Below are 51,096 nucleotides of genomic sequence, written 5' to 3'. Positions count from 1 at the left end.
GCGCCCAAGCTCATCACCGCCGAGATGGTGCAGAGCATGAAGCCCGGCAGCGTGATCGTGGACATGGCTGCCGAGCAGGGCGGCAATTGCGAGCTGACCGTGCCCGGTGAAGCCGTGGTGCGCCACGGCGTGACCATTGTCGGCTACACCGACCTGGCCTCGCGCCTGGCCAAGCAGTCGTCCACGTTGTACGCCACCAACCTTTTGCGCCTGACGGAAGAGCTGTGCAAGGCCAAGGACGGCGTGGCCGTGGTCAACATGGAAGACGATGCGATCCGCGGGCTCACCGTGGTCAAGGATGGCGCCATCACCTGGCCTGCCCCGCCGCTCAAGCAGGCCCCCGCGCCTGCGCCCAAGGCGGCAGCCGCCCCCGTGGCCGCGAAGAAATCCAGCCATGGCACGGGCGCGCCGATGTCCGCCAAGACGCTGACCATTGTTTTTGCCGTGCTGGCCGTGCTGTTCTGGGCCATTGGCGCCTATGCGCCTGTGGCCTTCCTGGGGCACTTTACGGTGTTCGTGCTGGCCTGTTTCATCGGCTACATGGTGGTGTGGAACGTCACGCCCGCGTTGCACACGCCGCTGATGAGCGTGACCAACGCCATCTCCAGCATCATCGCCATCGGCGCGCTGGTGCAGATCGCGCCGCCCGATGCCACCTTGAACGGGCGCCCCGCAGGGCTGATCCTCTGGCTGGCTTTTGCCGCCACGGTACTCACGGCCATCAACATGTTCGGCGGCTTTGCGGTCACGCGCCGCATGCTCGCCATGTTCCGCAAATAAATCCATAACGACAAGAACAACGAGGAGCACAGAACATGTCCCAAAGTCTCGCTACCGTCGCCTATCTTGGTGCGGCCATCCTTTTTATCCTGAGCCTCGGCGGGCTCTCCAACCCCGAAACTTCGCGCCGTGGCAACCTGTTCGGCATGGTGGGCATGGCGCTGGCCGTGCTGGCCACGGTGTTCGGCCCACGCGTCAGCCCCTCGGGCATGGCCTGGATCGTCGGCGCGCTGGTGATCGGCGGCGGCATCGGCCTGTATGCCGCCAAGGTCGTCAAGATGACCCAGATGCCCGAGCTGGTGGCGCTGATGCACAGCCTGGTGGGCCTGGCGGCCTGCCTGGTGGGTTTTGCCAGCTACGTCGATACCTCGATCCAGTTGCAGGGCGCGGAGAAGATCATCCACGAGGTGGAGATCTACGTCGGCATCCTGATCGGCGCCGTGACCTTCTCCGGCTCGCTCATCGCCTTTGGCAAGCTCAACGGCAAGATCGGCGGCAAGCCGCTTCTGCTGCCCGCGCGGCACTGGCTCAACCTGGCCGGGCTGCTGATCGTGATCTGGTTCGGCCGTGAGTTTCTGCGGGCAGAAACCATTGAACAGGGCATGCTGCCGCTGGTGGTGATGACGGTGATTGCGCTGCTGTTTGGCGTTCACATGGTCATGGCCATTGGCGGGGCCGATATGCCGGTGGTGGTGTCCATGCTCAACAGCTATTCCGGCTGGGCGGCGGCGGCCACGGGTTTCATGCTGTCCAACGACCTGCTGATCGTGACCGGCGCGCTGGTGGGCTCCTCAGGGGCCATCCTGTCCTACATCATGTGCAACGCGATGAACCGCAACTTCCTCAGCGTGATCGCGGGCGGCTTTGGGTCGGGCGCTGGCACGCCCGCCAAGAAGGGCGATGCTGCTGAGCCGCAGGGCGAGGCCGTGCCTGTCAGCTCCGCCGAGACGGCCGAGCTGCTGCGCGATGCCAAGAGCGTCATCATCGTGCCCGGCTACGGCATGGCCGTGGCCCAGGCCCAGCACACGGTGTACGAGATCACCAAAACCCTGCGCGAAAAGGGCGTGAATGTGCGTTTTGCCATCCACCCCGTGGCGGGCCGGATGCCGGGCCACATGAACGTGCTGCTGGCCGAGGCCAAGGTGCCCTACGACATCGTGATGGAGATGGACGAGATCAACGAGGACTTTCCCGACACCGACGTGGTCATGGTCATCGGCGCCAACGACATCGTGAACCCCAGCGCGCTCGACGATCCGGCCAGTCCCATCGCAGGCATGCCGGTGCTTGAAGTCTGGAAGGCCAAGACCTCGATCGTGATGAAGCGCTCCATGGCTTCGGGTTATGCCGGGGTGGACAACCCCTTGTTTTACAAGGAAAACAACCGCATGCTGTTCGGCGATGCCAAGAAAATGCTCGACGAGGTGTTCGTGGCGCTCAAGGGCTGACGGGCATAATTCCTCAGTAAAAAAGCACGACTGTGCTGAAAAATATCGGCGCGACTTTCATTACCGAAAAAACTTACCAGGAGACAACACAAATGACCGACCGTCCGTGGCTGGCCGCCTATCCGCAAGGTGTTCCCGCCGACATCGACCCTTCGCAGTACGCATCCCTTGTGGCCCTCATGGACGAGGCGTTCAAGAAGTACGCCGACCGTGTGGCTTACAGCTTCATGGGCAAGGACGTGACCTATGCCCAGACCGACTCGCTCTCCAGCGCGTTTGCGGCCTATCTGCAGGGCCTGGGCCTGGTCAAGGGCGACCGCGTGGCCATCATGATGCCCAACGTGCCGCAGTACCCCGTCACCGTGGCCGCCGTGCTGCGCGCTGGCTTCGTGGTGGTCAATGTGAACCCGCTGTACACCCCGCGCGAGCTGGAGCACCAGCTCAAGGATTCGGGCGCCAAGGCCATCGTCATCATCGAGAACTTCGCCACCACGCTGGAGCAGTGCATCGCGCACACGCCCGTCAAGCATGTGGTGCTGTGCGCCATGGGCGACCAGCTGGGCCTGCTCAAGGGCGCGTTGGTCAACTACGTGGTGCGCAACGTCAAGAAGATGGTGCCTGCCTACAACCTGCCGGGCGCGGTGCGCTTCAACCAGGCCGTGGCGCAGGGCACGCGCGGCACATTCAAGAAGCCCGACATCAAGCCCGATGACATTGCACTCTTGCAATACACCGGCGGCACCACGGGGGTGAGCAAGGGTGCGGTGCTGCTGCACCGCAACGTGATCGCCAACGTGCTGCAGTCCGAGGCCTGGAACGACCCGGTGATGAAGAAGGTGCCCGCGGGCGAGCAGCCCACCAGCATCTGCGCGCTGCCGCTGTACCACATCTTCGCGTTCACCGTGAACATGATGCTGAGCATGCGCACCGGCGGAAAAACCATCCTCATCCCCAACCCGCGCGATTTGCCCGCGGTGCTCAAGGAGCTGTCCAAGCACACCTTCCACAGCTTCCCTGCGGTCAACACGCTGTTCAACGGCCTGGCCAACCACCCGGATTTCGACACCGTCAACTGGAAGAACCTCAAGGTCTCGGTGGGCGGCGGCATGGCCGTGCAAGGCGCCGTGGCCAAGCTCTGGCTCGAAAAGACCGGCTGCCCCATCTGCGAAGGCTATGGCCTGTCGGAAACCTCGCCCTCGGCGAGCTGCAACCCGACCACCAGCAAAGAGTACTCCGGCACCATCGGCGTACCGATTCCGAGCACCTACATGAAGCTGCTCGACGACGAGGGCCGTGAGGTCACCACGCTGGGCGAGCCGGGCGAGATCGCCATCAAGGGCCCGCAGGTGATGGCAGGCTACTGGCAGCGCCCCGACGAAACCGCCAAGGTCATGACCGACGACGGCTACTTCAAGTCTGGCGACATCGGTGTGATGGACGAACGCGGCTACTTCAAGGTGGTGGACCGCAAGAAGGACATGGTGCTGGTCTCTGGCTTCAACGTGTACCCGAACGAAGTCGAGGACGTGGTGGCCCAATTGCCCGGCGTGCTCGAATGCGCGGTGGTGGGGGTGCCTGACGAAAAGACCGGCGAGGCCGTCAAGCTGGTCATCGTGAAGAAAGACCCTGCACTCACCGAAGCGCAGGTCCGGGAGTTCTGCAAGGCCAACCTCACGGGTTACAAGCAGCCGCGCGTGATCGAGTTCCGCACCGAGCTGCCCAAGACCCCTGTGGGCAAGATCCTGCGCCGCGAGTTGCGCGACAAGAAGTAACCCGCGCCACAATCCCCAGGCGGCTTCGGCCGCCTTTTTTTGTCGCCGCGTGGCGTTGATTAGCGCGCTGTGGCAGCGCAGCAGATTTGAGGGTTTGTTTGTATGAGTACCGCCATCCTGAGCGCCCTGCCCGAAGAACAAAGCTCGCTGGTCCAGCACCTGGCCCATCCGCAGCGCGTGACGCATGCGGGCCGCGCCTTCTGGTGCGGAGAATTGCACGACCGGCAGGTGGTGCTGGCGCTGTCGGGCATCGGCAAGGTGGCCGCGGCCACCACGGCCACGGCGCTGATCGAACACTTTGGGGTGGCGCGCATCGTGTTCACCGGGGTGGCCGGGGGCCTGGGGGACGGGGTGAACGTGGGTGATGTGGTGGTGGCGCAGGACTATGTGCAGCACGACATGGACGCATCGCCGCTGTTCGCCCGCTGGGAGTTGCCGGGCTACGCGCGCACCCGACTGGCCTGTGACCCAGCGCTGACCGCTCTGCTTTTAGGAGCTGCTAGCGCTTGTATAACAAGCGCTAGCAGTCAATTTGGCTTCAAATCAACCGGTGAACAAGCACACCGCGTTCACCACGGCCTGGTGGCCAGCGGCGACCGATTCGTTTCGACCGCAGAGGAATCCCAGCGCCTGCGTACCGCGCTGCGGGACGCCGGGCACAACGTGCTCGCCGTGGAGATGGAGGGCGCTGCAGTGGCCCAGGTCTGCCACGACTACGGCCTGCCCTTTGCCGCCGTGCGCACCATCTCGGACCGCGCTGACGATACCGCCCATGTCGACTTCGCCCAGTTCGTGCAGGCCGTGGCCAGCCGCTACGCCGAACACATGGTGCAGACGCTGTTGCGGTCGCTATAAAATTAATAGCTGTTAGCGCTTGTTGAATAAGCGCTAGAGGCCAATTTCACCTAGCGAAGTGTTGTTGCCAAAGAGCGCCCAGGCTTCGACAGGCTCAGCCCGAACGGATAGGGGGCGTCTAAGGTATGTGCGCGCTCAGGCAATTTCATTTCAAATCCGCTGCCCTATAAAAGGGCACGCCTCCGCCAGCGCCACCGTGGAACCGGCTTTGCCGGGCCACCGGAGGCGTCCCCCCTCGGGGGGGAGGGCGCGCAGCGCCACAGGGGGGCTACTTCAACCAGCCGCGCTTGCGGAAGTACCACATGGGCCCCAAGGCGCTGGCCACCATCAGGCCGAGCGCGTAGGGGTAGCCCAGCGACCAATCCAGCTCGGGCATGAACTTGAAGTTCATGCCATACACGCTGGCGATCAGTGTGGGCGGCAGCAGCGCCACGCTGGCCACTGAGAAGATCTTGATGATCTTGTTCTGGTTGATGTTGATGAAACCGACTGTGGCGTCCATCAAGAAGTTGATCTTGTCGAACAAAAAGGCCGTGTGGTTGTCCAGCGACTCGATGTCGCGCAGGATCTGGCGCGCCTCCTCGAACTGCTCGGCGTTGAGCATCTTGCTGCGCATCATGAAGCTCACGGCGCGGCGGGTGTCCATCACGTTGCGGCGGATGCGGCCGTTCAAGTCTTCCTGGCGCGCGATGGCGGCCAGCACCTCGCCGGCGCGGGCGTCGGTCACGTCGCCCGCCAGCACCTGGGTGCTCACCTTTTCCAGCTCGTCGTAGATGCCTTCGAGCGTGTCGGCCGAGTATTCGGCATCGGCGTCGAACAGCTTGAGCAGCACTTCCTTGGCGTCCTCGATGAGGCCGGGCGCACGGCGTGCGCGCATGCGCAGCAGGCGGAACACGGGCACGTCTTCGTCGTGGATGGAAAACAGCACGCCCCGGCTCTTGAGGTTGGCGTTGTGCTGGTTCAGGATGAAGGCCACGCGCACCGAGCGCGGGTCTTCGTCGTCGTCGATCAAGAAGTCGCTGCGGATGTGCAGCTCGCCGTTGTCTTCCTCGTAGAAGCGGGCGGATTCTTCGATGTCCTCGTCCATCGCATCCTCGGGGATGGACAGGCCGTAGTGCTGCTTGATCCAGCGTTTTTCTTCGAGGGTGGGGGCTTCCAGGTCCACCCAGATGGGCTGGAACTTGGTCAGCTCTTCCAGGGATTCGATTTCTTCCTGGAACAGCCGGCCATTGACGAGCGTAAAGATGTTGAGCATGGGCTCACTCCCTTTGTGATTGGCGTCTGCGGTGGGGGATTAGGGGTTGCTTTCAACCCCACGGCAGGCCGGGGAGCTGAAAGCTACCAACTCGGGTAGGTTTCCAAGGAGCTGTCTCCGTTAAAAATAAGTAAGCGCTGAATTATCGCACTGCACTGTGTCAAACAGCGCTGTGGCTGCGCACCAAGGCCAAGGCGTGGCACAGGTCGGCCCAGGCGGCGGCCTTGGTGTCCTGCGAGCGCAGCAAAAAGGCCGGGTCGTAGGTCACGACGGCGGGGGACCCGGCCAGTTGGTGCGGCCCTGCGCGCAGGCGGCCCAGCGGCTCGGTGCGGCCCAGGGCCGCGCGCGCGGCCACATGGCCCAGCACCAGCACCATGGCGGGCTTCAGGGTGGCCACCGTGTCGGCCAAGGTGGCGGGGATGTCGGCACTGGCTTGGGCGCTGCTACCGGGCCCTGGCCGCTCCAGCGCCGCGAGGAACACGCGCGGGTGCTTGTGCAGTTGCATGGCGCGCAGCATGTTGTCCAGCAGGCGCCCGGCGTCACCGCCCAGCGGGTCGGCGGGGGCCAGGCTTTCCGCCACGATCAGCCAGCCGCTGCCGAGGTCTGCGGGCGTTTGCGCGGGGTCCGCCGTGGGGTACAGCGCTTGCGCTGCGTGCAGTGTCAGCGCCGGGGCGGTGGGGGCTGTTGTGGGCGGGGGCGCCGAAGTAGTTTGGGCTGCGGCACGGGTGTCGGGGGTTGCGCGCACGGGGTCTGGCGCGCGCGAAGGGGCCACCGCTGGTGCTGCTACCGCCGTCACGGAAGGGGCCGCTGGTGCCTGCGTTGTGGGCATTGCAGCAGGCGCCGGGTCCCACACGGTGACGCCCATTTCTTGCAGCATGGCGCGCTGTCGTGCATCAAGGTGAAGGCTCATACGGGTGGTCGGGCAATCGGTGTGTTGTGGACAGGAGGGCGATTACAGGCCCAGGCTCATGACTACGGCGTCTTCGCGCTGGCCTTCGTCTGCGGGGTAGTAGCGTTTGCGGTCGCCCACGCGGCGAAAGCCGTGGGTCTGGTAGATGGCCTGGGCGCGCAGGTTGCTCAGGCGCACCTCCAGCCACAGCCACTGCGCGCCGCGCCCGCGCGACCACAGGGCCAGCGCATCCAGCATCACCCGCGCCCACCCTTGGCGCTGGAACTCAGGGGTGACGGTGATGTTGAGCAAGTGCACCTCGTCCACCCCCATCATCGCGACGAAGTAGCCCAGCAGGTGGTCGCCTGCCAGCAGCACCTGCGCCTGGTAGCCTGCGGCCATGGCGTCGATGAAGTTGCCACGCGTCCAGGGATGCGAGTAGGCGCGCTGCTCCACGGCCAACACGGCGTCGAGCCGGTCCAGCGTGAGCGCTTCAAAACGTGCCTCGGTGCGGGCGTGGCTGGCGTCGTCGGCTGGCGAGGAGGGCGGGGTGGGCAGGGCGCTCATGCGGGGTCTTTAGGCGTTGCCGCCGCCTGGGCGGCGCGCAGGGCGGCCCGCTCGGCGGTGGTTTGCGCCACTTTATCGCGGATATAGCGCGGCAGGGCATCGCTGGCGGCCACGGCGGCGCCTGCGGCGATCAGGGCGGGCGCCAGGCGCAGCAGGGCGGTGGCGGTGGGCAGGGCCAAAACATGGTGGGCACCGGGCGCCAGCCGCTCGCCGTAGGGCGTGTGCGCATTGCCGGCCACCGTCCAGCCTTGGGGGGGCTGCACCGACTCGGGTGCCCCCAGGCCAAAGTCGGCATCGGTGTGCCAGTGGCCGCTGGCTGCCTGCCACTCGCAGCGCGCGTGGTAGACCTCGTCCATGCGCGCGTCCAGCACTGCCACCACCTGGGCGCAGCCGTGCTGCAGGCGGGCTTCTTCGGCCACGGCGAGCAGGGTGTCTACGGGCAGCACAGGCACGCCCTGGCCACCGCGTGCACCAAAGGCCAGACCCTGGGCCACGGCGCAGGCGGTGCGCAAGCCGGTGAACGAGCCAGGGCCGCGCCCGAAGGCGATGGCGTCCAAAGCGTCGAACGACAGATCGGCCTGCGCCATCAGGGCGCGCACTGCCGGAATCAACGTGGCCGAGGCCTGCGCCCCGCCAGGCCCCTGGTGCTGCCACACGCCATCGCCGTGTTGTACGGCGATGGAGAGGGTGTCGGTGCTGGTGTCGAAGGCGAGAAGATTCATGGGCCGGGTTGTGTCGTTGTCGGGTGCTGGGGCTGCACGGCGCTGGCGGGGGCTGCCGGGGCCTGGCTTTTGCGCAGCACGCCCACAAGGATACCGGCGGTCACCAGCAGCAGCCCGGCGACCAGATTCCAGTACAACGGCTCCCCAAGAAAGTACACCGCCCCCATGGCCGACAGGCCCGGCACCAGCGCCGTGATCATGGTCGAGCGCACAGGCCCGAAGTGCTGAATCATGCGGGTGAAGCTGATGCCCGAGATCACCACCGACCCCCCGCCCTGGAACGCCATGTGAAAGACGATCTCGCTCCACGGTGCCACGGCCAGGCGGCTCGTGACAGCGCCCAACCCTATCAGCAGCGCGTAAGTGGGCACATACACCAGGCAGGCAAAGGCGGCGAGGGCGATGGTGGCCTGCACTGCATCGACCGCATGGCGCCGCGCCTGCACGCTGTAGGTGGCCCAGGATACTGCCGCCAGCATGAACAGCAGGTCGCCCTTCCAGACGTCGCCACCCGAAAAAGCCGCCAGCAGGCTGCTCCCGCCCACCAGCAGGTCGCCCGCAACGATCAGGGCCAGCCCGGCGGCACGCAGCGGCGTGATGTGATCGCGCAGCAGCCAGGCGGCCAGCAGCGCCGTCCACAGCGGCAGGCTGCCGGGCATGAGCACCGAGGCATGTGTGGCCGGGGCGTGGAAGAACCCCGAATAAGCCATCACGGCATAGAGCAGCCCGCCGAACGTGCCCAGAATGGCCGTGGTGCGCAGCGGCAGGGGCGAGAAACCCGCCAGGCTGGAGGCAGGCGCCGCAGCGCCCAGCGCGGCCCGGCGGCGGCGCACCATCCACCAGCCCCAGGGCAGCAGCACCAGGCTGGCGCCGGTGATGCGCAGCAGGACGATGTCGAACGGGGTGAGCGTGCGCTCGGCTGCGGCGCGGGCGATGACGATGAAGCTCGTCCAGAGGGTGACTGTCACGACAGCCGCCAACAGACCCATGGTACGAGGAGAAAAACGCATCGGGGGATTATCAGCGCCCGCCTGGGCCCAGCGCCGGGCGATAGACTTCCGCCATGTTTTCTGTTTCTTTTCCCCGGCGCCGCACCATGCTGCGCCATGTGTTGGGCGGGGCCGTGGCGTGGTTCGCGCTGGTGGGGGCGGTGGGGGCCCAGACACCTGCTTCGAGCCCACTTCCACCCGAGGTGGAAGCCGCCCTCGGCCGGGCCCGCCTGCCGCGCGAGGCCCTGTCGGTGGTGGTGATGGACGCCCAGGGCGGCAAGCCCCCCACGCGCCTGGCGCACCGGGCGCAGGTGCCGGTCAACCCGGCGTCGGTGATGAAGTTGGTGACCACTTATGCAGCACTGGAGCAACTGGGCCCTGCGTATGTGTGGAACACCCCGGTTTATGTGCAGGGCACGGTGCAGGACGGCAGCCTGCGCGGCAACGTCTATATCCAGGGGCAGGGCGACCCCAAGCTGGTCATGGAGCGTCTGTGGCTGCTGATGCGGCGCCTGCAGGGCCAGGGCATTCAGGTGATTGTGGGCGATATCGTGCTGGACCGCACCGCCTTTGATGTGCCGGAGCACGACCCGGCGCGTTTTGACGGCGAGCCGCTGCGCCCCTACAACGCCTCGCCCGATGCCCTGCTGATCAACTACAAGTCGTCGGTGATGACCTTCGTGCCCGACGTGGCTGCCGGGCTGGCGCGCATTCAGTACGACCCGCCCCTGGCAGGTGTGTCGCGTCAGGCCAGCGTGTCGCTGGCGGCGGCCGGCACTGACTGTGGCGACTGGCGCGGCGCCTTGCGCGCCGAACTGGCCGACCCGGCGAAGGTGAGCTTCCAGGGCGTGTACCCGGCCGCTTGCGGCGAGCGCGTATGGCCCGTGGCCGCCACCGACCCGCGTGGCTTTGCCGCGCGCGCGGTAGAGGGCATGTGGCGCGAGCTGGGGGGCAAGCTCACCGGCAGCGTGCGCGACGGCAAAGTGCCCTCGGGCCTCAAGCCCGCGTTTGTGGCCACATCGCCCTCCCTGGCCGAGGTGGTGCGCGACGTGAACAAATACAGCAACAACGTGATGGCCCAGCAGGTGTTGCTGACCCTGGCGTTGCAGAAGAACGGCGTGGCCACCTTCGACGGCGCGCGCGAGGTGCTGCGCCTGTGGTGGCAGACCCGCCTGGGCGACGTGGAGCTGCCCCTGGTGGACAACGGCGCGGGCCTGAGCCGCGATGCGCGCCTGACCGTGCAGGCGTTGGCCCGCATGTTGCAGGTGGCCTGGGCATCCCCTGCCATGCCGGAGCTGCTGGCCTCGCTGCCCATCTCGGGGGTGGACGGCACGCTGCGCCGCAGCCAGAGCCGCGCGGGCACCGCCCACCTCAAGACCGGCAGCCTGCGCGATGTGATGGCGATAGCGGGCTATGTGCACGCAGCCAGCGGGCGCCGCTATGTGCTGGTGGCCGTGGTCAACCACGCCAACGCAGGGGCCGCGCGGCCCGTGCTCGACAGCCTCATCGACTGGACGGCGCGCGACCAGTGAATGAATGAACGAATGACCGTATCACCATGCAAACCCACGAACTCATCGGCTATACCGCTGCCTGCCTGACCACCTGCAGTTTTGTGCCCCAGGCGCTGCACACCTTCCGCACGCGGGACGTGAGCGGCATCTCTTTGGGCATGTACAGCGTATTCACGGCGGGCGTGGCGCTGTGGCTGGCCTATGGGCTGGCCCTGGCCGCCTGGCCCATCGTGGCGGCCAACGCCATCACGCTGGCTCTGGCCGGAGCCATCCTGGGCATGAAGCTGCGGTACGGTACGCGCTGAAGAGGGTGGGCGGGGTGTCGCCAAGGCGTCTTCGCGCCTGGTCTCAAGCGTTATCCCCAATGGATGCTGCGGCGCAGATGCGCGCACGATGCGTCGTTCTTCACTGACGCGAGGTGCCTTGCCATGAACTGTTTCCGCCTTTCCTGTGTTGCCGCTGCGGCGGTCTTGCTGGTTGCCTGTGGGGGTTCTGACGACCCGGCGCGTGGCTCCCTGATTGACCCGCCCGCTGTGCTGACCACGCTGACGGCCGCGCAGATCGACGCCAGCACCTCCAGCAGCGGTCTGCAGGGCATCTCCGGCAAGGCGAAATGTGATGTGAAGGTGGTGGCGCTCAACTACGCCACTGCGGGCGCCAAGAGCGGCGAGAGCACCAATGCCTCGGGCGTGATGCTCGTGCCCTCGGGCAGTTGCACCGCAGCGGCGCCGCTGGTGGCCTACGCCAAGGGCACCGACGTACAAAAGCCCCGCACGCTGGCCAATCCGCAAGATGCCGAAACCTTTCTGCTGATCGCCATGTATGCGGCCCAGGGTTATGCGGTGGTGGCCACCGATTACCTCGGTTTCGCCAAGTCGGGCTACAGCTTCCACCCCTACCTGCATGCAGACTCCGAAGCCACGACCGTCATCGACTCGGTGCGTGCGGCGCGCAACGCGGCGGCCACCGTGGGGGGTAGCCTGTCGGGCAAAGTCATGTTCACGGGCTACTCGCAGGGCGGGCACTCGTCGATGGCGGCGCACCGGGCGGCTGAGCGCGACTACGGAACGGAGTTCAACGTGGTCGCTGGCGCGCACCTGGCGGGCCCCTACAACCTGTCGGGCTCGCTGCGCGTTCCGGATGCCATTGCGGGCGTTCAGTTCTTCGTGCCCTATCTGGTCACAGCCTGGCAAAAGGTCTATGGCAACGTCTATACGGACGTGAAGGACGTGTTCAAGGCCCCGTACTCGGGCTACATCGAGAACCTGCTGCCCAACCCCACGCTCAACTACACCACCTTGCTGACCACGGGCACCCTGCCTGCAGGCACGCCCAACCAGGCGCGTGATGCCGTGTTCCAGTCGGCGTTCACCACCGGCTCACAGACCAGCACCACCCACCCGCTGTACCTCGCGGCCAAGAAGAACGACCTGCTGGGCTGGACACCCAAGGCGCGCGTCATGTTGTGTGGCGGCGCGGGCGACCCCACCGTGCCTCCGGCCGTTCACCAGGCCGTGATGAAAGCCGACTTTGACAGCCGGGGCGTGACCAACGTCACCTCGGTCGATGTGGATGCAGCCGTGCAGGCCACCTTTGGCCCCGGCGGCAAGGCCCCTACCGATCCCACCTCGGCAGCCTTCGCCACCTACTACGGCAGCTACCACGGCACCTACGAGCCGCCGTTCTGCCATGCGCAGGCGCGTGCAGTATTTGATGCAGTCAAGTAAATAAACCGCCTTATTTAGAACCCGCACCCTACGCCCCACCGGTATTTACCCGGTGGGGCGTTTTTGCTTTGAGCCATAAGATATTAGCAAATAGCACGGCCGTGCTATTTTCCATTTTGTGGCCGATATGGCAGGAGTGAATACCGATGAATTTCCAGCGCAAGGCATTGTGGGTTTCTCTGGCGGCTGCGTCGCTGCTGGCGGCGTGCGGAGGCGGCGGGGCCGACACCACCCCGGCAGCACCCATCAAGACCGTCAAGGTCATGGGCGATAGCATTGCCGACAGCGGCACGTTCGGCATCAAGTTCACCGTGCAGGGCGCGGCGCCCACGGGCCCATCGTCCACCCCCATCTGGCCTGAGCTGGTGGCCAGCAATTTCAGCAACACGCTGTGCCCCCGCTACGCATTCACCGGCAGCGCGTTCAACACCGCAGCAGGCTGCACCAACTACGCCGTGGGTGGCGGGCGCATCAACAACTTCACGGCACCCACCTCGCCCGTGTCCATCGTCAAGCAACTGGCTGACGCGGGGACCGATGGTTTCAACGCGGGCGACCTGCTGCTGATCGACGGCGGCGGCAACGACGCGGCCGACCTCATCGGCGCGTATCTCGCGGTCTCCAAGGACGGCGGCGCGGCCTACCGCGCCGTGCTGACCACGCTGCTGCCTGCGGCCACGGTCACTGCCGGATTCGCGGGCGGCGCCACGGGCATGGCCCAGTTGGGCGGCGCCTACATGGTGGCCCTGGCCGACAAGTTCCATGGCGCCATCGAGGCCAATGCCCTGAACAAAGGCGCCATGCGCGTGGCCGTGCTGAACATGCCCGCCATCGACAAAACCCCACGCCTGCAGCAGGTGCTGGGCGGTGTCACGGCCAGCGCCGGGGCCGCTGCGGCTGCCCAGGTGCAAGGCGTGCTCAAGGCATGGATGGAGGCGTTCAATGGCCAATTGGCGAAACGTTTCGAGGGCAACAGCAAGGTCGTGGTGGTGGATTTCTACACCTCGTTCAATGAGCAGGCGGCCAACCCCGCACAGTTCGGGCTGACCAATGCCAAGGACACGGCCTGCCCGATCACGGGCCAGAGCGCCGAGGGCTTGCCCAGCTACACCTTCGCTACCTGCACGGCCACGGCCTTGTCGGCGATGACGCCGCCCGCAGGTGCCACCGGCGGCGCGGACTGGTGGAAGACCTATGCGTTCTCCGACAGCTTCCACCCCACCCCCTATGGGCACCAACTGGTCAGCCAACTGGTGTCACGCTCGTTGGCCCGCGCGGGCTGGCTGTAAACACAACGGCGATACAAGGCTCTTCACCATCATGAAAAAAATCAAGCATTCCTTTGCGTGGGCCGTTGGCGCCCTGGTGCTGGCAACCGCTGGGGGCGCGCAGGCGCAGACGGCGGGCAGTTGGCTGGTGCGGGCGGGCGCCACGCAAATCTCCCCCCAGGTCAACAGCGGGGATTTGTCGGCCCCCAGCTTCACGGGCACCAAGGTGGACGTGCGCTCCAACACGCAATTGGCGGGTGGCATCACCTACATGCTTACCGACAACTGGGCGGTGGATGTGCCCCTGGCCCTGCCGTTCAAGCACGACATCGTGGGTGCCGGTGCGATCGCGGGTGTGGGCAAGATCGGCGAGGTCAAAGTGCTGCCCATGACCGTGTTTGCGCAATACCGCTTTCTGGAGGCCAACGCCCGCGTGCGTCCCTACGTGGGCCTGGGCGTGACCTACGCCAAGTTCTTCAAGGAGCGCGGCACGGCAGCGTTGACCGGCCTCACGGGTGGCAACCCCTCGCGGCCCACCACGCTGAGCGCTGAGTCGCGGTTCGGCCTGACCCCACAGGTGGGCGTGAGCGTGGCCCTGACCGACCAGTTGTCGCTGGACGTGGCCTATTACAAGACCTTCGTCAAGACGCGCAACACGCTGTCCACCGGGCAGACCATCAACGTCAAGCTCAACCCCAATGTGGTGACGCTGGGTGTGGTCTATCGGTTCTGAAGGACTGGCTCCGTCCATGCAAAAGGCCGCTCGATGAGCGGCCTTTTTTGCGTGTGGCGGCAGGCGGTTGGCTTACCAGCGCGCGCGCAGGCGGTCGTAGGCGTAGGTGCCAAACTGGCGCTGTGCAGAAGGCGTGAGGTAGATCGGGTCTGCAAACACGTACGAGGTCTGGCTGGCGCTTGGCAGCAGTGTGGAACTGTTGCACAGGGCAGAGTTGACCTGGCCCGCGCCAATACCGATGCCGTTTTTGGCGTCCACCGACGTGCACACGGGCGTCGTGGCGTTGTTGAAGCCGTAGTTGCCGGGCACGCCGGTATACAGGTTCACGTAGTAGGCCGAGTCCACATACAGAACGTTGGCGCCCAGGTCCACGATGCCCACCAGCAGGCCATCGTTGAAGCGGCTGCTGGCATTCGTCAGCAGGGCTTCGCGGCCGATGGTCTTGGCCCAGGGGGTTTTGCTGAGGTCGTAGGTGCCGGTCACCACCACATACTTGGCGCCAGCCGTCACCAGGCGGCGCACCTGGGCGGCCAGGTCCTCGCCCGCCTTGCGCGCGGCGGCCACCATGGCGGCTTCGGTCTGGGTGCCTGCATTCACGGCAGCCATACCGGCGATCACGTCGCTGATGCCACCGCTCACGATCACCAGGTCGGTGTTCACAAAGCTGCCGCCGGCCAAAAAGGCGTCGATCTGCTCGGTGATCGTGCGGGTGCTGGTGTTGCCTGCTGCGTCGGGCTTGGCGTTGACGCGCGCGTTGCCCGTGGCATAGCTTGTGCCGCCAGCAGACACGGACGTGAGGGGCTTGCCGTAGTTGTTTGCTACCTGCAGAGTCCAGTTGTTGACGCTGCCGTCGTTGACGGTGTAGCGCGAGCCGTTTTGCCCCACATCGCTCAGGGCGTCGCCAAACGCAATGAAGCGCTGGGGCGAGATGGCCGATTCGGTGGTGCTGGAACCGCAAGCCGCGAGCAACGCGGCCGACGCACATGCGGCGACCATGACGGTGCGGCGCATCCAATTTGCTGCCATGTATTTCTCCAGAAAAGTGGGAGGTAGTTTAGCGGGGCAATGCCAATGCTTGTAAAGCAGCCATGCCAGTGAACAGGCTCTATGCTGCAGCGGCGCGCTGCAGACGGTCGCGCACGCCTTCCCAGTCGGGCGCGGCGGGTGGTGTTTCGATCCAGATCAGCTTCACCCCTTCGTCGTCAAAGCCGCGCAGCACGGCAAAAAGCTGCTGGGCAGCGGCTGTGGAGTCGTCGGGCATGCGCCGCATCACGAGCTGGGAGGATCGGGTGCGCAGCGCGGCGCGGGCATAGACGGCGATGTGCGCGGCGTCGGCGCCCAGCAGGTCCAGGCTGGTCTGCAGGGCCTTGGCGTCCATCAGGCGCACCTTGGCGGCGGGGGCATAGTGTGCCTCCAGCGTGCCCGAGGCGCGGGGCGTGTGTGCGGGCAGGTCCTCCTTGGACAGCGGTGCGATGCCGCAGGCCGCGGCGATTTGCGCCCGCGTGATGGCGCCGGGGCGCAGCAGCACGGGCACGCCGCGTGTGCAGTCCACGATGGTGCTTTCAATGCCCACGCCGCAGGGGCCGCCGTCCAGCACCAGCAGGTCGGCACCCAGCTCGTCCTGCACATGCTGGGCGGTGGTGGGGCTTACGCGGCCGAAGCGGTTGGCGCTGGGCGCCGCAACGCCCCACACGGGCGGGCCACCCTGGTCCGTGCCGTCGGCCGGTGCCGCGCAGGCCAGCAGCAGCGCGTGGGCCACGGGGTGCGAGGGGCAACGCAGGCCCACGCTGTCCTGGCCGCCGGTGGCGGCCGTGGCCACGCCGGGCCGGCGCGGCAGGATGAGCGTGAGCGGGCCGGGCCAGAAGGCATCGACCAGCTTCTGGGCAAAGCCCGGCACCTCGCGGGCGAAGTGTGCGATGCCCTCGGCATTGGCTACATGCACGATGAGCGGGTGGTCGGCGGGTCGCCCTTTCGCGGCATAGATCTGCGCCACGGCCGTATCGCTGCTGGCGTCGGCGGCCAGGCCATACACGGTTTCGGTGGGCAGGCCCAGCAGCGCGCCGCTGCGCACGGCGCGGGTGGCGGCGGCAATGGATTCGGGCAGGGTGCCGTCAAGAATCATGGTCAGAACGCTGCGATGCCTAGCAGGGCGGCGGCCTGCAGCGCCGTGGCGCGCGCGGCGGCAGGCGTGGCGCCGGTGATGTTGAGGTGGCCCATCTTGCGGCCCCGTTTGGCTTCACGCTTGCCGTACAGGTGTAGGTGCGCGCCGGGCAGGGCCAGCACCTGGTCCCACGGGGGCGACTGCTGCACATCGCCCTGCGCAAACCACAGGTCGCCCAGCAGGTTGAGCATGACGGCTGCGCTGTGCTGGCGCGGCTGGGTGAGCGGCAGGCGGGCCATGGTGCGCACCTGCAGCTCGAACTGCGACACGTCGCAGGCGTCCTGGCTGTAGTGGCCGCTGTTGTGCGGGCGCGGGGCGATCTCGTTGACTACCAGGTGGCCGTCCTGCAGCACGAAGAACTCCACGCACAGCACGCCCACGTACTGCAGACCTTCTGCTACAGATTTCGCAGCTACTACCGCTTGTGTAGCAAGCGCTAGAGGCAGATTTTCTTCATAAACCTCGGTCACGGCCAGGATGCCATCGCGGTGCAGGTTGCGCTGCACGGGCAAGTGCACCATGGCACCGTCGGCGCCGCGCGCCACGAGCACGGAGCATTCGAGCTGCAGCGGCAGCATCTTCTCCAGCACGCAGGGCACCTTGCCGACCGCGTCCCAGGCGGCGGCCAGCTCGGCGGTGGTCTTCACGCGCACCTGGCCCTTGCCGTCGTAGCCCATGCGGGCGGTTTTGAGGATGCCCGGCAAGAGATCGGCAGGCACCGCGGCCAGTTGTTCCGCCGTCTCGATCACGGCGTAGGGCGCGCAGGGCACGCCGCAGGCGACGAAATGCGCTTTTTCCCGCGCACGGTCCTGCGCCACCGACACCGCACTGGCGGCGGGTGACACGGGGCGTTGCACGGCCAGCGCAGCCAGGGCGGCGGCAGGCACGTTCTCGAATTCGGTGGTGACCGCATCCGACAGCCGTGCCAGCTCGGCCAGGCCCTTGGGGTCTTCGTAGTCGGTCTGAATATGGTGGTGGCTCACCAACCCGGCGGGGCTGGCGGGGTCGGCGTCGAGCACGGCCGTGAAGTAGCCCATGGCCTGCGCCTGGTGCACGAACATGCGGCCCAGTTGGCCGCCGCCCAGCACGCCCAGCGTGGCGCCGGGCAGCAGTGGCTTGAGAGAGGCGTCGTCGGGGCTCATGTGGCGGGCGGCAAGGTCATGTTGCGGGCCACTTCAGTCTGCTCGGCGCGGAAGGCTTCGAGCCGCGCGCGCAGCGCGGGGCTTTCGTTGGCCAGCAGGGCCACGGCAAACAGCGCGGCATTGGCGGCGCCCGCCGTGCCGATGGCGAACGTGGCCACGGGGATGCCCTTGGGCATCTGCACGATGGAGTGCAGCGAATCCACGCCCTGCAGGTGGCGGCTGGCCACGGGCACGCCCAGCACGGGCACCGTGGTCTTGGCGGCGATCATGCCGGGCAGGTGGGCGGCGCCCCCGGCCCCGGCGATGATGGCCTTGAGGCCCCGGCCTGCGGCGGCCTCGGCGTAGGCGAACATGTCGTCGGGCATGCGGTGGGCCGAGACCACGCGGGCCTCGTGCTGGATGCCGAACTGTTCAAGAATCTGCACTGCATGCTGCATGGTGTCCCAGTCGCTGCTGGAACCCATGACCACGCCGATCTGGATGGGTTTCATGGTGGTTGGAGGGTGGCAGCAGTGCGCAGGGCCCGCCGCACCGCTGTGGGTGGAACCCAGGATTTTACTTTTTGCGCCCCCCTTGCCGACGTGGGGCTGTTTCGATGGGCCAAAATAGCGCGCAAACCGCTTCTCAGGCCTATGGCCTCACACCCCCATGATTGACGTCACCGTAGAGAACTTTGAAGCCGAGGTGGTTGCCGCCTCAATGAACGTGCCCGTGCTGGTGGACTTCTGGGCGCCCTGGTGTGGCCCGTGCAAGTCGCTGGGCCCGGTGCTGGAGAAGCTGGAGACCGAATACGCCGGCCGCTTCAAGCTGGTCAAGATCGACTCCGACCAGGAGCAGCAGATCGCCAGCATGTTCGGCATCCGCAGCATTCCCACCTGCGTGCTGCTCATGAACGGCCAGCCCGTGGACGGCTTCATGGGCGCCTTGCCCGAGGGGCAGGTGCGCGCCTTCCTCGACAAACATGTGCCCACGGCCGAAGAGATGGTGGCTGAGGCCGAGGAGGAAGAAGCCCTTGAAGCCCTGGCCGATGGCGATACGGACACGGCCCTCGAAAAGCTGCAGCACGCGGTGGCGACCGACCCGTCCAACGACGACGTGCGCTTCGACTACGTCAAGCTTTTGCTGCAGTTGCGCCGCGAGGACGATGCCAAGGTTGCTTTTGCCCCGGTGATCGCCAAGGCCGCTGGCTCGCGCAAGCTGGGCGCGCTCAAGGTGTGGATGGATGCTATTGATTTTGCAGCTGTTAGCGCTTATGGTGAAAGCGCTGGAGCCGATTTTGATGCAAAAATCGCGGCCAACAAGCGTGACTTCGACACCCGCTACGCCCGTGCCCGCTGGTTGATGGCCCAGCAGCGCTGGACCGACGCGATGGACGAACTGCTCGAAATCCTCATGCGCGACAAGGCCTGGGGCGAAGAAATCGCCCGCAAGACCTATGTGGCCATCCTCGAAATCATCGAACTCCCCAAGCCCAAGGTGGCCGAGGGCCAGATCCCGCCCGAAGACCCGGTGGTGGCCACGTACCGGCGCCGCTTGTCGAGCGTGGTGCTGAGCTGAGAGGGTGTGAAGGGATGAATGGGTCAATGGGTGAATAGGCCGCACGCGTTGTTCACCCCGCTGGCTCGGCCGTTGCGGCGTTTTTGGGGCGGTTCCTGGCGGGTTGCGGCCCTGCTGGGCATGGCTTGGGTGGCGGGCTGCGCCACCCGTCCGCCCGAGCCTGACGCCGTCGTCTCGGGCGTTGCGTTGTCCCGGGAGCGCGTCATGTTGCCCCCCGAAGCGGTGTTCGAAGCCACCTTGCTGGACGTGACCAACCCCGACCTCCCCCCCGTGGTGCTGGGCCGCCAGCGCGTCGCACCCGCAGGCCATCCGCCTTTTGCGATCTGGATTCCCTACCCGTCAGCCCGGTTCCTGCCCAAGGGGCGCTACGAGGTGCGAGCCACGGTGACGCTGGAGGGGCGGCTGCTTTTGACGACCGATATGCGCCACCCCGTGCCGCAGGATGCGGCTTACCGCCACGTGAATGTGCAACTGCAGCGCATGCTGCCGCAGCCTGCGACGGTGGAGGCTGGGGTGCCCCTGGCGCTCACGCATTGGAGGCTTATCGAGATCGAGGGCGAGGCTGTGCCCCGTCCTGCGCCGGGGGATATGGTGCCCCATCTGGTGCTGCAGGCGGATGAGCCCCGCGCCATGGGCTCGGGCGGGTGCAACCGGTTCCTGGCGGACTATGGCGTGCAAGGTGCGCGGCTGCGTTTTGGCCGGCTGGTTTCCAACATCACGCTGTGCCTGCAAACCAGCGGGCTGGAGGCGCGCTTCTTCGAGGCGCTGGCTGCGGTGCAGAGTTTTAGGCAGCAAGGCACGCAGTTGCTGCTGCGGGGCGGCGAGGGCCAGCCCCTGCTGCGTTTTGAGGCAGAGGAAACCCCGCTGAGCTGACCGCCGCTACCCGGCGGGCAGGCTGTTGCTGCTGACCGCTTACCGGGAGGTCAGCCGCTCCAGCGCCTCGCGGTACTTGGCGGCGGTCTTTTCGATCACCGCCTGGGGCAGGCGGGGCGAGGGCGCGGTCTTGTCCCAGGGCTTGCCGTTGACCTGGGCCTGCTCCAGCCAGTCGCGCACGAACTGCTTGTCATAGCTGGGCGGGTTCTCGCCCTTGGCCAGGGCCTCGGCATAGCCCTCCACAGGCCAGTAGCGCGAGCTGTCGGGGGTCAGCACCTCGTCCATCAGCACCAGTGTGCCGTCGGGCGCCAGGCCAAACTCGAACTTGGTGTCGGCAATGATCATGCCCTTGGTGAGGGCGATGTCGGCCGCAGCCTTGTAGATCGCAATGCTCAGGTCGCGGATGCGGGTGGCCAGGTCGAGTCCGATCATCTCCACCGTGCGCTCGAAGGTGATGTTCTCGTCATGCTCGCCCATCGCGGCCTTGGCGGCGGGCGTGTAGATGGGCTCGGGCAGCTTGGCGGCGTTGGTCAGGCCCTCAGGCAGGGACACGCCGCACACCGAGCGCGATTCCTGGTATTCCTTCCAGCCGCTGCCGGCCAGGTAGCCGCGCACCACGGCCTCCACCGGGATGGGCTTCAGGCGCTGCACCAGCATCGAGCGGCCCCGGATCTGGGGTGCTTCCTCGGGGCTCACCACGCTTTCGGGGGCATCGCCCGTCAGGTGGTTGGGGCAGATATGGCCGAGTTTGTCGAACCAGAACAGTGCCATTTGCGTGAGCAGCTCGCCCTTGCCGGGAATGGGCTCGCCCATGATCACGTCGAACGCCGACAGGCGGTCGCTGGCCACCATCAGGATGCGGTCGTCGCCCACGGCGTAGTTGTCGCGCACCTTGCCGCGTGCCAGCAGGGGCAGCGAGGTCAGGGCCGAAGTGTGCAGGGCGTTGGAGCTGGGCTGGGTCATGGTGTCGGTGTGGGCGGTCGAAAGCTGCTGCGGGTAGTCCGCAGACGGTGAGCAAGGCGCTGGCGGGTTGGGGCCGCGCGCAACCTGCCGATTTTACGCGCCGGGGCAAAGCCTGCCCGCGCCCTTGGGGCACACTGTGCAGCCTTGCCTTCGACCAGGCCGCTCGCGGCCCCTTTCTGTGCCCTCCTCCTCTGCGCTTACACCCCGCCGCGAACTCTGGCTGCTGCTGACCCTGGCGGGCATCCAGTTCACCCACATCCTCGACTTCATGATCATGATGCCGCTGGGCCCGAAGTTCACGCAGTTGTTCTCCATCAGCGATGCGCAGTTCGGCCTGCTGGTGTCGGCCTACACGCTGTCGGCGGGGGCGTCGGGGCTGCTGGCATCCACGTATATCGACCGTTTTGGCCGCAAGCGGCTGCTGCTGGTGCTTTACGTCCTGTTCGGGCTGGCGACGCTGGCCTGCGGCGTGGCGCCCACCTATGGCACGCTCATGGCGGCGCGCATTCTGGCGGGGGCGTTTGGCGGTGTGCTGTCGGCCCTGTCGCAGACCATCGTGGCCGACGTGGTGCCGTTTGAGCGGCGCGGGCGCGCCATGGGCATCGTGATGACGTCATTTTCGGTGTCCACGGTGGCCGGGGTGCCCCTGGGGCTGATTCTGGCGGAGCATGGCGGCTGGAACGCGCCGTTCATCGCCATTGCGGCCATGGTGGGTGTGCTGGCCGTCCAGGCAGCCCGTACCATGCCCGCCATGACTGCCCACGTGCATGCCGCCCACGGCCGAACCGCGCTGGGCGGCATCGCGCAAGTGCTGGCCGACCCGAACCACCGCTGGGCCTTTCTCTTCTCTGCGCTGGTGATGTCCACCGGTTTCACGGTGATCCCCTACATCACCATCTACATGCAGACCAACGCCGGGGTGCGGGCCGACCAGATTCCGCTGGCTTACCTGTGCGGCGGTGTCGCCACGTTGTTCACGGCGCGCTACTTTGGCCGCCTGACCGACCGGTGGGGCAAGGTGCGCACCTTCCGCGTGCTGGCGCTGGCTTCAATGCCCTGCCTGTTGGGAACGGCCCTGTCCGAGGGGCTGCCGCTGTGGGGCGTGCTGGTGGTGTCCACCTTCATGTTCGCCTTCGTCAGCGGCCGCATGATTCCGGGCATGGCCATCATCACCTCGGCCGCGCAGCCGTCCTTGCGAGGCACGTTCATGACCCTGAATGCGTCGGTGCAATCGGCCGCCATGGGGGCGGCTTCGTTCGTGGGGGGATTGCTGATCAGCCGCGATGCGCAGGGGCTGGTACAGAACTATTGGGTGGCGGCCTTGGTGGGCATTGCCGCAGCGGCGCTGTCGATGCTGGTGGTGGGCAAGCTCCAGCTGCACGGGGCGGCACCAGCGGCGCGGTGAGCGTTTGCTGCGGGTGGCTGGTCGGCCAATCCGCTCATTGTGCGCGCTTTTTGGCGGCTTGGCACCTTGGGCTGCATAACCCAGCGGGCAGAGCCGGTATGGGATTGCTTTTCGGGAACGGCAGGGGCATAGTGAACTCACGTCAACGGATGCATCCAAGTTCGCCGGGCCGCACCTCTGATCCAGGGCGGCGTTTCTTCCACCGAGAGCCACAGGAGACTTATTTATGAACTTGACGATCAGCGGTCACCACCTCGAAGTTACCCCCGCCTTGCGCAGCTACGTCACCACCAAGCTGGATCGGATCACCCGCCATTTTGACCAAGTTGTCGATGTCAAGGTACTGCTGACGGTAGAGAAGCAAAAGGAAAAGGAAAAGAGGCAGCGAGCGGAATGCAATATCCACGTCAAGGGCAACGACCTGTTTGCCGAAAGCTCCCACGCCGATTTGTATGCCGCCGTGGATGAACTGGTAGACAAGATGGACCGCCAGGTCGTGCGCCACAAGGACCGCCTGCAAGACCATCACCACGAAGCCGCCAAGCGCGAATTGCACGCTTTGCACGCTTGATGCGCCAGCCTTGAGCCTGGCACAGCAGCCGCCCCGTTCGGGCGGTTTTTTTGTTGCCTGATGCGCCGCGCTCAGGGTTTTTGCCGATATGTGCATAATTGTTACCCTTGACCATGAACCGACTCGCCTCCATCCTGCCCTCCGCTCAAGTGCTTGTGAGCGTGGACGCCACCAGCAAGAAGCGTGCTTTTGAAGAAGCGGGTCTGCTGTTCGAAAGCCAGCACGGCCTCTCTCGGGCGTTGATCACCGACAGCCTGTTTGCGCGCGAACGCCTGGGCTCCACCGGTCTGGGCCATGGTGTGGCCATTCCCCACGGGCGCATCAAGGGCCTCAAGGCGCCCATGGCGGCCGTGTTCCAACTGCTCAACCCCATTGGTTTCGATGCGCCTGACGAATTGCCGGTCGGGCTGCTGATTTTTCTGCTTGTGCCCGAGGCGGCCACGCAAAAGCACCTGGAAATCCTCTCCGAGATCGCCGAGCTGCTCAGTGATTCGGCCCTGCGCGAAAAGCTCAAGGCCAGCACCGATGCCGCCGAGCTGCACGGCATGATCGCGGGCTGGCAGTCCACACAAACGGCCTGAATTCCCGCCCACGCCGCGCACTTTTTTCTCGCTGACCTGCCGTGAAGCCCAATGTTGTCAGTGCCGATGTCCTTTTCGAGGAATTCCGTGGCCCCCTGAAGTGGGAATGGGTCGCGGGCCTCGGAGCCTCCGAGCGGCGTTTTGACGAAGTGGCCGTGCGCTCTGCGCGATCGGGCGCCGATCTGGTCGGCTACCTCAACTACATCCACCCCTACCGCGTCCAGATTTTGGGCGAGCGCGAGATCGCGTACCTGAGCAGTGCGTCGCCCGACGATTGCAAGCGCCGCATTGCCCGCATCGTGACGCTGGAGCCGCCCGTGCTGGTGCTGGCCGACAACCAGATCGCGCCTGATGCGCTGGTGTCGATGTGCGAGCGTGCGCAGATCCCGATGTTCGCCACCCACGAGTCGTCGGCGTTTGTCATCGACGTGCTGCGCGCTTACCTGTCCAAGCACTTTGCCGACCGCACGACCATGCACGGCGTGTTCATGGACATCCTGGGCCTTGGTGTGATGATCACCGGCGAATCGGGCCTTGGCAAAAGCGAACTCGGCCTGGAACTGATCTCGCGCGGCAACGGCCTGGTGGCCGACGATGCGGTGGACCTGTTCCGCATCAACCAGACGACCATTGAGGGCAAGTGCCCCGAACTGCTGCAGAACCTGCTGGAAGTGCGCGGCATCGGCCTTCTGGACATCCGTGCCATTTTTGGCGAGACGGCCGTGCGCCGCAAGATGCGCCTCAAGCTCATCGTGCACCTGGTCCGCAAGGAAACCCTGGAGCGCGACTACGAACGCCTGCCCTATGAGCCGCTCACCCAGGACGTGCTGGGCGTGCCCGTGCTCAAGGTGGTGATCCAGGTGGTGGCCGGCCGCAACATCGCCGTGCTGGTCGAAGCGGCCGTGCGCAACACCATTTTGCAATTGCGCGGCATCGACACCTACCAGGAGTTCGTGGACCGCCACCGCCGCGCCATGGAGCGCGATACCGGCGGCTAATTTGCTGCGTATTTGATAGCTGCTTGCGCTTGATGGGTAAGCGCCAAGGCCGATTTTTAGGCCCAATACAGACAAAACTGGCACACCCCACGCCAGTGCCCCCGCGCAAGGGCCGCCCCGCCGCGCCGGGGGCGTCCCCCTGCGGGGGAAGGCGCCGAAGGCGACTCAGGGGGGCTTACTTCTTCGCGCAGTCAGCGCACTGGCCATACAGGGCCATGGTGTGGTCCTGCACCAGCCAGCCCTTGGCCTTGGCCACGGCGTGCTGGCGTTTTTCGATCTCGGCGTCGTAGAACTCCTCGACCTTGCCGCAGGATGTGCAGATGAAGTGGTCATGGTGCTGACCTTCGTTCAGTTCATAGACCGCCTTGCCGCTCTCGAAATTGCTGCGGATCAGGATGCCTGCCTGCTCAAACTGCGTGAGCACGCGGTACACGGTGGCCAGGCCGATGTCCGAACGCTCTTCCAGCAACACGCGGAACACGTCTTCCGCCGTCATGTGGCGTTGTGCGCCCTTTTGGAAAATTTCCAGAATCTTCAAACGGGGCAACGTGGCCTTGAGTCCCGTGCTTTTGAGTTCGTCGATATTGGTCATGGCATGCTCCTTCAGGTGGTGGCCTCCGCCTCAAGGTTTGGGGGGCTGCCGCTACAATGGGGCGATCATATCCTTAGCCCTTTTACCCATGCCCGTCAAAGCCCGTTGCAGCGCCCGTCTGGGCCTGGTCCTGTTGATCGGCGCCAGCATGGCTGCCCTGGCCGGTTGCGGCAGCCTGGATAGCGCCAGCAACCGCATTGCCGGCATCGTGAAGCCCTACAAGGTGGACGTGGTGCAAGGCAATTTCGTGTCGCGCGAGCAGGTCGAAGCCCTGCAGCCCGGCATGAGCCGCCAGCAGGTGCGTGAGATCCTGGGCACGCCCCTGGTCACCAGCCTGTTCCACTCCGACCGCTGGGAATACGTGTTCACACTCAAGCGCCCCAGTGCAGAACTCCAGACCCGCAAGCTGACCGTGTTCTTCAAGGGCGACGTGCTGGAGCGCTCCGAAGGCGACGAAATGCCTACCGAGACGGAGTTTGTTGCCACGCTGGGCGCGCGCGACGGCGCCAAAGGCAAGGTGCCCGTGCTCGAAGCCACGCCGGAGCAGCTGGCCAAATACCCGGTATCCGCGCGGCCCGACCCCGCGCCCGCTGCTGTGCCCACGGCCCCCGTGCCCACCCGTTACCCACCGCTCGACGCGCCTGCGCGCTAAAAAACGCTCAGCCTCTGGCGCCAGCGACCCCGCAGTGCATGGCGTCCGTGCACTGCCCTTCAACCGAACAGGACTCTCATGACAGGGACATCTTCACCTGCAGCCTCCGCCCCCATTCCGTGCCGCGTGGCCGTTGCCGGAGCCTCGGGCCGCATGGGCCGCATGCTGATCGAGGCCATCCGTGCCAGCGACGACTGCGTGCTGGCTGGTGCGCTTGACGTTGCGGCCAGCCCCGCCGTGGGTTCGGACGCCACGGCCTTTCTGGGCCATGCCAGCGGCGTCGCCATCACCGCCGACATCGCCACGGGCCTCAAGAACGCCGACGTGCTGATCGACTTCACCCGCCCCGAGGGCACGCTGGCGCACCTGGCCGTTTGCAGCCAACTGGGCGTGAAGGCGGTCATCGGCACCACGGGTTTCACAGACGCGCAGAAGGTGGAGATCGCGGCGTTTGCCCAGCGCACCGCCATCATGATGTCGCCCAACATGAGCGTGGGCGTGAACGTCACGCTCAAACTCTTGCAGATGGCCGCCAAGGCCATGTCCACCGGCTACGACATCGAGATCATCGAAGCCCACCACCGCCACAAGGTGGATGCGCCCTCGGGCACCGCGCTCAAGATGGGCGAGGTGATCGCCGACGCCATGGGCCGTGATCTCAAGGAGTGCGCCGTCTATGCCCGCGAAGGCGTGACCGGCGAGCGCGATCCGTCCAGCATTGGTTTTGCTGCCATCCGAGGTGGCGACATCGTGGGTGACCACACGGTGCTGTTTGCCGGGATCGGCGAGCGCATCGAGATCACGCACAAATCCTCCAGCCGCACCACCTATGCGCAGGGCAGCTTGCGGGCGGTGCGCTTCCTGGCACAGCACAAAACAGGCATGTTCGACATGTTCGACGTGCTGGGTTTGAACGACTGACCCTCAGCAGACCATGGATGCCCTCCACTGGTGGCGCCAAGGCGATGCCGTGACGCAAGGCGCAGCCCTGGTGCTGCTGGCCATGTCGGTGGCGAGTTGGGTGGTCATCGTCTGGAAGCTGCGGCTCATGCGCCAGGCCAGCGCCGATGTGGCCCGCAGCACGGCGGCATTCTGGCAGGCGCCATCCATGGAGGATGCAGCGCAACGTTTGCAGTCATTTGACCGCTCTGCGCTTGTCCTGCCTTTGGTTGTTGCTGCAAATTCAATAGCAAATCACTCCGGCGCAGCCAGCCTGGCCACCGCTGGCAGCCTGTCGCAGCAGCTCACGCGTGTGCTGCGCGATGCCTTGCACCAGGTGCTGGGCCGCCTGCAGTTTGGGCAGGTGCTGCTGGCCACCGTGGGCTCCACCGCGCCCTTTGTGGGGCTGCTGGGCACAGTGTGGGGCATTTATCACGCGCTTACCGCCATGGCGGGCGCGGGGCAGATCACCATCGACCGCGTGTCCGGCCCCGTCGGCGAGGCACTGGTCATGACGGCCGCCGGGCTGGCCGTGGCCATACCGGCGGTGCTGGCCTACAACGTGTTCGGCCGTCTGATCGGCCGCATCGAGGCCGACCTTGAAGGCTTTGCGCGTGACCTGCGCGAACTGCTGATCGACACCGCGCCCACCGCTGGGAGCACAAAGGCATGAGCTTCGGTCGGCTGGAGCGCACGAGCGGGCCCCAGCCCATGAGCGACATCAACATGACGCCGCTGGTGGACGTGATGCTGGTGCTGGTGGTCATCTTCATCCTCACGGCGCCGCTGCTGGCCAGCTCCATCCGGCTTGACCTGCCCCGAACCGAAGGCGCGACGCCCGGCACGGCGCCGCAGTTTGTCACGCTGGTGGTGGATGCCTCAGGGCAGGCCTTTCTGGACGATCAGCCGCTGTCGCAGGCCGTACTGGCCGAGCGCCTGCATCACATCGGCGCCGAGCGGCCGGACACCGAAGTGCAACTGCGCGCCGATGTGGCCGTGCCCTATGGCCGGGTGGTCGAAGTCATGGGTGCCGCCCATCTGGCCGGGCTGCAGCGCATCGGTTTTGTGGCCGAACCCCGGCCCTCCGGGGCGCCAGCCCTGCCCGCCAAAACCCCCTGACACCACGGTTTGCGGAGGCCGGGCGCAGCCTCTGACGGTCGGTGGCGGTGGTGCCTGGCCGAATGGCGGGCCTGACCGCCTAAAATCTGCCCAGCGCAGCCCTGCGGTTGCACACATCTCTCACCCCCGAGCCCCCATGCAAGACAAATACTCTCCCCAAGACGTCGAGCGCGCCGCGCACGACCACTGGACCGCCACCGACGCCTACCGCGTGACGGAAGACACGAGCAAGAAGAAGTTCTATGCCTGCTCAATGCTGCCCTACCCCAGCGGCAAGCTGCACATGGGCCATGTGCGCAACTACACCATCAACGACATGCTCACGCGCCAACTGCGCATGAAGGGCTACAACGTCTTGATGCCCATGGGCTGGGACGCCTTCGGCCTGCCTGCCGAAAACGCCGCGCTGAAAAACGGGGTGCCACCCGCGAAATGGACGCACGAAAACATCGCGTACATGAAAAAGCAGATGCAGGCCATGGGCCTGGCCATCGACTGGAGCCGCGAAGTCGCCACCTGCGACCCTGAGTATTACAAGTGGAATCAATGGCTGTTTTTGAAGATGCTCGAAAAGGGCATTGCCTACCGCAAGACCCAGGTGGTGAACTGGGACCCGGTGGACCAGACCGTGCTGGCCAACGAGCAGGTGATTGACGGCAAGGGCTGGCGCACCGGCGCCACGGTGGAAAAGCGCGAGATCCCCGGCTACTACCTCAAGATCACCGACTACGCCGAAGAGCTGCTCGACTTCGTGACCGGCGACAAGCTGCCCGGCTGGCCCGAGCGCGTGAAGCTGATGCAGGAGAACTGGATCGGCAAGAGCGAAGGCGTGCGTTTTGCCTTTACCCACGACATCGCGGGTGACGACGGCGCGCTGATTGGCGACGGCAAGATGTATGTGTTCACCACACGTGCCGATACCATCATGGGCGTGACCTTCTGTGCTGTGGCGCCCGAGCACCCGCTGGCCGCCCACGCGGCCAAGGCCAACCCGGAACTTGCTGCCTTCATCGAAGAGTGCAAGACCGGCGGCACCACCGAGGCCGAACTCGCCACGCAAGAGAAGAAGGGCATGCCCACGGGCCTGTTCGTCACCCACCCGTTGACCGCAGAAAAGGTCGAGGTCTGGGTGGGCAATTACGTGCTCATGGGTTATGGCGACGGCGCCGTGATGGGCGTGCCCGCGCACGATGAGCGCGACTTTGCGTTTGCCCTCAAGTACGGCATCGAGATCAAGCAGGTGGTGCTTGTTGATGGCGAGCACTTTGACTACCACCAGTGGAACGACTGGTACGGCGACAAACAGCGCGGCGTCACCATCAACTCCGACAGTTTCAGCGGCCTCTCCTACAAGGACGCGGTGAACGCCGTGGCCCACGCGCTGCAGCAAAAGGGCCTGGGCGAGAAGAAAACCACCTGGCGCCTGCGCGACTGGGGTGTGAGCCGCCAGCGCTACTGGGGCACGCCCATCCCCATCATCCATTGCGATGAACACGGCGCCGTGCCGGTGCCCGAAAAAGACCTGCCTGTGGTGCTGCCGCAGGACTGCATCCCCGACGGCTCGGGCAACCCGCTGCACAAGCACGAGGGCTTCCACGCCGGTGTGACCTGCCCCGTGTGTGGCAAGGCCGCGCGCCGCGAGACCGACACCATGGACACCTTCGTGGACAGCTCGTGGTACTTCATGCGGTATTGCGACCCCAAGAACGCCGATGCGATGGTGGCTGGCGGTGCTGATTACTGGATGCCGATGGACCAGTACATCGGCGGCATCGAGCACGCCATCCTGCATTTGCTGTATGCGCGCTTCTGGACCAAGGTCATGCGCGACCTGGGCCTGGTGAAGGTCGATGAGCCCTTCACCAAGCTGCTCACACAGGGCATGGTGCTCAACCACATCTACAGCCGCCGCACCGCCAAGGGCGGCAAGGACTACTTCTGGCCGCACGATGTGGAGCATGTGCTGGATGAAGGCGGCAAGATCATCGGCGCCCAGCTCAAGAACGAAGCCACTAGCGGCGACGGCCTGCTCAGCGTGGGCACGCCCATCGACTACGAGGGCGTGGGCACCATGTCCAAGTCCAAGAACAACGGCGTGGACCCGCAGGACCTGATCGAGAAGTACGGCGCCGACACCGCCCGCCTGTACACCATGTTCACCGCCCCGCCCGAGGCCACGCTGGAGTGGAACGACGCTGCGGTGGAGGGCAGCTACCGCTTCCTGCGCCGCGTGTGGAACTTTGCCGCCAAGCTTTCTGCTATTGATAGAGAAGCTGCCATCGCAAGTGTGGCGCGCGCCAGCAGCCTTAAAGATGTGGAATTTGGCAAAGAGGCCAAGGCCCTGCGCCTGGAGATCCACACCGTGCTCAAACAGGTGGACTACGACTACCAGCGCATGCAGTACAACACCGTGGTCTCGGGCGCGATGAAGATGATCAACGCGCTCGAAGACTTCAAGGCCACGGACTCGGCTGGTGCCCAAGTGGCGCTGATCGAAGGTTTTGGCATCCTGCTGCGCTGCCTGTACCCCGCCACCCCCCACATCGCGCACAGCCTGTGGCAAGGCCTGGGTTACGCCGGTGCCCTGGGCGAGCTGCTCGACGCCCCTTGGCCGCAGGTGGATGCGGGCGCGCTGGTGCAGGACGAGATTGAGCTGATGCTGCAGGTCAACGGCAAGCTGCGCGGCTCCATCCATGTGCCCGCCCAGGCCGACAAGGCCGAGATCGAACGCATCGCGCTGGCCAGCGAAGCCTTTGTGGCCCAGGCTGCAGGCGCACATCCGAAGCGGGTGATCGTGGTGCCGGGCCGCCTCGTGAACGTGGTGGTGTAACCCCCATGAACAAGCGCACACTGCTTTGCCTTGCGCCCGTGGCGCTGCTGTCCGCCTGCGGTTTTCGCCTGCGGGGCGTGCCGGAGTTCGGGTTTGACTCGCTCTACATCGCAGCCCCCGCCAACTCGCCGCTGGCAAAAGAGCTGCAGCGCACACTGGAGGGCTCGGGCGGCAAGCTCCGGATGCTGAGCGACCCGGCGGACATGCCCAAGGCCGATGCCATCCTCGACCTGCTGAGAGAGCAGCAGGAGCGCTCGGTGGTGGGGCTCAACGCATCGGGCCAGGTGCGCGAGCTGCAGCTGCGCCTGCGCATCCGGTTCCGCCTGCGCACGCCTGCGGGCGTGGAGATGATTCCTGAGACCGAGCTGCTGCAGCAGCGCGACATCAGCTACAACGAAACCATTGCGCTGGCCAAAGAGGCCGAAGAGGCGCTGCTCTACCGCAACATGCGGACCGACCTGGTGCAGCAGCTCATGCGCCGCTTGGCGGCCGCCAAGCGCTGATCAGGCGCTGAGGCCGTGGCCCGGCGAGGGCACGCGCATCAGCGTGCTTTTGCCAAACAGCGACTCGACCAGGTCCACGGCCAGCACAGCCGTGCGGTTGCGCACATCGAGCGCGGGGTTCAACTCCACAATGTCCAGCGACGCCAGGCGCCCGCTGTCGGCGATCATCTCCATGCACAGCTGCGCCTCGCGGTAGGTGGGGCCGCCGGGCACCGTGGTGCCCACGCCGGGCGCGATGTCGGGGTCCAGAAAATCCACGTCGAAGCTCACATGCAGATGGGTGTGGGCATCCAGCCCGGCCAGCGCCTGCTGCATGGTCTGGCGCATGCCCACCTCGTCGATGTAGCGCATGTCAAAAACCTCCAGGCCCTGTTCGTGCACAAAGCGCTTTTCGCCCTCGTCCACGCTGCGGATACCGATCTGGCGGATTTGGCTCGGGCGCAGCGCGGGGCCGCCGTCGGGCATGCGGGCCAGCCCGGTCAGCGCCTCGGGGCCAAAGCCGCACAGGCAGGCCACGGGCATGCCATGCACGTTGCCGCTGGGGGTCAGGGCGCTGGTGTTGAAGTCGGCATGGGCATCCAGCCACAGCACGCGCAGTTTCTTGCCAGCCTCCGCACAATGGCGCGCCACTGCGCCGATGCTGCCCAGGCCCAGGCAGTGGTCGCCGCCCAGCAGGATGGGCAGGTGGCCCAGTTGCAGCTCGGCATACACGGCATCGAACACACGCTGGTTCCACTCCACCACCTCGGGCAGGTGGCGGTAGCCGTCCACGGGCGGCAACCAGGGGTTGGCCGGGCCGCTCAGGTTGCCCCGGTCAAACACCTGCAGGCCGTGGCTCTCCAGCGCCGCCTGCAGCCCCGCCACGCGCAGAGCCTCGGGCCCCATGGAGGCGCCACGCGCCCCGGCGCCGATATCGGTGGGTGCGCCGATCAGGCTAGTGGGCTGAGCGCTGCGAAGGGCATTGGGGGGCATGGTGCGGGGGCTTTCTGGTCAGGGGCGAGAGAGGATGGGGCCGGGGAGATTTTCGGGGCTTTGGGCGCCAATGAACAGTGAAAGAGCTGATCAGGCCGCCATCACTTTTGCGCACAGTGTGGGCGTGCGGTAGCAATTTGCGCAATTCTCCGTCGGGCAAGGCGATAAACTTTGCCGCATGCAAGTCGCCCTGGCCCAACTCTCACCGCATCTTCAACGGGGCCTGTCGCCGCTTTATGTGCTGCATGGCGACGAGCCATTGCTGCAGCAGGAAGCCGCCGACGCCATCCGCGCCACGGCCCGTGCCCAGGGCTACACCGAACGCAGCAGCTACACCGTGGCTGGCGCCCATTTCGACTGGAGCGCCGTGCTGGCCGCAGGCGGCAGTTTGAGCCTGTTTGCCGACAAGCAGATCGTGGAGATCCGCATCCCTTCAGGTAAGCCCGGCAAGGACGGCAGCGTGGCGTTGCAGCAGCTTGCCGAGGCGGCCAAGGGCAATGACAGCACGCTCACCCTGGTGATGCTGCCGCGCCTGGACAAGGCCACCCGCACCGGCGCCTGGTTTTCCGCACTCGAAGCCAGCGGCACCTCGGTCCAGATCGACCCCATCGAGCGCGGCATGCTGCCGCAATGGATCGCCCAGCGCCTGGCCGCGCAGGGCCAGCGCGTGGTGGCGGGCGAGGAAGGCCAGCGCACCCTGCAGTTTTTTGCCGACCGCGTGGAGGGCAACCTGCTGGCAGCGCACCAGGAGATTCAAAAACTTGCCCTGCTGCACCCGGCAGGCGAGCTGACCCAGGCCCAGGTCGAAGCCGCCGTGCTCAACGTGGCGCGCTACGACGTGTTCAAGCTGTCTGAATCGGTGCTCTCCGGCCACACCGCCCGCGTGCAGCGCATGCTGGACGGCCTGCAGGCCGAAGGCGAGGCCGAGGTGCTGGTGCACTGGGCATTGGCCGAAGACATCCGCGCCCTGAAGCGCGTGAAGGACGCCATGAACGCCGGGCGCCCCCTGCCCATGGCCCTGCGCGAGAACCGCATCTGGGGCCCCAAGGAGCGCCTGTTCGAGCGCATCCTGCCCAAGGCCAGCGACGCCGCTTTGGCGCGCCTGCTGCAGTCGGCCCACACGGTCGATGGCATCGTCAAGGGCCTCAAGCAGCCCGACTGGCCGCAGAACAGCTGGCAGGCGCTGCAGCGGCTGGCGCTGCAGGTGTGCCGACTCACGCAGGCGGCGCGCTGAGCAATTTTGATGGAAATGGGCTCTGGCGCTTATTCATCAAGCGCTAAAAGCTATCAGAATAATAGCAATTGCATCAAGCAATTGCCAACACTCCCCGCGCCTTCTCCACCCACATCTGCAGGTTGTCCAGCAGATCCTTCTGGCTGAACGAGCAGCTTTCTTCTGAAAACAGCGCGCTCGATTCGAGCCGGTCCAGCAGGCCGTGCAGCACCTCGGTGTAGCGCGGCGGCAGGGCGGCCAGCAGTGCGCTGGACGCGCGGGCCTGGGTGGACAGGGTGGCGACACTGAGTGCGCCGCTGCGCAGCGCATCCAGTTGGCTCTGTAGGGTCTGCAGTTCGGCAAGGGCGGTGGACGACATGGGGTGAGTATCGCGCACGCCAGGCCGCCCCGTTCGCAAAGACAGCGGAATGGCGCGGGTCGGCCAATGGCCAACGGGGCCGCGCTGCCTAGAGTCCCCCCACCACAACAACTCTAGGAGACATATCGTGGAAAACCTGTTTCATCGTGGGGCGGGCCGCGCGGCGGCTTTGCTCGTTTTCATCGTCGCCATGCTGGGGAGCGTGTCTGCCCACGCAGGCAGTTGGACCTTTGGTGTGCATGGCAACCTGTGGGGGGCCCGCGAGTACCAGGTGTGGATTCCATCCGGGTACCAGGCGGGCACGCCCGTGCCCCTGGTGCTCGTGCTCCACGGCTGCCTGACGGATCCCAACAGCATGGCGGCGGTCAGCCGCTTCAACGACCTGGCGGACCGCGACCGTTTCATCGTCGTGTATCCGCGCCAGAACGTGACCTCCAACCCGCAGCGCTGCTGGAACTTCATGCTGTCGACCAACCAGACGCGCGGGGCGGGCGAGCCGTCGATCCTCGCAGGCATCGTGGGAGAGGTTCGCAACCGCTACTCCGTGGACACCTCGCGGATGTACGTGACCGGCATCTCGGCGGGCGGCGCCATGACCTCCACCATGGCCGCCTGCTACTCGGACCTGTTCGCCGCGGCGGCGGTGCATGCCGGGGGCATGTACAAGGGCGGCGTGGGCCTGGTCACCGCTGCCGAGTCGCTGCTGCTGGGCAGTCCTTACGATCCGGACGAGCGCGGCAAACGGGCCTGGCAGTGCTCGGGCTCGCCACGCCGGTTGATGCCGATGCTGGTGTTCCACGGCACCAGCGACATCGTCGTGAACCCGGTCAATGGCGACCAGACGGTGCGGCAGTTTGTGCAGACGAACGACTATGGCGACGATGGCAGTGACAACAACAGCGCCGCCTACGTGGCCGCCAGCACCACGTCGCACGTGACGCCGGTGGCCAACGGCCGCGCCTACACGGTGGCAACCTACCGCAACAGTGGCGGCACCGTGGTCGCGCAGAAATACACGGTCGACGGCATGAACCACGCCTGGAGCGGCGGCCCGTCGGTGTGGCCATTCAGCGACGAGCTCGCGCCAGATGCGACCGGCATCAGCTGGGCCTTCTTTCGCAACTACCGCCGCTGACACGCCATGGGAAAGATGTACCGCGTTGCTGGAGGGGCCGTGTTTGCCGTCCTGCTGGCCTGGGGGCTGTACCAGCTGCAGTCGCCGGAGTCGCCGGAGTCGCCGCAGGGCGGCCTTGAGCGCGCTCCTTCCGTGGGGCGGGTCGAGGGGGCGCCTTCGGCCCCTGCCGCAGCGGGAGGTGATGGCGAGGGTGGCCTGGCCGGGGCGCCAGGGATTGGGCGCAACCTGGTCTTTCGCACCGATCCATCGGGGAAGCTCCTGGTGGATTCAGGGGCGATCGATCGGCTGAGCGCCCTGCTGGACACAGAACACAGCGACCACGATGCGCAAGTGCCTGAGCAGGTCGCTGCTGCGGGGCTCGACGATGCGGGCGCTGCCCAGGCACTGGGCGTGCTGACCCAACTGCGAGCCTTGCGCGCGGATGAAAAGGCGCTGTTCACGCAGCCTGGCCGTGCCGAGGGCGTGGAGGGCGCGACGCAGATGTTGGCGGCGCAGCGCGCCTTGCGTCGCCAGCACTTTGGGCAGGATGCACAGCGCCTGTTCGGGGAGGACGAAGAGCGGGTGGCGCGCCAGATAGAGACCCTGGCCACGGCAAACTGAATCATACGGATTTGCCTTAAAACGTATAACGTTGTTGGGTCGCCTTGCCGTGCTAAAGCACTGTCTGCTGCGTCCCGCCTAGTTATCCGATTGAATGCAAAACCGTATCAGGCGCCGGGGGGCGGCCTCTGCATCGGGGCCGCCTGGGTCTGTGCGTCACGGTACACACCGGGGGACACGCCAAACCAGCGGCGGCATGCACGCACAAAGTTGCTTTCGTCGCTGAACCCCAGGCGGTGGCCGATCTGGGCCAGGCCCAGTCGGCGCTCACTCAGGTGGCGCTCCGCCAGTTCTTTGCGGGTGTGGTCGAGCAGGGCTTGAAAGGACTGGTTCTCTTGCTGCAGTTGGTGCGTCAGCGCGCGTTCGGACAGGCCCAGTTGCTGGGCGATGTGGAGCCTGCGGGGCTCCCCCCGCTGCAGGGCGGCAACGATGGCCTCCTTGGCGCGCAGGGCGACGCTGTCCTGACTCAGTACCTGCAGGCGGGCGTCCAGGGTGCGTTCGTGCCATGGCAGCAGGCGGGCGTCCCGTGACGGAATCGGCGTGTCCAGGTCTGCCGTGCAGAGCAACATGCGGTGCGTGCCGCTCTGCCACAGAATGGGGCCGCCGAACGCCGCGCTGTAGCGTGCCTCGCCAGGCGGCAAGGGGTGCGCCAGTTCGACGGTCAGCGGCTTGATGGCCCTGCGTGTCACCCATCGGCACATGGACAACACAGCGAGCAGTGAATAGGCCGTGCGCTGCACCGGCACGGGGCGCGACACGCCGGTGTGGCCCATCTCTATCCAGCACCCCCTGGCATCCGCCTCTACCCTGAAAACGGTGGCGCTGGAGACCAGCGCCAGATAGCGCGCGGCATGGTCGATGCCTTCGCGCAAGTCGGTGCACGAGAGCATCACGACACCAAGCTCTTGAAAGTCGATGTGCCGCGCAGCCAGCTCTGCATCGATACCCAGCGCTGGGTTGCCCGACAACTGCAGCGCGGCTTCCCACAGGCGCGTGATGTCGTCGGGCGCGAAGCGCGCAGCCGGGTCGGCCACGCGCTGTGCACAGAGCCCACAACGGGCAAGCAGGGCCGACGGGTCCACCCCCTGGTCGGCAAACATGCGCAGCAGGCCGCGAACCCAGGCGCTGGAGCTGGTGGGGCTCATGGGGCGGCTGTGTCGGCGGCAATGGGCGCGCCAGACGCCGCCAGCACCCGCTGGCGGTATTGCGTGGGAGGCTCCTCAAACCAGCGGCGGCAAGCACGAAAAAAATTGCTCTGATCGGCAAACCCGAGCAGATCGGCCACGTCGCTCAGCGAGTGGTTTTCTTCGCTGAGGTATTTGCGCGCCAGCTCCTGCCGCACATCGTCCAGCAGTTCGGCAAACGATGTTTTCTCTTCGGTCAGGCGGCGCTGCAGAGTGCGGTCTGATATGGCCAGCGATCTGGCGACGGCTTCGCGCCGGGGCTCGCAGCGGTGCAGTTGGCGCAGTATCTCTGCCGTCACGCGGGCGCTGGTGCTGCTGCGGCCCAGCGCCTGCAGGCGCTCGCGCAGCACGGCTTCGTGCATTGCCATCAAGGCGGGGTTGCATGAGGGCAGTGGCAGTAGCAGGTCTTCGGCGGACAGCAGGATGCGGTTCTCGGCCTGGGCAAAACGCACCGGCGCGCCGAACACCTCGTGGTGGCGCGCTGCGTTGGGCGGCTTGACGAAGCGGAAGTCCACGGCCTTGGGGCGGATGGAACGCCGCGTCAGCCAGTCGCAGATAAAGAGCAGGGTCAGCAGGCCATAGGCGTAGCGCTGGCGTGGCACAGGGCGTTCATTGCCCAGGCCTCCGAGCACGAGCCAGCAGCCTGCCGCCTCGGCATCTGGCTCCAGCGAGAAGAGGGCGGCGTCAGACACCACGGCCATATAGCGCGCAAGGTTCTCCAGTGCGGCGCGCAGGTGCGTGCTGCTGAGCATCACGTAGGCCGTCAGGTCCATGTTGACGTGGCGCGCAGCGAGCGCGCGGTCCAGGCCGAGGGCGGGGTTCCCGGACAGGCGCACGGCGTGTTCCCACAGCAGGCTGACCTCGTCCACGCTGAAGCGTTGTTGGGGGTCTTCGAGCCGCGAGGGGTCCATGCCGGCGCAGGCCAGTAGTTCGGAGGTGTCCACTCCTTGCGCGGCAAACATGTCGGCAAGGCCGCGGACCCAGGCGAAGGAACTGGTGCGAGGCATGTGCGTGAAGTCAGGTGATTGGCGTTGTTGGGATAGGCGCATGCGTGTTTGCCGCTTCTAGACTGCATTTGGACGCTGCGCCCGCCTCAGTTCAGTGTCCGTGCAGGGTGCGGGTGCTTGCAACTGGAGATTTCCCTCGATACCAAGGAGACAAACAATGATGAAGCGATACGACAGATGGAAGGGAGTGGCCGCGGCGTTGTGTTCCGTCGGCTTCGTGGCGGCATGTGGTGGAGGCAACAGCAGCGATGCACCGACCTCGCGCACCACGCACCTCGGGGTGGTCGAAGGGGCGCGTGACGCGGGCCAGGGCACCCTTTCCTGGAAGGGCATTCCCTTCGCCCAACCACCGGTTGGCGCCTTGCGCTGGCGGGCGCCGGTGGAGCCGGCTGCCTGGGCCACAGCCAGGGACGCCACACGCTTCGGCCAGGCCTGCCTGCAGAACGGGCGCCTCTACGGACCCGGCGCCAACAACACCTATGACGCGACCATTGCCACCACGCTCAACACGCCCGTGGGCAGCGAAGACTGCCTCACGCTCAACGTCTGGCGCCCGGATGGCGACGCCGACAAACTGCCGGTCATCGTGTTCGTTTATGGGGGCAGCAATATCAGCGGCTTCACGGCCGACCCGGTGTACGACGGCGCCGCGCTGGCCAAGGCGGCCAATGCCGTGGTGGTGACGGTCAACTACCGCGTGGGGCCGCTGGGCTTTTTCAATCTGGCGCAGCTCAAGGAGGGCGCGAGCGCCGAGGAGGCTTCGGGCAACTTTGCCTTGCTCGATGTGATGCAGGCCCTGCGCTTCGTGAAAAAGAATGCGACCGTGTTCGGCGCAGATGCGGGGAATGTCACGCTCATGGGGCAATCGGCCGGTGCCATCAACGTGTGGGCCCTGGTGGCATCGCCCGCCGCCGCCGGGTTGTTCCACAAGGCGGTTCCGTTGTCTGGGGGCATCTCGCTGGCGTCCAACCTGCCCAAAGGCGCCATCGCCACCTTGAACCCCGCCACCACGTATGCCGCGCAGGCCAACGCCTTGCTGGCGCGCCTGCTGGTGGCCGACGGCCGCGCCGCCGACATGACCGCTGCCGCAACGGCGGTGGCAGGCATGGGCGCGGCTGAAGTGGCCACCTACCTGCGGGGCAAGGATGGCAAGCAGTTGCTCAGCACCCTGCTTGCCAGCGGGCTGACCGGGTCCGGCCCGATCCCGGATGGCACTGTGTTGCCTGCCGACCCCATCAGCGCCATGGCGGCTGGCAAATACAACCGCATGCCGGTGCTGGCGGGCGTCACCGCGGACGAGGGCAAGTTGTTTGCTCCGTTCCTGCCGCTTCTGGGCGGGCCTGCGGGTTTTGTCATGAACGATGCCGACCGCTTCAAGCTGATGATGAACTACCGGCCAGACGCTCCCGCCGCCACGGCGATCGGCGACATCATCCACCCGTACTACCTGCCCGCCGACACCGCAGCGACCGGCTGGAACGCTCGCACGGCGATGATTGGCAACGGCTTGTTCGGACTCAGCCGCGACAACGTGCTCAACACCTTGAAGACGCAGCAGGACAAGGTGTGGGCCTACGACTTCCGCTGGGCTCAGCAGCCCGCGCCGTGGAACACCATCTACGGGGCCGCGCATGCGTTTGACCTGCCCTTCCTGTTTGGCAATTTCGGCCCCTCGCTGTTTGCCAACGTCACCAACAGCACCGCCAACAAGCCCGGCCGCCTGGCCTTGTCGGGGGCGATGATGGCCAGCCTGGGGGCGTTTGCACGCACGGGGGACCCGAACAACGCGGGCCTGGGGCGCACCTGGCAAGGCTGGCCTTCGCGGCTGGTGTTCGATGCGACCCAGACACAGGCCGTGATCGGGGCGCAGTGATCGTGGACCGGCTGTTGAACAGCCCACGGGCCGGGGGCTCGCCGGGCACCGGCCTCTTGCGCCGCCGCGCCTGCCTGGCCGGGCTGGCTGCAGCCCTCGGGCCGTGGGGGGCGCAGGCGAGCGCTGGCGGCGTGTCCGAGCGCGAGATCGTGCTCGGGCAGATCATTGCCCTCACGGGGCCCTTGAGCGGCATGACGCAAGACATCGCAAATGCCGCACAGGCGTGGTTCGATGGCGTCAATCGCCAAGGGGGCATCCATGGCCGCGCGGTGCGGCTTGTCACGCTCGACGACGGCTATGTGCCCGCCAACAGCGTGAAGGCGGTGCAGAAGATGGTGAGCGAGGTGCAGGCCTTTGCGCTGCTCAACATGACGGGCACGGGCAATGTGACCGCCGTGCAGCCGCTGCTGGACAAGGCCGGGCTGCCGCTGTTCGGGCCCATCACGGGCGCGGGGAACCTGCGCACCGCCACGGACACAGGTGCCGCGATATTCCATCTGCGCGCCAGCTACGCCGATGAGATCGAAAAAATCGTCGCGCACCTGCACACGCTGAGCCAGCAGCGCATCGCCATGGTCTATCTGGACAACGGTTTTGGCCAGGACGGGCTGGCCAGTATGCGAAATGCCCTGGCGCGGCGTGGCATGCAGCTCCATGCCCAGGCCAGCCTGCGGCCCGATGCCTCGGATGTGGACGCGGCGGTGCAGGTGCTTCACGACAGCCGCCCGGATGCCTTGGTGCTGGTGACCACCGGCAAAGCCACGCTGGAGTTCGTGAAGCGCTACAACGCCGTGGGCCGGGGGATGCGGTTTTATGCGCTGTCCGTCATGGGGAGCCAGGCCACGGTGCAGGCGCTGGGGCCTGATGGGGTGGGCATGGTCGTCACTTCCGTGGTCCCGCTCCCCTGGAGCAAGAGCGTGGTGGCCGCCCAGGAGTACCGCGCGGCCATGCAGCGCAGCGGCTTTGCCAACCTGTCGTTTGTGGGGTTCGAGGCATTTTTGAACGCCAAGGCCGTGACCGAAGGGCTGCGCCGCGCGGGCCGCGAGCTGACCGTGGCGCGCTTCGTCCAGGCCCTGGAGTCGATGGGCAAGGTCGATCTCGGCGGATTCGAGATCAGCTTTGCCAAGGGTTCGCGTGAGGGCTCGCGTTTTGTGGAGCTCACCTACATAGGGCGCGACGGGCGCTTCATGCGCTGAGAGGGCGGCTCGCGCGGGTGGGGTGTGCGAGAATTTCGCCATGAATGCGCTCAACGTCGCCGAATACACGCAAGCCCTTGGATTGCAGGCAAAAACGGCCTCTGCGCTGATGGCTAAAGCGCCAGCAGCTATCAAAAACAAAGCACTCAAGGCCCTGGCCCGGCTGCTGCGCGAGAACGTGGATGCGCTGCAGACCGACAACGCCCGCGATCTGGACCGCGCCCGCGCCGCAGGCCTGGCCGAGCCCATGGTGGACCGCCTCAAGCTCAGTCCCAAGGTGCTGGAGACCTGCGCCGAAGGCTGCGAGCAACTGGCCGCCATGCCCGACATGATTGGCGAGATCATCGGCATGAAGCAGCAACCCAGCGGCATCCGTGTGGGCCAGATGCGCGTGCCCATCGGCGTGTTCGGCATGATTTACGAGAGCCGCCCCAACGTGACCATCGAGGCCGCGTCGCTGTCCATCAAAAGTGGCAACGCCTGCATTCTGCGCGGCGGCTCGGAAGCCATTGATTCCAACAAGGCGCTCGCCAAGCTGGTGCAGCAGGCGCTGGCCGAAGCAGGTTTGCCGCAGGACGCGGTGCAATTGGTGCAAACCACCGACCGCGAAGTCGTGGGCCAGCTCATCGCCATGCCGCAGTTTGTGGACGTGATCATCCCGCGCGGCGGCAAGGGGCTGATCGAGCGCATCAGCGCGGGCGCCAAGGTGCCCGTCATCAAGCACCTGGACGGCAACTGCCACACCTATGTGGACGACCCCTGCGACATCGCGATGGCGGTGAAAGTTGCCGATAACGCCAAGACCAACAAATACAGCCCCTGCAACGCGAGCGAAGGCCTGCTGGTGGCGCGCGGCGTGGCGGCGCAGTTTCTGCCGCTGATCGGCGCCGTGTATGCCGCCAAGGGTGTGGAGATGCGCGGCAGCCCCGAGGCGCTGGCCATCCTGGCGGCCGTGCCCGGCGCGAAGCTGGTGCCTGCCACCGAGCAGGACTGGAGCGAGGAATACCTCGCGCCCATCATCAGCGTGAAGGTGGTGGAGGGGGTGGACGATGCCATTGCCCACATCAACCGCTATTCGAGCCACCACACCGACGCCATCCTCACCACCAACCATGTGCATGCCCAGCGCTTCCTGCGCGAGGTGGATTCGGCCAGTGTGATGGTGAACGCCAGCACCCGTTTTGCCGATGGCTTTGAATACGGCCTGGGCGCCGAAATCGGCATCAGCACCGACAAGTTCCATGCGCGCGGACCGGTGGGCCTGGAGGGGTTGACCTCGCTCAAGTACGTGGTGCTGGGCGAGGGCGAGGTTCGGGGTTGATTTGCTATGTTTTTGATAGCTTGTTGCGCTTGTCAGTAGTGCGCTGAAGGCCAATTTCGCATGAAAATCATCATCCTCGGCGCGGGCCGTGTGGGCTACAGCGTGGCAGAAAGCCTGGTGTCAGAGCGCAACGACATCACCGTCATCGACACCGATGCCGCGCGCATGCGCGACCTGGAGTCGCGTTTTGACCTGCGCGGCGTGGTGGGCAACGGCATCGAGCCCGCCGTGCTGGCCGAGGCGGGCGCGAAGGACACCGACCTGCTCATCGCCTGCGCCGCGCAGGACGAGACCAACCTGGTGTGCTGCAAGGTGGCGCAGCTCTTTTTCAACATCCCCAAGCGCATCGCGCGCGTGCGCTCCAGCGGCTTTGTGCTCAATGAGCAGATGACCGGCCCCGAAGGTTTTGCGGTGGACCGCATCATCTGCCCCGAGGAATCCCTCACCCGCTACATCGGCAAGCTCATCGAGTACCCCGAGGCCATGCAGGTGCGCGAGTTTGCGGGCGGGCGGGCCTGCCTGGTGTCGGTGCGCGCGCGGGCCGGGGCACCCATGGTGAGCCACACCATCTGCGAGCTGCGCGACAGCTCGCCCGACGTGGCCATGCGCCTGGTGGCCATCTACCGGCGCTTTCAGGATGAGCCCGACCGTTTTGTGGCCTGTGACGGCAACACGCGCATCGAGCCCGGCGACGAAGTGTTCGTGCTGGCGGCCAGCAGCCACATCGCCGACGTGATCACGGCCCTGCACCGGCGCGGCGGCCACCCGGTGCCGCCCGTGCGGCGCATCATGATCGCGGGCGGCGGCCGCGTGGGCTCGCGCCTAGCGCGCCAGCTCAGCAAGGAGCCGGGGCGGTTTCACATCAAGATGATCGAAGACAACCCCGACCGCTGCATCGAGCTGGCGTCCACGCTGCCTTCGGAGGTGCTGGTGCTGCAGGGCGACACCACGGACGAGGACCTCTTGGGCGGCGAGAGCGTGGAGGAGATCGACCTGTTCCTGGCGCTCACTGATGACGACGAGGACAACATCATGTCGTCCCTGCTGGCCAAGCGCATGGGGGCCAAGCGGGTGCTGGCGCTCATCAATCGCCGCAGCTATGCCGACCTGATGCACGGCACACAGATCGACATTGCCCTGTCGCCCGCGCAGGCCATGCTGGGCGAGCTGCTGGCTTACGTGCGCCAGGGCGACGTGCAGGCCGTGCACAGCCTGCGCCGGGGCGTGGCGGAGGCTCTGGAAATCGTGGCCCGTGGCGACAAGAAGAGCTCGCGCGTGGTGGGCCGAAAAGTGAGCGACCTGCATTTGCCCCACGAGGTGCACATGGGGCTGATCGTGCGCGGCCTGCCGGAGTCGCCCGACGCCCCCACCGACGAAGACCTGCCGGAGCCCGAGGTGATCATCCCGCGCAGCTCCACCGTGGTGGAGAGCAACGACCATGTGGTGTTCTTCCTGCCGCACAAGCGCCTGGTGCGGGACGTGGAAAAGCTGTTCCGCGTCAGCGCCACATTTTTCTGACCCACAGCCAGCGAGAGAGCCATGGTGGACATGTTTCCCGTGCTGCGGGTGTTGGGCATCCTGATCATGATTTTCGCGCTGACGATGGGGCTGCCCATGGCGGTGTCCTGGTTCTGGCGCGACGGGGTGTGGCACATCTACCCGGTGGCCATGGCCGCCACCCTGGCCGTGGGCTGCGGCCTGTGGTGGAAGCTGCGCCTGTTCCGGCACGAGCTGCAGCCGCGCCACGGCGTGATGCTGGTCACCCTGGTGTGGGTGCTGCTGCCGCTGTTTGCCGCGCTGCCGCTGATGCTGGCCGCCCATGAGATCGGGCGGCCCATGTCGTTCACACACGCCTACTTCGAGGCGGTGTCGGGCCTGACCACCACGGGCTCCACGGTGCTCACCGGGCTCGACTCCTTGCCCGTGTCGATGAACGTGTGGCGCACCTTCTTGCAGTGGGTGGGCGGCATGGGCATCCTGATCCTGGCCGTGGCGGTGCTGCCCCTGCTGGGCGTTGGCGGCAGCCAGTTGTTCAAGGCCGAGGCGGCGGGGCCGGTGAAGGACGCGAAACTCACCCCGCGCATGACCGAAACCGCCAAGGGCCTGTGGGGTGTGTACGCGCTGTTTTCCACCACCTGTGCGCTGGCCTACTGGCTCGGGGGCATGGACCCGCTGAATGCGGTGATGTACATGTTCTCGACGGTGAGCCTGGGCGGACTGTCGCCGCACGACACCAGTTTCGGTTTCTACCATTCGCCACTGCTGGAGGCGATTGCGGTGGGTTTCATGTTGGTGGCCAGCTGCAATTTTGCGCTGTATTTTGTGGCGATCCGCAAGGGCCACTGGCAGGGCTTCTGGCGCGACCCGGAGCTGCGCGCGACCCTGTTCACACTGATTGGCGGCGGGCTGCTGGTGGCCGTGCTGCTGTGGGTGAAAGGGGTGTATGCGCCGCTGGACGCCCTGCGCTACGGCATGTTCAACGTGGTGTCGATCGCCACCACCACTGGCTATGCCACCGTGGACTACCTGAGTTGGCCCGTGTTTGCGCCGGTGTTCATGCTGCTGTTGTCGGGGGTGGCGACCAGTGCGGGCTCTACCGGCTGCGGCATCAAGATGGTGCGCATGCTGATTTTGCTCAAGCAGGCGCGGCGCGAGATGAACCGCCTGGTGCACCCGCGCGCCGTGCAGCCCGTGCGGCTGGGCGATGCGGTGGTGGACAACCGGGTGATCTTCTCGGTGCTGGCCTTCATGCTGGTGTATGGCGCCACCATCATCGGCCTGAGCATGGTGCTGCTGCTGACCGACCTGGACGCGGTGACGGCGTTCTCGGCGGTGATCGCCAGCGTCAACTGCATGGGGCCGGGCCTGGGCAGCGTGGGGCCTGCCTCCAACTATGCGGTGCTCACCGATTTCCAGCTCTGGGTGTGCACGCTGGCCATGCTGCTCGGGCGGCTGGAGATCCTGAGTTTCATGGCCTTGCTGACCCCGGCGTTCTGGCGGCGCTGAGCGTGGCCGTCCAGAAAAACCGGCCCGGCAGGCTTGCGAAGGGCGGGGCCCGCCCCAACCCTACAATGGTTGTCAATCGTTCCCGTCTCCTCTGAGGGCTCCCCATGGTTCCGCATCTCATCACGGCCCTCACGGGGCCCATCAACGAACTCGAACAGCGCATGCTCGATTCGATGCCCGCCATCGAGCGCTGGTTTCGCCTGGAGTGGATGGAGCACACGCCGCCGTTCTACACCTCGGTGGATATCCGCAATGCGGGCTTCAAGCTCGCGCCCGTGGACACCAACCTGTTCCCTGGCGGCTGGAACAACCTCACCAAAGAGATGCTGCCCCTGGCCGTGCAGGCCGCCATGGCCGCCATCGAAAAAATCTGCCCCGAGGCGCGCAACCTGCTCATCATCCCCGAGAACCACACGCGCAACACCTTCTACCTGGCCAACGTGGTGCAGTTGCAGCGCATCTTCAACATGGCGGGCCTGAATGTGCGCGTGGGTTCCATCAGCCCCGAGATCAAGAAGCCCACGCGGGTCGAGCTGCCCAATGGCGACGCCGTGACGCTGGAGCCAGTGCTGCGCACCAAACGCCGCCTGGGACTCAAGGATTTCGACCCCTGCACCATTTTGCTCAACAACGACCTCTCGGCGGGCGCGCCCGGCATTTTGGAAGACATCCACGAGCAGTACCTGCTGCCGCCCCTGCATGCGGGCTGGAGCGTGCGCAAGAAGAGCACGCATTTCAAGAACTACGAAGAAGTGGCCAAGCGCTTCGGCAAGATGCTGGGCATCGACCCCTGGCTCGTGAACCCCATGTACAGCCAGTGCGACGAGGTGGACTTTGCACAAGACGTGGGGATGGACAAGCTGCAGACCACGGTGGATGCCCTGCTGACCAAGGTGCGCCGCAAGTACAAGGAATACGGCATCAACGAGAAGCCGTTCGTGATCGTCAAGGCCAACAACGGCACTTACGGCATGGGCATCATGACGGTGCGCGATGCCAAGGAGCTGGACGCGGTCAACCGCAAGGCCAAGAACAAGATGGCCGTCATCAAGGACGGCCAGCCGCTCACGGACCTCATCATCCAGGAGGGTGTGCTGACCCAGGAGCGCGTGCACGAAGCCGTGGCCGAGCCCGTGGTCTACATGATGGACCGCTACGTGGTGGGGGGCTTTTATCGCATGCATGCCGAACGCGGCGTGGACGAGAACCTCAACGCCCCCGGCGCAAGTTTTGTGCCCCTGGCCTTCGAGCACAGCACACACATGCCCCAGCCCGGCGTGCGCCCCGGTGTGAGCGCACCCAACCGCTTTTATATGTATGGCGTGGTGGCGCGCCTGGCTATGCTGGCGGCCAGCTATGAGCTGGAAGCCACCAACCCCGACGCCGAGGTGTACGACTGATCTGCCATGTCTGCGCCCGGTTGCCAAGGGCGAGTTGCTGCGTTGCAACATGAGAATTTGCCGTCAGGCACTTGATCTGGGGCAGGCGCACAATAGCGTTCCCAAAAGTAACGGAACCCCGTCGCCCCAGCGCGCGGGGGTGGTCAGTGCAAAGCTCCAAGTCATCGCTCGCAGCGCTCACGCTAGGCGCCATCGGTGTTGTGTATGGCGATATCGGCACCAGCGTGCTGTATGCCGTCAAGGAGGTGTTCGGGTCCGGCCACGTACCCTTCACGCCCGCCAACATCTACGGCATTCTCTCGATCTTCTTCTGGACGCTCACCGTCATCGTCTCGCTGAAGTACGTGGTGCTGGTGCTGCGCGCCGACAACCACGGCGAAGGCGGGCTGATCGCGATGCTGGCCCTGGCCTCGCAGGCGGTGAAGGACAAACCCCAACTGCGCCGCGTGCTGCTGGCGGTGGGCATCTTCGGTACCGCGCTTTTTTATGGCGATGGCGTCATCACCCCGGCCATTACAGTGCTGTCGGCGGTGGAGGGGCTCGAAGTTGTCTCGCCCCACTTCGCCCAGTATGTGATTCCCATCGCCCTGGTCATACTGTTTTGCCTGTTCTTTGTGCAAAAACGTGGCACCGGGGGCATCGGCAAGTTTTTTGGCCCCATCACGCTGATCTGGTTCATCAGCATCGCGCTGCTGGGTGTGTCGCACATCGTGGGCCACCCCGAGATTCTCTGGGCCCTGAGCCCGCATCATGCGCTGGGCTTCATCTGGGCCAACCCAGGCATCAGCTTCATCATTCTGGGCGCGGTCGTGCTGTGCGTTACGGGAGCCGAGGCGCTGTATGCGGATCTAGGCCATTTTGGCAAGCGGCCCATTCGCCTGGCCTGGTTCAGTGTGGTCATGCCGGCCCTCACACTGAACTACTTCGGCCAGGGCGCGTTGTTGCTTGCCCAGCCTGAGGCGGTCAAAAACCCGTTTTACATGATGGCGCCGGATTGGGCGCTGATTCCTCTGGTGGTGCTGGCCACTATGGCTTCTGTCATTGCATCGCAGGCGCTGATCACAGGGGCGTTCAGCGTGACCAAACAGGTCATCCAGCTCGGCTATCTGCCGCGCCTGAACATCCAGCACACCAGCGTGCGCGACACGGGCCAAATCTACATACCGTTGGTGAACTGGGGGTTGTTCGTGGCCATCGTGCTGGCCGTGGTGATGTTCCGCTCCTCCAGCAACCTGGCGGCTGCCTACGGCATCGCGGTGACGCTGGACATGTTGATCACGACCATCCTCACCTTCTTCGTGATCCGCTACGGCTGGGGCTATCCGCTGGCGTTGTGCATCGCGGCCACCGGCTGCTTCTTCGTGGTGGACCTGGCGTTCTTCGCCTCCAACATGCTCAAGCTGTTCCAGGGCGGCTGGTTCCCGCTGGTGATCGGCGGCATCGTGTTCTCGCTCATGATGACCTGGAAGGAAGGGCGCCGCCTGCTCAATGACAAGCTGCGCGCCGACGCCATCGACCTCAAGGACTTCCTGGAGTCTGTGTTCATCAGCCCGCCCACCCGCGTGGACGGCACGGCCGTGTTCCTCACCGCCGAGGTGGGGGCGGTGCCCAATGCGCTTTTGCACAACCTCAAGCACAACAAGGTGCTGCACCAGCAAAACCTGTTCGTCACGGTGCATAACCACGAGACGCCCTGGATTGGCCTGGACAAGCGCCTGCAGGTCGAACCCCTGGGCCATGACTGCTGGCAGGTAGTGATCCACTACGGCTTCAAGAACGACCCCGACGTGCCACGCGCGCTGGAGCTGCTGCGCGGCCGGGGCTGCGAGCTGGAGGCCATGACAACCAGCTATTTCCTGTCGCGCGACACCGTCATCCCCACCATCGGCGGCGGCATGGCGCCCTGGCGCGAAAAGTTGTTCGCCCAGATGCACCACAACGCCAGCGGCGCTGCGGACTTCCTGCACCTGCCCAACAACGCCGTGGTCGAACTCGGCTCCAAGATCGAGATCTGAGGGATTTTGATTGTTTTTGGACTCTAGCGCTTGTATATCAAGCGCTAGTTGCTATCAAATTAATAGTATTCTGGTTCGACACTACGAGAACACCCTTGGCGGGCAACGCTGAGGGCTCGGTGCCAGAATCCAGTCCATGCAATTTTTCAAAGACCTGAGCCTCTCGACCTTCGTCGCGGGCTTTGTGGCGGTGCTGGTGGGCTTTACCAGCTCGGTGGCTATCGTGTTCCAGGCCGCGCAGGCGTTCGGTGCCACGCCCGCCCAGGTCACCTCTTGGATGTGGGCGCTGGGCTTGGGCATGGGCCTGTGTTCGCTGGTGCCTTCGCTGATCTTGCGCCAACCCGTCATGATCGCCTGGTCCACCCCCGGCGCGGCCGTGTTGGCTACGGCTGGGCTGGCTGGGGGCTTCAGCATGGGCGAAGCGGTGGGTGCTTTCATGGTGAGTGCAGTGCTCATCACCCTGGCGGGCGCCACCCGCTGGTTCGAGCGCGTGATGAACCGCATCCCCATGGAAATCGCAGCAGCGCTGCTGGCGGGCGTGCTCGCCCGGTTTGGCCTGCAGGCATTTGCAGCCGCAGAAACGGCGCTGCCGCTGGTGCTGCTCATGCTGATGGTGTACCTGGTCAGCCGCCGCTGGTTGGCGCGCTACGCGGTGGTCATCACGCTCGCCGTTGCCGTGGCCTATGTGGCCGCACGGGGCCAGATGGCCTGGGGTGCGGTGAAGCTGGAACTGGCGTTGCCGGTCTTCATGGCGCCCGAGTTCAGCGTGGCGGCCCTGGTCAGTCTGGCGATCCCGCTGTTTGTGGTCACCATGGCCTCGCAGAACCTGCCTGGCGTGGCGGTGATCCGTGCTTCGGGTTATGACCTGCCCATCTCTCGCCTCATCACGCTCACCGGGCTGGCCACGCTGGTCCTGGCGCCGTTTGGTGCCTTTGCGCTCAACTTCAGCGCCATCACCGCCGCGATGTGCATGGGCCCGGAAGCGCATGAAGACCGCAGCCGACGCTACACCGCCGCCGTGTCGTGCGGCGCCCTGTATGTGGCGATTGGGCTCTTCGGCGCGGTCATCACCGGGTTGCTCACGGCCTTCCCCAAAGAACTGGTGGTGGCGATCGCAGGCCTGGCGCTGCTCGGAACCATCGGCAATGGCCTGGCCACCGCGTTGCGCGACGAGTCTCACCGCGAGGCCGCGCTCATCACCTTTCTGGTCACGCTCAGCGGCGTGGTTATTGCCGGTGTGGGCTCAGCATTCTGGGGCGTCGTGGCCGGCAGCATCGCGCTATTTGTGCAACAGTACAGGCGTTCGCAGGCTGAAGGCGCCTGACCCACCCCTTTTTTCTGATCCGACACCATGAAACTGCTTTTCATCACCGACCCGCTGCCAAGCTTCAAGATCTACAAGGACACCACGTTCGCCATGATGCGCGAAGCGCAGCGGCGCGGCCACGTGCTGGCGGTGTGCGAGCCGCAGCACATCACCTGGCAGCGTGGCAGCAAGGTGACGGCTACTGTGCGCGATGTGCATCTCACGGGGGATGCCACCCATTGGTACGACGCCCAGCCAGAGCGCAGCGCCGTGCTGGCGGACTTTGACGCGGTGCTGATGCGTAAGGACCCACCCTTTGACAGCGAATACTTCTACGCCACCCACCTGCTGGAGCAGGCCGAACGTGATGGCGCACGGGTGTTCAACAAACCCCGCGCCTTGCGCGACCACCCCGAGAAGCTCGCGATCATGGAGTTTCCGGAGTTCATCGGCCCTACGCTGGTCACGCGCAATGCTGCGGACATCCGGCGGTTTCATGCAGAGCACCAGGACATCATCCTCAAGCCGCTGGATGGCATGGGCGGCATGGGCATCTTCCGCGTGGGCCCCGATGGCCTCAATCTGGGCAGCATCACGGAAACCCTGAACGGCAACGGCGCACAGAGCGTGATGGTGCAGAAGTTTCTGCCCGAAATCGTCGACGGAGACAAACGCGTCCTCATCATCGGCGGCAAGCCCGTGCCTTTCTGCCTGGCTCGCATTCCCCAGGGCAGCGAAGTGCGGGGCAACCTGGCCGCAGGCGGAAAGGGCGTAGCCCGGCCCTTGTCTGCACGGGACTGGGAAATTGCAGAAGCGTTGGGGCCGGTTCTGGCGGAGCGGGGTTTGTTGCTGGCGGGCGTGGATGTGATCGGTGACTGCGTGACCGAGATCAATGTGACCAGCCCCACCTGCTTCCAGGAGATCTTTGACCAGACAGGCTGTGACGTGGCGTTTCTATTCGTTGATGCGCTGGAAGCTGCAGTGGCGGCGCAGCGCCGCTGAGCATCGACATTTCGGGCCGACCTGTTTCTTTGGCCATTCAAACCATGCTATAGTCGAGGGCTTCGCTTCTGAGAGGTGCTGG

General features: G+C 65.7%; 48 protein-coding genes. 33 read left to right on the top strand and 15 right to left on the bottom strand.

Going from position 1 to position 51,096, the window contains the following annotated elements; all coding sequences use genetic code 11:
• The 4 genes from Q0105_RS17040 to Q0105_RS17025 form a co-directional block, all read left to right on the top strand.
• On the top strand, nucleotides 1–780 hold a 780-nt coding region (locus tag Q0105_RS17040), incomplete at its 5' end, for a proton-translocating transhydrogenase family protein (protein WP_298213328.1).
• A gap of 35 nt (nucleotides 781–815) precedes the next feature.
• Nucleotides 816–2,228, top strand: coding sequence for a Re/Si-specific NAD(P)(+) transhydrogenase subunit beta (pntB, locus tag Q0105_RS17035; protein ID WP_298213327.1), 1,413 nt, complete (start codon nucleotides 816–818; stop codon nucleotides 2,226–2,228).
• Between the two features lie 92 nt (nucleotides 2,229–2,320).
• Nucleotides 2,321–4,000, top strand: a complete 1,680-nt coding sequence (locus Q0105_RS17030; protein ID WP_298213326.1) for a long-chain-fatty-acid--CoA ligase — start codon at nucleotides 2,321–2,323, stop codon at nucleotides 3,998–4,000.
• Nucleotides 4,001–4,102: 102 nt separating this feature from the next.
• Entirely contained in the window at nucleotides 4,103–4,855 is a 753-nt protein-coding gene (locus Q0105_RS17025; RefSeq protein ID WP_298213325.1) for a 5'-methylthioadenosine/adenosylhomocysteine nucleosidase, read from the top strand.
• A gap of 268 nt (nucleotides 4,856–5,123) precedes the next feature.
• On the opposite strand, the gene corA is transcribed toward Q0105_RS17025, so the two are convergent.
• The 5 genes from corA to Q0105_RS17000 form a co-directional block, all read right to left on the bottom strand.
• Entirely contained in the window at nucleotides 5,124–6,110 is a 987-nt protein-coding gene (gene corA / locus Q0105_RS17020) for a magnesium/cobalt transporter CorA (RefSeq protein ID WP_298213324.1), read from the bottom strand.
• Nucleotides 6,111–6,270: 160 nt separating this feature from the next.
• Nucleotides 6,271–7,020, bottom strand: coding sequence for a uracil-DNA glycosylase family protein (locus tag Q0105_RS17015; protein ID WP_298213323.1), 750 nt, complete (start codon nucleotides 7,018–7,020; stop codon nucleotides 6,271–6,273).
• Between the two features lie 42 nt (nucleotides 7,021–7,062).
• Entirely contained in the window at nucleotides 7,063–7,566 is a 504-nt protein-coding gene (rimI, locus tag Q0105_RS17010; RefSeq protein WP_298213322.1) for a ribosomal protein S18-alanine N-acetyltransferase, read from the bottom strand.
• Complete coding sequence (gene tsaB, locus Q0105_RS17005) at nucleotides 7,563–8,288, bottom strand: tRNA (adenosine(37)-N6)-threonylcarbamoyltransferase complex dimerization subunit type 1 TsaB (RefSeq protein WP_298213321.1); 726 nt, start codon at nucleotides 8,286–8,288, stop codon at nucleotides 7,563–7,565. The genes rimI and tsaB overlap by 4 nt, the downstream gene beginning before the upstream one ends.
• Complete coding sequence (locus Q0105_RS17000; protein ID WP_298213320.1) at nucleotides 8,285–9,298, bottom strand: DMT family transporter; 1,014 nt, start codon at nucleotides 9,296–9,298, stop codon at nucleotides 8,285–8,287. The genes tsaB and Q0105_RS17000 overlap by 4 nt, the downstream gene beginning before the upstream one ends.
• Before the next feature lie 53 nt (nucleotides 9,299–9,351).
• Between Q0105_RS17000 and dacB the strand changes: the two genes are divergently transcribed.
• The 5 genes from dacB to Q0105_RS16975 all read left to right on the top strand — a co-directional run bounded on the left by dacB (nucleotide 9,352) and on the right by Q0105_RS16975 (nucleotide 14,519).
• Nucleotides 9,352–10,809, top strand: coding sequence for a D-alanyl-D-alanine carboxypeptidase/D-alanyl-D-alanine-endopeptidase (dacB, locus tag Q0105_RS16995; protein ID WP_298213319.1), 1,458 nt, complete (start codon nucleotides 9,352–9,354; stop codon nucleotides 10,807–10,809).
• A gap of 26 nt (nucleotides 10,810–10,835) precedes the next feature.
• Nucleotides 10,836–11,096 (top strand): SemiSWEET transporter, encoded by a 261-nt coding sequence (locus Q0105_RS16990; protein ID WP_298213318.1) that lies wholly within the window; start codon nucleotides 10,836–10,838, stop codon nucleotides 11,094–11,096.
• Between the two features lie 123 nt (nucleotides 11,097–11,219).
• The gene (locus Q0105_RS16985) at nucleotides 11,220–12,518 is read left to right on the top strand and encodes a lipase family protein (protein ID WP_298213317.1); all 1,299 of its coding nucleotides are present in this window, start codon (nucleotides 11,220–11,222) and stop codon (nucleotides 12,516–12,518) included.
• Between the two features lie 146 nt (nucleotides 12,519–12,664).
• Nucleotides 12,665–13,807, top strand: a complete 1,143-nt coding sequence (locus tag Q0105_RS16980) for an SGNH/GDSL hydrolase family protein (RefSeq protein ID WP_298213316.1) — start codon at nucleotides 12,665–12,667, stop codon at nucleotides 13,805–13,807.
• Nucleotides 13,808–13,838: 31 nt separating this feature from the next.
• Nucleotides 13,839–14,519, top strand: coding sequence for an OmpW family outer membrane protein (locus Q0105_RS16975; RefSeq protein ID WP_298213315.1), 681 nt, complete (start codon nucleotides 13,839–13,841; stop codon nucleotides 14,517–14,519).
• Nucleotides 14,520–14,591: 72 nt separating this feature from the next.
• Here Q0105_RS16975 and Q0105_RS16970 read toward each other — a convergent pair whose 3' ends face one another.
• From Q0105_RS16970 to purE, 4 genes are all read right to left on the bottom strand, one after another.
• Nucleotides 14,592–15,545 carry an SGNH/GDSL hydrolase family protein gene (locus Q0105_RS16970; RefSeq protein WP_298213314.1) on the bottom strand — a complete coding sequence of 318 codons (954 nt, stop codon included), beginning with the start codon at nucleotides 15,543–15,545 and terminating at the stop codon, nucleotides 14,592–14,594.
• 79 nt (nucleotides 15,546–15,624) lie between these two features.
• On the bottom strand, nucleotides 15,625–16,641 hold the full coding sequence (locus tag Q0105_RS16965; protein WP_298213313.1) for an L-threonylcarbamoyladenylate synthase: 1,017 nt from the start codon (nucleotides 16,639–16,641) through the stop codon (nucleotides 15,625–15,627).
• Nucleotides 16,642–16,643: 2 nt separating this feature from the next.
• Nucleotides 16,644–17,822: a 5-(carboxyamino)imidazole ribonucleotide synthase gene (locus Q0105_RS16960; protein WP_298213312.1), complete on the bottom strand. Its 1,179-nt coding sequence runs from the start codon at nucleotides 17,820–17,822 to the stop codon at nucleotides 16,644–16,646.
• Complete coding sequence (purE, locus tag Q0105_RS16955) at nucleotides 17,819–18,313, bottom strand: 5-(carboxyamino)imidazole ribonucleotide mutase (RefSeq protein ID WP_298213311.1); 495 nt, start codon at nucleotides 18,311–18,313, stop codon at nucleotides 17,819–17,821. Before purE ends, Q0105_RS16960 begins: the two co-directional genes overlap by 4 nt.
• A gap of 157 nt (nucleotides 18,314–18,470) precedes the next feature.
• Between purE and trxA the strand changes: the two genes are divergently transcribed.
• Complete coding sequence (trxA, locus tag Q0105_RS16950; RefSeq protein WP_298213310.1) at nucleotides 18,471–19,379, top strand: thioredoxin; 909 nt, start codon at nucleotides 18,471–18,473, stop codon at nucleotides 19,377–19,379.
• A 120-nt stretch (nucleotides 19,380–19,499) separates the two neighbouring features.
• On the top strand, nucleotides 19,500–20,252 hold the full coding sequence (locus Q0105_RS16945) for an META domain-containing protein (protein ID WP_298213330.1): 753 nt from the start codon (nucleotides 19,500–19,502) through the stop codon (nucleotides 20,250–20,252).
• Between the two features lie 39 nt (nucleotides 20,253–20,291).
• Here Q0105_RS16945 and Q0105_RS16940 read toward each other — a convergent pair whose 3' ends face one another.
• Entirely contained in the window at nucleotides 20,292–21,215 is a 924-nt protein-coding gene (locus Q0105_RS16940) for a phosphoribosylaminoimidazolesuccinocarboxamide synthase (RefSeq protein WP_298213309.1), read from the bottom strand.
• A gap of 178 nt (nucleotides 21,216–21,393) precedes the next feature.
• Here Q0105_RS16940 and Q0105_RS16935 point away from each other — a divergent pair, with 178 nt between their 5' ends.
• The 4 genes from Q0105_RS16935 to hprK all read left to right on the top strand — a co-directional run bounded on the left by Q0105_RS16935 (nucleotide 21,394) and on the right by hprK (nucleotide 24,770).
• Entirely contained in the window at nucleotides 21,394–22,620 is a 1,227-nt protein-coding gene (locus Q0105_RS16935; protein ID WP_298213308.1) for an MFS transporter, read from the top strand.
• 226 nt (nucleotides 22,621–22,846) lie between these two features.
• Nucleotides 22,847–23,191, top strand: coding sequence for a ribosome-associated translation inhibitor RaiA (gene raiA / locus Q0105_RS16930; protein ID WP_298213307.1), 345 nt, complete (start codon nucleotides 22,847–22,849; stop codon nucleotides 23,189–23,191).
• 113 nt (nucleotides 23,192–23,304) lie between these two features.
• Nucleotides 23,305–23,772 carry a PTS sugar transporter subunit IIA gene (locus Q0105_RS16925; RefSeq protein ID WP_298213306.1) on the top strand — a complete coding sequence of 156 codons (468 nt, stop codon included), beginning with the start codon at nucleotides 23,305–23,307 and terminating at the stop codon, nucleotides 23,770–23,772.
• Nucleotides 23,773–23,813: 41 nt separating this feature from the next.
• Complete coding sequence (hprK, locus tag Q0105_RS16920; protein WP_298213305.1) at nucleotides 23,814–24,770, top strand: HPr(Ser) kinase/phosphatase; 957 nt, start codon at nucleotides 23,814–23,816, stop codon at nucleotides 24,768–24,770.
• Nucleotides 24,771–24,945: 175 nt separating this feature from the next.
• On the opposite strand, the gene fur is transcribed toward hprK, so the two are convergent.
• Nucleotides 24,946–25,362 carry a ferric iron uptake transcriptional regulator gene (fur, locus tag Q0105_RS16915; protein ID WP_298213304.1) on the bottom strand — a complete coding sequence of 139 codons (417 nt, stop codon included), beginning with the start codon at nucleotides 25,360–25,362 and terminating at the stop codon, nucleotides 24,946–24,948.
• A gap of 88 nt (nucleotides 25,363–25,450) precedes the next feature.
• On the opposite strand from fur, the gene Q0105_RS16910 reads away from it, so the two are divergent.
• The 6 genes from Q0105_RS16910 to lptE all read left to right on the top strand — a co-directional run bounded on the left by Q0105_RS16910 (nucleotide 25,451) and on the right by lptE (nucleotide 31,405).
• Complete coding sequence (locus tag Q0105_RS16910) at nucleotides 25,451–26,014, top strand: outer membrane protein assembly factor BamE (RefSeq protein WP_298213303.1); 564 nt, start codon at nucleotides 25,451–25,453, stop codon at nucleotides 26,012–26,014.
• Nucleotides 26,015–26,092: 78 nt separating this feature from the next.
• Complete coding sequence (dapB, locus tag Q0105_RS16905) at nucleotides 26,093–26,935, top strand: 4-hydroxy-tetrahydrodipicolinate reductase (RefSeq protein WP_298213302.1); 843 nt, start codon at nucleotides 26,093–26,095, stop codon at nucleotides 26,933–26,935.
• A gap of 13 nt (nucleotides 26,936–26,948) precedes the next feature.
• On the top strand, nucleotides 26,949–27,626 hold the full coding sequence (locus tag Q0105_RS16900) for a MotA/TolQ/ExbB proton channel family protein (RefSeq protein ID WP_298213301.1): 678 nt from the start codon (nucleotides 26,949–26,951) through the stop codon (nucleotides 27,624–27,626).
• The gene (locus tag Q0105_RS16895; RefSeq protein ID WP_298213300.1) at nucleotides 27,623–28,072 is read left to right on the top strand and encodes a biopolymer transporter ExbD; all 450 of its coding nucleotides are present in this window, start codon (nucleotides 27,623–27,625) and stop codon (nucleotides 28,070–28,072) included. Before Q0105_RS16900 ends, Q0105_RS16895 begins: the two co-directional genes overlap by 4 nt.
• Before the next feature lie 136 nt (nucleotides 28,073–28,208).
• Nucleotides 28,209–30,902 (top strand): leucine--tRNA ligase, encoded by a 2,694-nt coding sequence (leuS, locus tag Q0105_RS16890; protein ID WP_298213299.1) that lies wholly within the window; start codon nucleotides 28,209–28,211, stop codon nucleotides 30,900–30,902.
• A 5-nt stretch (nucleotides 30,903–30,907) separates the two neighbouring features.
• Entirely contained in the window at nucleotides 30,908–31,405 is a 498-nt protein-coding gene (gene lptE / locus Q0105_RS16885) for an LPS assembly lipoprotein LptE (protein WP_298213298.1), read from the top strand.
• Here the strand turns inward: lptE and rocF are convergent, their stop codons facing one another.
• Nucleotides 31,406–32,377 carry an arginase gene (gene rocF / locus Q0105_RS16880; RefSeq protein WP_298213297.1) on the bottom strand — a complete coding sequence of 324 codons (972 nt, stop codon included), beginning with the start codon at nucleotides 32,375–32,377 and terminating at the stop codon, nucleotides 31,406–31,408.
• Between the two features lie 178 nt (nucleotides 32,378–32,555).
• On the opposite strand from rocF, the gene holA reads away from it, so the two are divergent.
• Complete coding sequence (gene holA, locus Q0105_RS16875) at nucleotides 32,556–33,611, top strand: DNA polymerase III subunit delta (protein WP_298213296.1); 1,056 nt, start codon at nucleotides 32,556–32,558, stop codon at nucleotides 33,609–33,611.
• A gap of 73 nt (nucleotides 33,612–33,684) precedes the next feature.
• Here the strand turns inward: holA and Q0105_RS16870 are convergent, their stop codons facing one another.
• On the bottom strand, nucleotides 33,685–33,969 hold the full coding sequence (locus Q0105_RS16870; RefSeq protein ID WP_298213295.1) for a hypothetical protein: 285 nt from the start codon (nucleotides 33,967–33,969) through the stop codon (nucleotides 33,685–33,687).
• Between the two features lie 127 nt (nucleotides 33,970–34,096).
• Here Q0105_RS16870 and Q0105_RS16865 point away from each other — a divergent pair, with 127 nt between their 5' ends.
• Both Q0105_RS16865 and Q0105_RS16860 read left to right on the top strand, forming a co-directional pair.
• Nucleotides 34,097–35,104, top strand: a complete 1,008-nt coding sequence (locus Q0105_RS16865) for a PHB depolymerase family esterase (RefSeq protein ID WP_298213294.1) — start codon at nucleotides 34,097–34,099, stop codon at nucleotides 35,102–35,104.
• Nucleotides 35,105–35,110: 6 nt separating this feature from the next.
• Nucleotides 35,111–35,704 (top strand): hypothetical protein, encoded by a 594-nt coding sequence (locus Q0105_RS16860; RefSeq protein ID WP_298213293.1) that lies wholly within the window; start codon nucleotides 35,111–35,113, stop codon nucleotides 35,702–35,704.
• 107 nt (nucleotides 35,705–35,811) lie between these two features.
• On the opposite strand, the gene Q0105_RS16855 is transcribed toward Q0105_RS16860, so the two are convergent.
• Nucleotides 35,812–36,849, bottom strand: coding sequence for an AraC family transcriptional regulator (locus tag Q0105_RS16855; RefSeq protein ID WP_298213292.1), 1,038 nt, complete (start codon nucleotides 36,847–36,849; stop codon nucleotides 35,812–35,814).
• Nucleotides 36,846–37,895 (bottom strand): AraC family transcriptional regulator, encoded by a 1,050-nt coding sequence (locus tag Q0105_RS16850; RefSeq protein WP_298213291.1) that lies wholly within the window; start codon nucleotides 37,893–37,895, stop codon nucleotides 36,846–36,848. The genes Q0105_RS16855 and Q0105_RS16850 overlap by 4 nt, the downstream gene beginning before the upstream one ends.
• A 160-nt stretch (nucleotides 37,896–38,055) precedes the next feature.
• Here Q0105_RS16850 and Q0105_RS16845 point away from each other — a divergent pair, with 160 nt between their 5' ends.
• The 9 genes from Q0105_RS16845 (at nucleotide 38,056) to gshB (ending at nucleotide 51,014) form a co-directional block, all read left to right on the top strand.
• Nucleotides 38,056–39,768: a carboxylesterase family protein gene (locus Q0105_RS16845; RefSeq protein ID WP_298213329.1), complete on the top strand. Its 1,713-nt coding sequence runs from the start codon at nucleotides 38,056–38,058 to the stop codon at nucleotides 39,766–39,768.
• A gap of 14 nt (nucleotides 39,769–39,782) precedes the next feature.
• On the top strand, nucleotides 39,783–40,964 hold the full coding sequence (locus Q0105_RS16840) for an ABC transporter substrate-binding protein (protein ID WP_298213290.1): 1,182 nt from the start codon (nucleotides 39,783–39,785) through the stop codon (nucleotides 40,962–40,964).
• 40 nt (nucleotides 40,965–41,004) lie between these two features.
• A complete protein-coding gene (locus tag Q0105_RS16835; protein WP_298213289.1) occupies nucleotides 41,005–42,285 on the top strand; it encodes a glutamate-5-semialdehyde dehydrogenase in 1,281 nt (426 codons plus the stop codon).
• 60 nt (nucleotides 42,286–42,345) lie between these two features.
• Nucleotides 42,346–43,803, top strand: coding sequence for a Trk system potassium transporter TrkA (gene trkA, locus Q0105_RS16830; protein WP_298213288.1), 1,458 nt, complete (start codon nucleotides 42,346–42,348; stop codon nucleotides 43,801–43,803).
• A gap of 21 nt (nucleotides 43,804–43,824) precedes the next feature.
• The gene (locus tag Q0105_RS16825; protein WP_298213287.1) at nucleotides 43,825–45,291 is read left to right on the top strand and encodes a potassium transporter TrkG; all 1,467 of its coding nucleotides are present in this window, start codon (nucleotides 43,825–43,827) and stop codon (nucleotides 45,289–45,291) included.
• 104 nt (nucleotides 45,292–45,395) lie between these two features.
• Nucleotides 45,396–46,691: a glutamate--cysteine ligase gene (gshA, locus tag Q0105_RS16820; protein ID WP_298213286.1), complete on the top strand. Its 1,296-nt coding sequence runs from the start codon at nucleotides 45,396–45,398 to the stop codon at nucleotides 46,689–46,691.
• Between the two features lie 146 nt (nucleotides 46,692–46,837).
• On the top strand, nucleotides 46,838–48,706 hold the full coding sequence (locus Q0105_RS16815; protein ID WP_298213285.1) for a potassium transporter Kup: 1,869 nt from the start codon (nucleotides 46,838–46,840) through the stop codon (nucleotides 48,704–48,706).
• 136 nt (nucleotides 48,707–48,842) lie between these two features.
• Nucleotides 48,843–50,030 carry a benzoate/H(+) symporter BenE family transporter gene (locus Q0105_RS16810; RefSeq protein WP_298213284.1) on the top strand — a complete coding sequence of 396 codons (1,188 nt, stop codon included), beginning with the start codon at nucleotides 48,843–48,845 and terminating at the stop codon, nucleotides 50,028–50,030.
• Nucleotides 50,031–50,057: 27 nt separating this feature from the next.
• Nucleotides 50,058–51,014, top strand: coding sequence for a glutathione synthase (gshB, locus tag Q0105_RS16805; RefSeq protein ID WP_298213283.1), 957 nt, complete (start codon nucleotides 50,058–50,060; stop codon nucleotides 51,012–51,014).
• Nucleotides 51,015–51,096: the final 82 nt, after the last annotated feature.

The organism is Acidovorax sp. (genome assembly GCF_027492855.1).
Lineage (GTDB): Bacteria > Pseudomonadota > Gammaproteobacteria > Burkholderiales > Burkholderiaceae_C > Acidovorax.
This window is presented reverse-complemented; position numbering and strand designations above follow the sequence as displayed.

Bases quoted from the DNA above. Each gene is read 5' to 3' on its own strand.
- pntB (WP_298213327.1), top strand. From the start codon at position 816: ATGTCCCAAAGTCTCGCTACCGTCGCCTATCTTGGTGCGGCCATCCTT.
- Q0105_RS17030 (WP_298213326.1), top strand. From the start codon at position 2,321: ATGACCGACCGTCCGTGGCTGGCCGCCTATCCGCAAGGTGTTCCCGCC.
- Q0105_RS17025 (WP_298213325.1), top strand. From the start codon at position 4,103: ATGAGTACCGCCATCCTGAGCGCCCTGCCCGAAGAACAAAGCTCGCTG.
- corA (WP_298213324.1), bottom strand. From the start codon at position 6,110: ATGCTCAACATCTTTACGCTCGTCAATGGCCGGCTGTTCCAGGAAGAA.
- Q0105_RS17015 (WP_298213323.1), bottom strand. From the start codon at position 7,020: ATGAGCCTTCACCTTGATGCACGACAGCGCGCCATGCTGCAAGAAATG.
- rimI (WP_298213322.1), bottom strand. From the start codon at position 7,566: ATGAGCGCCCTGCCCACCCCGCCCTCCTCGCCAGCCGACGACGCCAGC.
- tsaB (WP_298213321.1), bottom strand. From the start codon at position 8,288: ATGAATCTTCTCGCCTTCGACACCAGCACCGACACCCTCTCCATCGCC.
- Q0105_RS17000 (WP_298213320.1), bottom strand. From the start codon at position 9,298: ATGCGTTTTTCTCCTCGTACCATGGGTCTGTTGGCGGCTGTCGTGACA.
- dacB (WP_298213319.1), top strand. From the start codon at position 9,352: ATGTTTTCTGTTTCTTTTCCCCGGCGCCGCACCATGCTGCGCCATGTG.
- Q0105_RS16990 (WP_298213318.1), top strand. From the start codon at position 10,836: ATGCAAACCCACGAACTCATCGGCTATACCGCTGCCTGCCTGACCACC.
- Q0105_RS16985 (WP_298213317.1), top strand. From the start codon at position 11,220: ATGAACTGTTTCCGCCTTTCCTGTGTTGCCGCTGCGGCGGTCTTGCTG.
- Q0105_RS16980 (WP_298213316.1), top strand. From the start codon at position 12,665: ATGAATTTCCAGCGCAAGGCATTGTGGGTTTCTCTGGCGGCTGCGTCG.
- Q0105_RS16975 (WP_298213315.1), top strand. From the start codon at position 13,839: ATGAAAAAAATCAAGCATTCCTTTGCGTGGGCCGTTGGCGCCCTGGTG.
- Q0105_RS16970 (WP_298213314.1), bottom strand. From the start codon at position 15,545: ATGGCAGCAAATTGGATGCGCCGCACCGTCATGGTCGCCGCATGTGCG.
- Q0105_RS16965 (WP_298213313.1), bottom strand. From the start codon at position 16,641: ATGATTCTTGACGGCACCCTGCCCGAATCCATTGCCGCCGCCACCCGC.
- Q0105_RS16960 (WP_298213312.1), bottom strand. From the start codon at position 17,822: ATGAGCCCCGACGACGCCTCTCTCAAGCCACTGCTGCCCGGCGCCACG.
- purE (WP_298213311.1), bottom strand. From the start codon at position 18,313: ATGAAACCCATCCAGATCGGCGTGGTCATGGGTTCCAGCAGCGACTGG.
- trxA (WP_298213310.1), top strand. From the start codon at position 18,471: ATGATTGACGTCACCGTAGAGAACTTTGAAGCCGAGGTGGTTGCCGCC.
- Q0105_RS16945 (WP_298213330.1), top strand. From the start codon at position 19,500: ATGGCTTGGGTGGCGGGCTGCGCCACCCGTCCGCCCGAGCCTGACGCC.
- Q0105_RS16940 (WP_298213309.1), bottom strand. From the start codon at position 21,215: ATGACCCAGCCCAGCTCCAACGCCCTGCACACTTCGGCCCTGACCTCG.
- raiA (WP_298213307.1), top strand. From the start codon at position 22,847: ATGAACTTGACGATCAGCGGTCACCACCTCGAAGTTACCCCCGCCTTG.
- Q0105_RS16925 (WP_298213306.1), top strand. From the start codon at position 23,305: ATGAACCGACTCGCCTCCATCCTGCCCTCCGCTCAAGTGCTTGTGAGC.
- fur (WP_298213304.1), bottom strand. From the start codon at position 25,362: ATGACCAATATCGACGAACTCAAAAGCACGGGACTCAAGGCCACGTTG.
- Q0105_RS16910 (WP_298213303.1), top strand. From the start codon at position 25,451: ATGCCCGTCAAAGCCCGTTGCAGCGCCCGTCTGGGCCTGGTCCTGTTG.
- dapB (WP_298213302.1), top strand. From the start codon at position 26,093: ATGACAGGGACATCTTCACCTGCAGCCTCCGCCCCCATTCCGTGCCGC.
- Q0105_RS16900 (WP_298213301.1), top strand. From the start codon at position 26,949: ATGGATGCCCTCCACTGGTGGCGCCAAGGCGATGCCGTGACGCAAGGC.
- Q0105_RS16895 (WP_298213300.1), top strand. From the start codon at position 27,623: ATGAGCTTCGGTCGGCTGGAGCGCACGAGCGGGCCCCAGCCCATGAGC.
- leuS (WP_298213299.1), top strand. From the start codon at position 28,209: ATGCAAGACAAATACTCTCCCCAAGACGTCGAGCGCGCCGCGCACGAC.
- lptE (WP_298213298.1), top strand. From the start codon at position 30,908: ATGAACAAGCGCACACTGCTTTGCCTTGCGCCCGTGGCGCTGCTGTCC.
- rocF (WP_298213297.1), bottom strand. From the start codon at position 32,377: ATGCCCCCCAATGCCCTTCGCAGCGCTCAGCCCACTAGCCTGATCGGC.
- holA (WP_298213296.1), top strand. From the start codon at position 32,556: ATGCAAGTCGCCCTGGCCCAACTCTCACCGCATCTTCAACGGGGCCTG.
- Q0105_RS16870 (WP_298213295.1), bottom strand. From the start codon at position 33,969: ATGTCGTCCACCGCCCTTGCCGAACTGCAGACCCTACAGAGCCAACTG.
- Q0105_RS16860 (WP_298213293.1), top strand. From the start codon at position 35,111: ATGGGAAAGATGTACCGCGTTGCTGGAGGGGCCGTGTTTGCCGTCCTG.
- Q0105_RS16855 (WP_298213292.1), bottom strand. From the start codon at position 36,849: ATGAGCCCCACCAGCTCCAGCGCCTGGGTTCGCGGCCTGCTGCGCATG.
- Q0105_RS16850 (WP_298213291.1), bottom strand. From the start codon at position 37,895: ATGCCTCGCACCAGTTCCTTCGCCTGGGTCCGCGGCCTTGCCGACATG.
- Q0105_RS16845 (WP_298213329.1), top strand. From the start codon at position 38,056: ATGAAGCGATACGACAGATGGAAGGGAGTGGCCGCGGCGTTGTGTTCC.
- Q0105_RS16835 (WP_298213289.1), top strand. From the start codon at position 41,005: ATGAATGCGCTCAACGTCGCCGAATACACGCAAGCCCTTGGATTGCAG.
- trkA (WP_298213288.1), top strand. From the start codon at position 42,346: ATGAAAATCATCATCCTCGGCGCGGGCCGTGTGGGCTACAGCGTGGCA.
- Q0105_RS16825 (WP_298213287.1), top strand. From the start codon at position 43,825: ATGGTGGACATGTTTCCCGTGCTGCGGGTGTTGGGCATCCTGATCATG.
- gshA (WP_298213286.1), top strand. From the start codon at position 45,396: ATGGTTCCGCATCTCATCACGGCCCTCACGGGGCCCATCAACGAACTC.
- Q0105_RS16810 (WP_298213284.1), top strand. From the start codon at position 48,843: ATGCAATTTTTCAAAGACCTGAGCCTCTCGACCTTCGTCGCGGGCTTT.
- gshB (WP_298213283.1), top strand. From the start codon at position 50,058: ATGAAACTGCTTTTCATCACCGACCCGCTGCCAAGCTTCAAGATCTAC.